Below are 57,671 nucleotides of genomic sequence, written 5' to 3'. Positions count from 1 at the left end.
CCGGTCCTGCCGGGAGCAGGGCGCGGGGCTGTCGGGGGCGGCGGACACAATGGGGGGCATGCGTCTCAGCACGGTCGCCGCGCGCCGGATCGCGCTCGCCGCACAGGGGTTCGGTGCGTCGCGCCCCAAGCCGTGGTCGGCGACCTCGCGCCAGGTCCAGCGGGTCATCGACACCGTCGGCATCGTCCAGATCGACAGCGTCAACGTCGTCTCGCGCAGCCACTACCTGCCGTTCTTCTCCCGGCTGGGTCCCTACGACACGGCGCTCGTCGACCGGGCCCGTGACCGCGCGCCGCGGCGGCTCGTCGAGTTCTGGGCGCACGAGGCGTCGCTCATCCCACCCTCCACGTGGCCGCTGCTCGACTTCCGGATGCGCCGCGCGCACGACGAGTCGTGGGGCGGCATGCAGCGGGTCAAGCGTGACCACCCCGAGCTCGTCGACGCGGTCCTCGCCGAGGTCCGCGCCCGCGGGCCGCTGACGAGCCGTCAGCTCGAGGCGGCCCTGGCCCACGACCTCCCGCGCGACCGCGACCAGTGGGGCTGGAACTGGTCGCTCGTCAAGGCCGCCCTCGAGCACCTCTTCTGGTCCGGCGAGGTCAGCTCCGCCGGCCGCACGACCCAGTTCGAACGCCGGTATGCCGTGCCCTCCCGCGTGCTCCCGGCCCACCTTCGCGACGTGGCCGAGTCTCCCGGGCTGCGACCCGGCGACGACGAGGCCTTCGTCGAGCTCATCCGGATCGCGGCCCGGGCCCACGGGGTCGGCACCGAGCAGTGCCTGCGCGACTACTTCCGGCTCAAGCCGGAGCAGGCCCGACCGGCGATCGCCACGCTCGTCGAGGCGGGCGACCTGGTACCGGTGACGATCGACGGGTGGAGGCGGCCGGCATACCTCGACCCGACCGCGAGGCGACCACGACGGATCGCGACGCGGGCGCTGCTCTCGCCGTTCGACTCGCTCATCTGGCAGCGCGACCGGACGAGCGCGCTCTTCGGGTTCGACTACCGGCTCGAGATCTACGTGCCCGAGGACAAGCGGGTTCACGGCTACTACGTGCTGCCGTTCCTCCTCGGTGAGGACCTCGTCGGGCGGGTCGACCTCAAGGCCGACAGGGCCCGTGGTCGGCTGCTGGCGCGCCGCACCACGTGGGAGCCGGGCCGCGGCGGGGCCGACGACACCCGAGAGCTCCACGAGGAGCTCACCCTCATGGCGCAGTGGCTCGGGCTGGCCGACGTCGCGGTCGTCCGCTAGTCGCGAGAGGGTGCGAGCAGGTCCCAGTGGTCGGCGGGGCCCACCGAGCCGTCCGGTGCGGTCGCGGCCTCCTCGTGCCCCCAGCGCGTGAAGCCGGCAGCCGTGAGGACGGCGTTGCTCGCGGCGTTGTCGGCGGCGGTCTCGGCGACGAGCCGCCGCAGGCCCAGGCCGCCCTCGTCACGGCTCGCGAAGGCGTGCCCGACCGCGAGGCCGGCCGCGATCCTGGCGGCCCCACGCCCCCGGGCGCTCGGGAAGAGGTAGTAGCCGAGCTCGGCGGTGTCGCCGTCGGCGAGGGCGCCGTCGTGGACGAAGACGAGCACCTCACCGAGGGCCGCGTCGCTCTCGGCGTCGGCGATGCACCAGTTGACGCTCGACCCGCGGGCCATGACGAGACGGCGCCGGATGAGCCAGTCGGTCCACGTGTCGGCGGTGGGGATCGCGCGCGCCGGCACGAAGTGCGAGGGGTGGTTCGGTGCCTCGACGGCCTCACCATCGGTGTCGCGCCACGGACGCAGGCGGATGCCGTCCGCCTCGAGCACCGGTGGGGTGACCCACTCGGTGCGCGGCGCCATGGCGTCGTCACGGCCGAGGCTGCCGAACCACGCGTCGACGAGGCCACCCTCGCCGTGGGCGACGTGCTCGGGCAGCGTGGCGACGAACTCGAAGCCGGCGGCCCGGGCCGGGCCCCACGAGGCGATGTTGCCGCGCTCGGCGTACCAGTCGACCCGCTGGCCGCCGGCGTCGAACCAGTACTGGCAGACGAGCCTGAGCGCGCGGGCCATGAGGCCCCGGCCGCGACCCTCGGGGTGCAGGCCGTAGCCGATCTCGGCGCGGCCAGCGGCCCGTGGACGCAGGTCGATGGAGCCGAGGAAGCGGTGCTCGCCGTCCGAGACCTCCTCGATGGCCCAGAGCCGGTCGCCGTCGCCGTCCCAGCCCTTGGCGATGTCCGCGACCCACTCGTGGGCCATGGCCAGGGTGTAGTCGCGCGGGACCTGGGTCCAGCGCAGGCTCTCGGGGTCGGTGCACTGCTCGACGATCCGCTGCGCGTCGTCGGCGGAGTGGGCGCGCAGGCGCACGACGTCGTCGGTGAGGATCGGCACGGAGTCGGGGAACGGCATACGGGATTTGACCACGGGCGCGACGCGCGCCGGAACCGATTAACCCGGCCCCGGCGTTGGAGTCTGGTGGAGTGCCGCCTCAGGTGCGGCCCGAGCCCGCGGCTCGACTACCCTTGGCAGGTCTCGTCGAAGGTGTCGAGCGAGATGACCGTTCAACGAGGAGTCCTACCCGTGGTGAAGATCGTCGAGAAGCTGCTGCGCGCCGGTGAAGGCCGGATCGTCAAGAAGCTCGAGAACATCGCCGACCAGGTCAACGCGATCGAGGAGGACTTCGTCGCGATGAGCGACGACGAGCTGCGCGGCATGACCGACGAGTTCCGCTCGCGCCTCGCCGACGGGGAGACGCTCGACGACATCCTCCCCGAGGCCTTCGCGGCGGTCCGCGAGGCCGGACGGCGCACGCTGGGCAAGCGGCACTTCGACGTCCAGCTCATGGGTGGAGCCGCCCTCCACATGGGCAACGTCGCCGAGATGAAGACCGGTGAGGGCAAGACCCTCGTCGCCACGCTGCCCTCCTACCTCAACGCCATCGAGGGCAAGGGCGTCCACGTCATCACCGTGAACGACTACCTCGCCGAGTACCAGGCCGAGCTCATGGGTCGCGTCCACCGCGCCCTCGGCCTCGAGACCGGCTGCATCCTCGCGAACATGACGCCGGACCAGCGTCGGGAGCAGTACGCCAAGGACATCACCTACGGCACCAACAACGAGTTCGGCTTCGACTACCTGCGCGACAACATGGCGTGGTCGACCGACGAGCTCGTCCAGCGTGGCCACAACTTCGCGATCGTCGACGAGGTCGACTCGATCCTCATCGACGAGGCCCGCACGCCGCTCATCATCTCGGGGCCGGCCGACCAGCCGACCAAGTGGTACAGCGAGTTCGCCAAGGCCGTGCAGCACCTCGAGCGCGGTGAGGGCGGCGACCAGATGCGCGGCATCCCGAGCCGGGGCGACTACGAGGTCGACGAGAAGAAGAAGACCGTCGGCGTCCTCGAGCCGGGCATCGAGAAGATCGAGGACTACCTCGGCATCGACAACCTCTACGAGTCCTCCAACACGCCCCTCATCGGCTACCTCAACAACGCGATCAAGGCCAAGGAGCTCTTCACCCGCGACAAGGACTACGTCGTCATGGACGGCGAGGTGCTCATCGTCGACGAGCACACCGGTCGCATCCTCAAGGGCCGCCGCTACAACGAGGGCATGCATCAGGCCATCGAGGCCAAGGAGGGGGTGACGATCCAGAACGAGAACCAGACCCTCGCGACGATCACCCTCCAGAACTACTTCCGCATGTACGACAAGCTCTCGGGCATGACGGGTACGGCCATGACCGAAGCCGCCGAGCTCAACTCGATCTACAAGCTCGGTGTCGTCCCGATCCGTACCAACCGCCCGATGGTCCGCAAGGACCAGGCCGACCTCGTCTACCGGACCGAGGAGGCCAAGTACAAGGCGGTCGTCGACGACATCGCCGAGCGCCACGAGAAGGGCCAGCCCGTCCTCGTCGGCACCGTGAGCGTCGAGAAGAGCGAGTACCTCTCCGAGCAGCTGCGCCGCCGCGGCATCAAGCACGCGGTCCTCAACGCCAAGCACCACGAGCGTGAGGCCGCGATCGTCGCCGACGCCGGCCTCAAGGCCGCCGTCACCGTCGCCACCAACATGGCCGGCCGAGGCACCGACATCATGCTCGGTGGCAACCCCGAGTTCATGGCCGTCGCCGCCCTCAAGGACCGCGGTCTCGACCCCGTCGAGACGCCCGAGGAGTACGAGGCGGCGTGGGACGCAGCGCTCGAGACCGCCGAGGCCCGGGTGCGGACCGAGCACGAGGAGGTCACCGAGCTCGGTGGTCTCTACGTCCTTGGCACCGAGCGCCACGAGTCGCGACGCATCGACAACCAGCTCCGTGGTCGTTCCGGTCGCCAGGGTGACCCGGGCGAGTCGCGGTTCTACCTCTCGCTCCAGGACCACCTCATGCGGCTGTTCAACGCCGGCATGGTCGACCGGGTCATGAGCTCGACGGGCATGGAGGACGACCAGCCCATCGAGTCCAAGATGGTGTCGCGCTCCATCGCCTCGGCGCAGAGCCAGGTCGAGGCGCAGAACTTCGAGATCCGCAAGAACGTCCTCAAGTACGACGACGTCCTCAACCGCCAGCGCACCGTGATCTACGACGAGCGCCGCCGCGTCCTCGAGGGCGAGGACCTGCACGAGCAGATGCGCTTCTTCGTCAACGACGTCGTCTCGGGCTATGTCGACGCCGAGACCTCCGAGGGCTTCGCCGAGGACTGGGACCTCGACCGGCTGTGGACGGCCGTCAAGGCGCTCTACCCGATCTCGATCACCCAGGAGCAGGTCGTCGAGGCGGCCGGTGGGCTCTCGGGGCTGCGCTCCGAGACGCTCAAGGAGGAGATCCTCACCGACGCGCACCACGCCTACGACGCGCGCGAGCAGGCGCTCGGCAGCGAGGTCATGCGTGAGGTCGAGCGGCGGGTCATGCTCTCGGTCCTGGACCGCAAGTGGCGTGAGCACCTCTACGAGATGGACTACCTCCAGGAGGGCATCGGGCTGCGTGCCATGGCCCAGCGCGACCCGCTGGTCGAGTACCAGCGCGAGGGCTTCCAGCTGTGGCAGGCCATGAACGAGTCGGTCAAGGAGGAGGCCGTCGGTCTCGTCTTCCACGTCGACGTCCAGGTCGACCAGCCGACGACGCCCCAGGTGGCGACCGCCCCGCAGCACGTCTCCGACATGTTGGGTGGGCTGGCCGGCTCCGACGGCAGCGGCGACGGCACCCACGAGCCCGACGTCGCACCGAGCGACGCTCCCCGGTTCGAGGTCGCCGGTGTCGGCGTCGAGCGCCCGCGCCAGCCCGCCCGTCTGCACTACACCGCCCCGTCCGAGACGGGCGAGGTCGTCGAGCGCGACGTCGCGGGTGCGCGGAGCAACGGCAGCAGCGCCGCCGGTGGGGTCGCCGGCCTGAGCGCCGAGCAGCTCGCGAGCACCCCGCGCAACGCCCCGTGCCCCTGCGGCTCGGGCAAGAAGTTCAAGATGTGCCACGGCAAGGACGCCTGACCAGCGCCACCGTCCGCGCCTGACGAGATCGGGTGACGTGCCCGGGATCCCCGTGATCCCTCGGCGCGTCACCCGATCTCGTTCTTTCCGGTATGCCGTCCGCTTACCTCGCGCGCCCTCGCGCGCCGGGCTCAGCCGATCTGGAGGGCCTCGACGCGCCAGCGGCCGTCCTGCCCGCTGAGCCGCACCGCCATGGCGCGCACCCGGGCACCCTCGCTCACGACGACGCTGCACTCGGCGACCCCGTCGGCGGGCTCGCAGACGTGGACCGAGCGCACGATGGCCCGCTGGGCGCGGGCCCGACCACCGGTCGCGCGACGGCGGGCGGCGAGAGCTCCGCGACGGGCGACGACGGCATACACCTGCGGGGTCGTCCACCGGACGACCTGTGCGGCCGGACGCAGCCCGGACATCACCTCGACGATCGCCTGCGCAATCTGGGTGGCCCACGGGCCGGGCTCCGGGAGGTCGGCGCGAGCGGTGCTTTGCGGGCCGAACATCTGCTCGTCGCTCGCCGAGGCGAGGTCGACGGCGAGGGCGTCCTGGATGTAGCCCGGGTGCCCCAGGGCGTCGGCCGAGCGCCTGAGCGCCTCGACGAGGGGGATCGCCGGCGGGCGCCGGGTCGTCGGGCCCGGGACGGTGACGGGTCGCAGGTGGGAGGTCACGGTGGCGCTCATCGGGTCACGCTTCCTGTCGGGTCCGGGGTGGGCACCCGGAGGATCTGGCCGGGGAGGATGCGGTCGGGGTCGTCGCCGATCCGGTCGCGGTTGGCGGCGTACCACTGGGGCCAGGCCCGGGCGACCTCGGCGTCGCCCGCGTCGGGACCGAGGTGGTGGGCGGCGATCGACCACAGGCTGTCGCCCCGGTGGACGACGACCTCGGCCTCGGCGGTGGAGCGTGAGCGAGAGCCCAACAGTCCGGCGTCAGCCTGCGGGCGCACCCGCGGCGCGGCGGGGGTGAAGCCGGGGGACGCGGGCGAGGCGGGGGTGGTCGAGAATCCGGGGGAGGCGGGCGCAGGAGCGAACCCGGGGTCGGGAGCCGCGCCGCCGGAACGGGTCGACGTGGCCAGTGCAGCGAAGCCCGGGTCGGCCGGAGTGGCCGGCGCGGCCGGACCGTCGGGCGCGGCCGCGACGTCCGCGGGGGCCGTGTCCGACGTGTGGGCCACCGTGCCCACGGCGGGGCGAGCACCCCCCAGGGCCGTCGGTGGGCCACCTGCGACTCCGACGCCGACCCCGAGGACGAACGCGGCGACGCGTCGCGCCAAGGCGGGGGTGAGGCGGTCGGCCCAGTGGTCGGCCGCCCGCCCCACGCGGCCGGGTGCGTGCGCGAGCACCTCGAGGGCCACCCCGAGGCAGAGCCACGCAGCGACGGCCACGGCAAGGGTGGCCGCGGCCAGGGCCAGGGCCTCGTCCGCGGACGCCGGTCCCGGAGCCACGACGCGGGCTCGGGCCGACAGCCACGCGAGGGTGAGGAGCCACGTGGCGCCGACGACGACGGCCACGGTGGCGGTCCCGACCACGGCGCCGGTGACGGCGCGGAGAGTCAGCGCCGGCGTCGCTGGGTGCCGTTTGATGCTGTTTGCGTCGGTTTGCATGTCTTTGACGATATTTGACATCGAATGGCGCCGCAACAGGAAGCCGGTCCACCTGCCGCCTAGGCTCGCGCCATGCGGTGGGACCGGCTCTTCGACGACCTCGAGGCACAGCTCGGCGCCGAGGAGCGTCGCGACCGGGACTCCGAGGTGGCCGACAGGACGCGACGCGAGCGGGCCGCCGTCGAGCTGGGTGCCCGGTTCGCGGCCGCGGTGGGCGGGTCCCTGCGACTGCACGTCGTCACCGGCGCGCACGTGACGGGTGAGCTCGTCGACCTCGGGCAGGACTGGCTGCTCGTGCGGCTCGACAACGGTCGCGACGCCGTCGTCCCCATGAGGGCGGTGACGAGTGTGGTGGGCCTGCCGCCCCGGGCATCAGCAGAGCGCACCGCCCGGAGGTTCGCGCTGGGCTACGCGCTGCGCGGCCTGGCGCGCGACCGTGCCACCGTCGCGGTCACCGACAGCAGCGGTCAGGTCGCCACGGGGACGATCGACGTCGTCGGTGCCGACTTCCTCGACCTCGCCGAGCACGTGCTGGGGGAGACCCGGCGCCCGGAGAACGTCCGCGGCCGACGGACGGTGCCGTTCCGGGCCGTGGTGCTCGTCGAGGCCCGCTGAGAGCGGTCAGTCCTCGCCGTTGGTGCGGACGAAGTCCCGGGTCTGCGAGTACATCCGCTGGATGTAGTCCTCGAGCACGGTGGTCTCGACCCGCCACTGGCCGCGGCCCCCGACCTTGATCGCGGGGAGCTCGCCGGACCGCACGAGCGCATAGGCCTGGGCCGAGGAGATGTCGAGGATCTCGGACACCTCGGTGAGCGGGATGAACCGCTTGGCCACGGGCGCTCCTCAGGTGGGTGGTGGGGGTCGAGTGCGACGCAGATGCCTGCCGCGCCAGTCTGCCACGCGGGCCCCGCTGCACCGGGGTGCCCGTCCACAGGTGACCCCGCGGGTCGCAGTTGTCCACAGGAGCCTGCCGCACGCCGCGCGCAGACCCGCAGGGTGGGCCACAATCTGTGGCGGGGGGATGTTGCGGTGACCCCTCGCGCCCTGCCCGACCGCCGAGACCACCACGATGCGGAGGACCTCGATGAGCGACCTGTCCACGCCCAGTGCCCAGCGACTGCGCAAGCCGTCCTGGCGCGACAGCCGACTTCTCGTGGGCCTCCTGCTCGTGCTCGCCTCGACGGCCATCGGGGCATACGTCATGAGCCGGGCCGACGACCGCGTCCCGATGTATGCCGCGAAGGCCGGTCTGCTTCCCGGTCAGCCGCTCACGGCCGACGACCTCGTCCGGGTCGACGTGCAGCTCGGGGGTGCGGCGACCGACTACGTCAGCGCCGGAGGCGGGCTGCCGGCGGACCAGTTCGTCCTGCGTGAGGTCCGGGCGGGCGAGCTCGTCCCCGTCTCCGCGATCGGTCCCCGGTCGCAGGCGACGAGCCAGCCGGTGGCGCTCCAGGTTGACGCGACGTCGGCCTCCACGCTCGCGAACGGCTCGGTCGTCGACGTCTACGTCAACCGCCCCTCGGCCCCGGTCAAGGGCAGCATCGGCACCGCGTCGTTCGAGGGACCCGAGCTCGCTCTCGAAGCGGTGAGCGTGGTCGCCCTGTCGAAGGACGACGGTGTCATGGGCAGCTCCGGCGACACACGACCGGTGCAGGTCATGGTCCCCAAGGACAAGGTCCAGGCGCTCGTCGGTGACGTTGACCTCGGCGCCCGGATCACCCTCGTCGCCGTCCCCGGCGCGGTCGCGCCGAAGGCGTCATGACGACCGGCGTCATCACGGGGGTCTCGCACCACCACGAGCAGCAGCTCGTCTCGGCGCTGGAGTCCTCCGCGGGCCTCACCGTCGTGCGTCGGTGCGCCGACGTCGCCGAGCTGCTGTCGACCGGCGCCTCGGGCATCGCCGACCTCGCCGTGGTCTCGGCCGACTTCCGCGGACTCGACCGTGACGCGCTGCGCCACCTGGCCGGTCATGGTGTCCGCGTCGCCGGTCTGGTCGCGGTCGGTGACGACGCCGGTGAGGCGCGGCTGCGCCAGCTCGGTGTGAGCACCCTCGTCCGGCCCGATGCCGAGGCCGAGGACGTCGCCCGCATCCTCGTCGACCTCGCCGAGCGCGGCAGCACCTCCACGCCGTCCCTGTCGGCGCGGCAGCCCGGCTCGGCCGCCACTCCCGGGGCCGGTGTTGGAGACGGCACGGCGACGCCGAGCGCCGACGAGCTCACCCGGTGGCTCGACGGGACCGCGTTCCCCGACGCGCCACTCACGGGCGCACCCGTGGCCAGCGCCCACGGCGTCACGTCCGACCGGGCCGACGGTTCCTCCGACGCGGAGTCCGGCGGCGGGCCGGACCGCGGTCGGGTCACCGTCGTGTGGGGGCCGACCGGTGCGCCGGGCCGCACCACCGTCGCCGTCACGCTGGCAGCCTCCCTGGCGAGCCGCGGGGTGAGCACCCTCCTGGTCGACCTCGACACGTGGGGCGCCAGCGTCGCCCAGTCGCTCGCCCTCATCGACGAGGCTCCCGGTGTCGCCGCGGCGGCGCGCGCCTCCGAGCAGGGCACCCTCGACACGGCCGCGCTCTCCCGCGTGGCACCCGAGGTGACGTCCGGGCTCCGGGTGCTCACCGGCATACCCAAGGCCGAGCGGTGGCCCGAGCTCAGGGCGGCAGCCGTCGAGGACGTCCTCGAGAAGTCCCGCTCGCTCGCTCAGCACGTCGTCGTCGACTGCGGGTTCTCGATCGAGGACGACGAGGAGCTGAGCTACGACACGGCGGCCCCACGACGCAACGCGACCACCCTCACCGCCCTCGAGGGCGCCGACAGCCTCGTCGTCGTCGGGGCGGCCGACCCGATCGGTCTGCAGCGGCTCGTCCGCGCCGTGCAGGACGTCGCCGTCGTGCCGTCGCCGCAGCCCGTGGTCGTCGTCAACAAGGTCCGGGCCTCGGCCACGGGAGGGAGGCCGGAGCAGGCCATCAGCGACGTGCTCGGCCGGTTCGCGGGTCTCGAGGAGCCGATCTTCGTGCCGTGGGCGCCGGACGAGTGCGACGCGGCCCTCCTCGCCGGACGCAGCCTCGTCGAGCAGGCCCCCGACGCGCCGGTGAGCCGGGCGATCGACGCCGTCGTCCAGGCGGTGCGACCCGAGCTCGTCGCACCCCAGAGCCGGACCCGTCGCAGGTCAGGGGTCCGCATGAGACGTGGCTCGCACCGTTCCGCCTGAGCGCGTGCCGTCGGCGAGCCGTCCGGGGATCGAGGCGGGCATGGAGCGACCGCCGATCTGACACCATGGCCTCGTGTCCGACCGCATGAGCACCCTCGACAGCAGCTTCCTCACGCTGGAGAACTCGTCGACGCCCATGCACGTGGGGTCGGTCATGGTCTTCGACGCCCCGGAAGGGGGCTTCGACTACGACCGCCTCGTGGGGATCATCTCGCGACGGATCGCCTACGTCCCGCGCTACCGGCAGCGGGTGCGCTTCGTCCCGGGGCGCCTCGCCAACCCGGTGTGGATCGACGACGAGCGGTTCGACGTGACCTACCACGTGCGGCGCTCGGCCCTGCCGCGCCCGGGTGACGACGAGCAGCTCGAGGAGCTCATCGCCCGCATCCAGCCGCGCCAGCTCGACCGCAACCGCCCGCTGTGGGAGGTCTACCTCGTCGAGGGCTTGGCCGACGACCGGTTCGCGATCATCACCAAGACCCACCAGGCGCTCGTCGACGGTGTCCACGCCGTCGACATCGCCCACCTCATCCTCGAGGACTCCGAGACGCCGGGCACCGAGAGCGTCGACGACACCTGGCGCCCGAGCCGTGAGCCGTCGCAGACCGAGCTCGTCGTCAGCGCGCTCGCCGACACCGTGCGCGCGCCCAGCCAGCTGCTCGAGACCGTCCAGTCCGGCATCACCGACGTCAAGGAGACCGCCGGCCGCGTCCTCGGCGCTGCCGGCGAGGTCGTCTCGGCGGTCGCGCGCGCCTCGACGAGCCCCGCCCCGGAGTCGCCGCTCAACGCCCGCGTCGGCCGGGCCCGCCGCTACGTCATGGTGGGCACCGACCTCGAGGACTACAAGAAGGTCCGGTCGCGCCTCACCAAGGGCGCCTTCGCCGATGACGTGAGCATCAACGACGTCATCCTCGCGACCGTCACCGGCGCCTTCCGGACGTGGCTCATGACGCGGGGTGAGAGCGTCCACGGTGCGACGACGATCCGCGCGATGGTCCCGGTGAGCACGCACGACGACGACAGCGAGCTCTCGCCCGGACGCAACCTCACCGCGTGCTTCGTCGACCTCCCGGTGGGGGAGCCCGGCGCCTCGATGCGGTTGCACCAGATCGCCTTCGCGATGCGCCAGCAGATGGAGGCCGGGCGAGCGGTGGGCGCCGACACCCTCTCGGGCCTCGGTGGCTTCGCGCCGCCGACGATGCACACGCTCGCCGCGCGCCTCGGTGGCGCCGTCTCACGTCGCCTCTTCAACGTCGCGATCACCAACGTCCCGGGTCCGCAGCACCCCCTCTACGTCGCCGGTGCGCAGATGGCCTCGACCTATCCGGTCATGCCCCTCGGTCCCAACAAGGCCCTCTCCATCGGGCTCACGTCCTACGACGGCGGGGTCTACTACGGCCTCTACGCCGACCGCGACGCGCTGCCCGACGCCGACGTCCTCGGCCAGTCCATCGTCGACGCCCTCCAGGAGCTGCTCGAGGCTCCCCGCGCCCGCGCCCGCTGAAAGGTCCCCTGCATGCCGATGGTCCGCGTCTACCTCCCGCTCGACTCGTCCGCCCTCGACGCGCTGCGCCGCACCGGCGAGGTCGGTCCCGCCCCCGTCGCGGGTCACGCCGCCGTGCCGGCGAGCACCCGACCCGGCCTCGGCAACGACGACGAGGAGCGTGAGTATGCCGCGTGGTCGGCTGCCGCGGCCGACGCCGCCGAGCGCTCGGCGAGCGGGGAGCGTCGCGTCGTCGCCTCGGCCGACGTCGACGCCGCCGTCGTCCTCCCGGTCACCGACGGTGAGACCGGTGTCGAGCTCGACACCGTCGTGGCCCTGCCCCGGATCGCGTCCTTCCACATCGACGAGCAGCCGGGTGGCGAGGTCGCCGACCTCCTCTGGTACGACGTCACCGAGCTCGACGACGTCATCGCCCTCGTGCGCGGCGACTGACGCCCGACCTCGTCCCGCCGGCGGGACGGCATACGGCAGCGTCCGCAGAGGTGGTCGCGACGGTGACCACGGTTGCGGACGCACACCCGGCCCGGGGGTGGACGCAGCCACCCCCTGCACCGTGGGACGATGGCGAGACCCCAAGACCTCCACGGAATCGAGGAAGACACCGATGGACGCTGTGACCCACGTCCCCGCCCCGATCAACGAGCCGGTGCGCGACTACGCACCCGGCAGTCCCGAGCGAGCAGCTCTCGAAGTGGCGCTCGCCGAGGTCGGCAGCACCACGTGGGAGCTGCCCCACACGATCGGCGGCACGCGCGTCGAGGGCACCGGCAAGAAGATCAAGGTCGTCCAGCCGCACGCCCACGCCAAGGTCCTCGGCACCATCCGTGACGCCACCAAGGCCGACGCCCGCGCCGCCGTCGACGCGGCGAACGCCGCGGCCCCGGGCTGGCGCGACATGTCCTTCGACGACCGCGCCTCGATCCTGCTCAAGGCCGCCGACCTGCTCGCCGGTCCCTACCGGGCCAAGGTCAACGCCGCGACGATGCTGGGACAGAGCAAGACGGCATACCAGGCCGAGATCGACGCCGCGTGCGAGCTCATCGACTTCTGGCGCTTCAACGTGCACTTCGCGCGCCAGATCCTCGAGGAGCAGCCGCCGGCCAACGCCCCCGGCATCTGGAACCGCACCGACTACCGCTCGCTCGAGGGCTTCGTCTACGCGATCACGCCGTTCAACTTCACCGCGATCGCCGGCAACCTCCCGACCGCGCCCGCACTCATGGGCAACACCGTCGTGTGGAAGGCCTCGCACACGCAGGCGCTCGCGGCGCAGTTCGTCCTCGAGATCCTCGAGGAGGCCGGGATGCCGCCCGGCGTCATCAACCTCGTGACCGGTCACGGCACCGAGGTCTCGGACGTCGTCCTCAAGCACCCCGAGTTCGCCGGTCTGCACTTCACCGGTTCGACGCGCGTCTTCCAGCAGCTGTGGCAGGAGATCGGGTCCAACCTCACGACCTACCGCCACTACCCGCGGATCGTCGGCGAGACCGGCGGCAAGGACTTCGTCCTCGCGCACCCGAGCGCCGACCCCGACGTCGTGCGCACCGCCCTCATCCGTGGCGCCTTCGAGTACCAGGGCCAGAAGTGCTCGGCCGCCTCGCGCGCGTTCATCCCGCGCAGCATCTGGAAGGTCATCAGCAAGGACCTCGTCGAGCTCACCGAGGGCCTGACGATGGGCAACGTCACCGACCTGTCCAACTTCATGGGCGCCGTCATCGACGACCGCGCGTTCGCCAAGCACAAGGCCGCGATCGACCGGGCCAGGGCGACGAACGGGATCGACGTCGTCGCCGGTGGCACCTACGACGACTCCGAGGGCTACTTCGTCCGCCCGACGATCATGGTCGGTGAGGACCCGCACGACGAGATCTTCACGACCGAGTACTTCGGTCCACTGCTGTCGGTCCACGTCTACCCGGACCGCCAGTTCGGCAAGGTCATGGACGTCATCGACTCGGCCTCGGCCTACGCCCTCACCGGGTCGATCATCGCCCAGGACCGTGCGGCCGTCGCCGAGGCGAGCCACCGGCTGCGGTTCGCGGCAGGCAACTTCTACGTCAACGACAAGCCGACCGGAGCCGTCGTCGGCCAGCAGCCGTTCGGTGGCGGGCGCGCGTCCGGCACCAACGACAAGGCCGGCTCGGCCCAGAACCTCCTGCGCTGGACGAGCCCGCGCTCGATCAAGGAGACGTTCGTCCCGCCGAAGAACCACACCTACCCGCACATGGGCGTCTGACCCGCCCCACCCACAACTGAGTGCCCCACGCCGAGGCCATTTGGCCTCGGCGTGGGGCACTCAGTTGTGCGGTGTCCGGGAGGGTCAGCCGACCCGCTGGTGGAGCAGGTCCGTCTCGGTCCGCGCCGCGTGCATGAGCGGGTCCGCGGCGGCCTTCTCGAGCTTGCCGCCGATGAGGGGCACGCCCGCCCTGAGCTCGCCGTCGAGCTGGTGCACCGTGCCGGATGGGCTGGGGGAGAGGCGGATCGAGCCCTTGAGGGTCATCGGTGCGCCCTTGACGTGGAGGTTGAGGTCGGCGGTGCGCGAGCCGTCGGCGGCCGCCGGTCCCCAGGTCTGCACCTCGACGACGGTGAGCGACTCGCCGACGAAGGACCGCGCGATGTCGGGCAGCCCGTCGGTGGGCAGGACACGCTCGGTCGAGACGACGGTGCGGTCACCGGTGGTCGACACGTCGGCCTTCCACGTCCCGGTCGTCGTCGCGTCGCACTTGGCGTCCTGGAACTCCTGCGCGCAGATCTGCGCGAAGACTTCGTCGGGCGCTGCGGGGTACTCGGCGCGGTGCGTGAACTTCACGGGTTCTCCTCACGTGGGCGGCCCGCCGATCCTCTCACCCGGTCCGCGGGGTCAGGACGCGCGGGTTCAGGGCAGGCGCAGGGCGCTCGCGAGTCCCTCGAGCTCCGTGGTCGAGCGGGCGAGCTCGCCGAGCAGGCGTTCGCGCCGACGACGGTGCTGGGCCGCGATGGCGTCCAGCTTGGCCTGAACCGCACGCACCGCCTCGTCCCGCTCACGGGTCGTGCCGGGGTCGGCCTCACCGGTGACACCCCAGGACAGCCGAACCTGCCCGGCCTCGACGATGATCCCGGCGCCGGACGCCTCGTCGACCACGGCGCGAGCCCGCGCCTGGAGCTCGCTCAGCTCGACGGCATACGCCTGGAGTGCGGCACCCACGGCCTCGGCGTGCCGCTCGCCCTCGGCGAGGGTCGCGAGGGCGCGCTGCCCCTCCTTGCGCGTCCGGACCGAGGTCGACGTCGCCCACGCGTCCTTGAGCGACGCGTATGCCGTCCCGCTCGCCTCGCGTGCTGCCGCCAGGTCGCGGGCGGCTCGCCTCGCGGCGGCACCGATCGCCGACAGGGATCCCGGGTCGCCGGGCACGACACCCCTCACGGCTGCTCCGTCGCGGCCGGGCCGAGGGCTGTGGCCGTCCCGACGTCGCCGACCGAGGTGTGACCGTCGACGACCCCCGGCTGGCGGGCATGGGCGCGTGCCAAGGTCGCGCGGTGCTGCACGGCGACCTCGTCGACGGCGCGGAGCAGGTCGACCACCTGGTCGACCCAGCCGTCGACGGTGCGCTGTGCGTCGGCCTCGCCCATGACGACGAGGCTCGCGAGGAGGTCGTCCTCGACACCGGCGACGGTGTCGGACAGCGCTCCCAGGACATCGCTCACCGCAGGAAGTGCCGGGGGTTCGGAGGGGCGGCGCACCTCGTCACTCTAGTGCTCACTGGTCACACCTCCGGCCCCTCATCCACAGGCCCCCGCACGTGAGTAGTCTCGGTGTCGGACACAGTGCCGTGTCCCGCCGAGACCATCGGTGAAGCCGCAACGCAAAGGATTGACAGCGCACCATGACTGAGTCATCGGTCCACCCCCGATCGACCACACTGGACGCCATCGTCACGGCTTTCGCCGGCCTCGACCCACGACCGGACGGGGCGGCCATCGTCGGCCACTACTTCCGGCACGTGCCCGACGAGGAGCTCAGCGCGCGCCCCGCGCACACCCTCGCCGGTGCGGTGAAGTCGCACCTCGACCTCGCCGAGACGCGCACCCCCGGCACCGCCGCGGTCCGGGTCTTCAACCCGACGACCGAGTCCGACGGCTGGTCCAGCTCGCGCAGCGTCATCCAGGTCGTCACCGACGACATGCCCTTCCTCGTCGACTCGGTCACGAGCGCGCTCGTGCAGCGCGACATCGACATCCACCTCGTCATCCACCCGCAGTTCAAGGTCCGGCGTGACGACGCGGGCCACCTCGTCGAGACCTGCGACGACGACGGCTCGGGCCCGCGCCACGAGGACCCCGACGTCCACAGCGAGTCGTGGATCCTCCTGACCATCGACCGCGAGGGTGACCAGGACGCCCGTGACCGGCTCTCCGCCGTCCTCGACAACGTCCTCGTCGACGTGCGCGAGGCCGTCACCGACTGGCCGACGATGCGCACCCGCTGCCTCGTCATCGCGGCCGAGCTCGAGGGCTCCCCGCCTCCCGGCGTGGGTGCCGACGAGGTCAGCCAGGCGAGCGCCTTCCTGCGGTGGATGGCCGACAACCACTTCACCTTCCTCGGCTACCGCGAGTACTCCCTCGAGGAGACGTCCGAGGGCGACGTCATCCGTCCCCTCGGCGGGACCGGGCTGGGGATGCTCAAGCAGGACCCGCCCGCGGACAAGAAGATCCGTCCCCTCTCGCCGGAGTCGAGCCGCAAGGCCCGTGAGCGCGGCGTGCTCGTCCTCACCAAGGCGAACTCGCGCTCGACCGTGCACCGGCCGGCATACCTCGACTACGTCGGCATTCGGACCTACGCCCCCGACGGGAGCACCGCGGGGGAGAAGCGCTTCCTCGGGCTCTACGCGTCGACCGCCTACACCGAGTCGGTGCTGCGCCTGCCCGTCGTCGCCGAGAAGGTCCAGGCCGTCCTCGAGCAGTCCGGCCTCGCGGCCGACTCGCACACCGGCAAGGACCTGCTCGAGGTCCTCGAGACCTACCCGCGCGACGAGCTCATCCAGGGCACGCCGGAGGAGCTCTACGAGACGGCGATGGCCGTCACGCAGCTCCAGGAGCGACGTCGCACCAAGCTCTTCCTGCGCGAGGACGACTTCGGGCGGTTCGTCTCCTGCCAGGTCTACATCCCGCGCGACCGCTACAACACCGGCGTCCGCACGCGCATGGCCGCGATCCTCAAGGACACCTTCGGTGGCGAGAGCGTCGAGTTCACCGCCCGGGTGAGCGAGCGTGCCCTCTCGCGGCTGCAGTTCGTCGTCCGGGTGCCCGTCGGTGAAAGGGTCCGCCACCTCGACGAGTCCGAGCGCAGCGACCTCGAGCGTCGCCTCGTCGAGGTCAGCCGCAACTGGGCCGACCGCCTCGGCGACGGTCTGCGCGACCGCCTCGGTGAGGTCGAGGGCGACCGCCTGCTCGACCGCTTCGGACGCGGGTTCCCCACGGCATACGAGGAGACCTTCTCGGTCGTCCAGGGTGTCGCGGACCTGCACCACCTCGACGGGCTCGGCGACGAGCGGCGCACGAGCGTCGCGCTCTACCGGCCGGCCGACTCGCCCGAGAGCATCCGGCGCTTCAAGCTCTTCCGCGCGGACCCCTTGTCCCTCACCGACATCCTGCCGATCTTCACGGACATGGGTGTCGAGGTCGTCGACGAGCAGCCCTACGAGGTGAGCCGGTCCGACGGCGTCCAGCTCCACGTCTACGACTTCGGGCTCCGCGTCCAGGACGACCAGATCTGGGCCGGCATCGCTCACGAGGACCTGCGTGACCTCTTCGAGGGTGCGGTGCTCGCCGTCTGGGACGGCCGCGCCGAGTCCGACGGGTTCAACCAGCTCGTCCTCGCCGCCCGGCTCACCTGGCGCCAGGTCGTCATCCTGCGCACGGTCGCGAAGTACCTCCGCCAGACCCAGGCGACGTTCAGCCAGTCGTACTTCGAGGACGCGCTCGTCGGCAACCCCTCGATCGCGGTCGACCTCGTCGCCTTCTTCGAGGCTCGCTTCGACCCCGACGCCTTCGCGGGCGACGAGACCGAGCAGCGCGCGGCCCGTGAGCAGGAGATCGCCGACCGGATCACGGCCGCGCTCGACGACGTGAGCTCGCTCGACGAGGACCGCATCATCCGTTCGTTCCTCGCCGTGATGAAGGCGGCGCTGCGCACCAACTTCTTCCAGCCCGGGGCCGACGGCGCCCCGAAGGCCTACGTCTCGCTCAAGCTCGACCCCACGGCGATCCCCGACCTCCCGGCTCCGCGACCGGCCTACGAGATCTGGGTCTACAGCCCCCAGGTCGAGGGTGTGCACCTGCGGTTCGGCTCGGTCGCGCGCGGCGGGCTGCGGTGGAGCGACCGCCGTGAGGACTTCCGCACCGAGATCCTCGGGCTGGTCAAGGCGCAGATGGTCAAGAACGCCGTCATCGTGCCGACCGGCTCCAAGGGTGGCTTCTATGCCAAGAAGCTGCCCGACCCCGCGGTCTCCCGCGAGGCATGGCTCGAGGAGGGCCAGTCGGCCTACCGGACCTTCATCTCGGGCCTGCTCGACGTCACCGACAACCGCGTCGGCTCCGACATCGTGCCGCCGGAGCGGGTCGTCCGCCACGACGGTGACGACTCCTACCTCGTCGTCGCCGCCGACAAGGGGACGGCGACGTTCTCCGACATCGCCAACGGTGTGGCCCAGTCCTACGGCTTCTGGCTCGACGACGCGTTCGCCTCCGGCGGCTCGGCCGGCTACGACCACAAGGCCATGGGCATCACCGCCCGCGGCGCGTGGGAGTCGGTCAAGCGGCACTTCCGTGAGATGGGCGTCGACACCCAGTCCGAGGACTTCACGGCCGTCGGTGTCGGTGACATGAGCGGCGACGTCTTCGGCAACGGCATGCTGCTCTCCGAGCACATCCGCCTCGTCGCCGCCTTCGATCACCGTCACGTCTTCATCGACCCGAGTCCCGTTGCGGCACGGTCGTTCCAGGAGCGCCGACGCCTGTTCGACCTGCCGCGCTCGTCGTGGGACGACTACGACCGCTCGCTCATCTCGGCCGGGGGAGGAGTCTTCCCCCGCTCGCTCAAGTCGGTCACGGTGACGCCGGAGATGCGTTCCGCCCTCGGGCTCGGCGACGACGTGTCGACGATGACCCCGACCGAGCTCATCCACGCGATCCTGCTCGCCCCGGTCGACCTGCTCTGGAACGGCGGCATCGGGACCTATGTCAAGGCCACGAGCGAGGACCACCTCTCGATCGGTGACCGCGCCAACGACACGATCCGCGTCAACGGCAGCGAGCTGCGGGTCAAGGTCGTCGGCGAGGGAGGCAACCTCGGGCTCTCGCAGCTGGGCCGCATCGAGGCCTCGCTCTCGGGGGTCAGGGTCAACACCGACGCGATCGACAACAGCGCGGGCGTCGACACCTCCGACCACGAGGTCAACATCAAGATCGCCCTCGGGGACGTCGTCCGTCGCGGCGACCTCACCACGCAGGAGCGCAACACCCTCCTCGCCTCGATGACCGACGACGTCGCCGCCCACGTCCTGCGCGACAACTACGAGCAGAACGTCCTCCTCGGCAACGCCCGCGCCCAGGACCTGTCCATGGTCCCCGTGCACGTGCGGCTCATGAACTGGCTCGAGGAGCGCGGCGAGCTCGACCGCTCGCTGGAGTTCCTGCCGAGCGACGCCGAGATCGAGAAGCGCGCGTCCGAGGGCCTGGGCCTGAAGTCGCCGGAGTTCTCGGTGCTCGTCGCCTACTCCAAGCTCGCGCTCAAGAAGGACATCCTCGCCAGCACGCTTCCGGACGACCCGTACTTCGCGGCTACCCTGTCGCAGTACTTCCCGAAGGCGCTGCGCGAGCCGTATGCCGCGGAGCTGGGGGAGCACCCCCTGCGCCGCGAGATCATCACGAACTCCGTCGTGAACTCGATGGTCAACCGCGGCGGCATCACCTTCGCCTTCCGCGCGCAGGAGGAGGTCACCGGTACCCCGGACCAGGTGGCACGGGCCTACATCGTCTGCCGCGAGGTGTTCGACCTGCGCGGCTTCGTGCAGGCCGTCGAGGCCCTCGACAACGTCCTGCCGACCAAGGTGCAGACCGAGCTCTACCTCGAGTTCCGGCGCCTGCTCGACCGCGCCGTGCGGTGGCTGCTCGCGGCCCGGCCCTCCGGTCTGGACATCACGACCGAGGTGGAGCGGTTCGCCCCCGTCGTCGCGGACCTCGTGCCGCGCATCCCCGAGCTCCTCCAGGGCGGCGAGCGCGAGCGCGTGCTCGCCCAGACCTCGCACTGGGAGGACGAGGGTGTGCCGTCCGAGCTCGCTGCACGTGGCGCCTCCCTGCTCGACAGCTACTCGCTGCTCGACGTCGTCGAGATCGCGTCCGACGTCGACCACACGGCGGCCGAGGTCGCCGAGGTCTACTTCCGGATGTCCGAGAGGTTCGGGATCGACGGCATGCTCACGCGGGTGGCGAGCCTGCCTCGCGACGACCGCTGGGACGCGCTCGCGCGAGGTGCGCTGCGCGACGACCTCTACTCGGTCCTCGAGTCCCTCACGCGCAACGCCTTCGAGTTCGACAACGACCTCGACGGTGACGGCGTCGTCTCGGCCGAGGAGCGCATCCTCGCCTGGGACGAGGCCGGCGACGGCGCTGTGGAGCGGGTCGGCAACCAGCTCGCCGGCATACGGTCGCTCGAGAAGCCGAACATCGCGGCGCTCTCGGTGGCCCTGCGCACGCTCCGGTCCGTGGTCCGGCAGGGGAGCTGACGGAGAGACGACCTAGGCTCGCCGCGTGAGCACACTCGCCGAATCGCTCAGGGCGTCGACGACCCTCGAGGACCACGACATCGAATGGGTCCACCTCGTCGTCGGTGACTGGCAGCTCATCGCCGACCTCGCGTTCGCCGACCTCGTGCTGTGGGTCCCCACCGGCCTCGACGGGTGGCGGGCGGTGGCCCACGTGCGCCCCAACACCGGGCCGATGGTGTTCTACGACGACGTCGTGGGCCGCACCTCCGGCAGGTGGCGCGAGCCGATCCTCTCCGAGGCCTACCGCCAGCGCCGGATCGTCAACGGTCGTGAGCCCGAGGGCCACGGAGAGACGGCAGTGCGCGAGCAGGCCATCCCCGTCGTCCGCGAGGGTCGGGCGCTCGCGGTCATCACCCGCCACAGCAACGTCATCACGGGCCGCACGCCCAGCCGCCTCGAGCTGACCTACCGGTTGCTCGCCGAGTCGATGACGAAGATGATCGCGGCGGGGGAGTTCCCGAGCACGGCTGCGCCCACGGGTGCCCGGCGAGGAGCGCCCCGCGTCGGCGACGGCGTGGTCCACCTCGACGTCGAGGGCACGGTCCTCTATGCCAGCCCCAACGCGATCAGCGCCATCCACCGGCTCGGGCACCGCGGGGACGTCATCGGCGAGGTGCTCGCCACGGTCGTCGCCGACCTGCTCCAGGCCTCGGGCTCGACCGTCGACGAGTCGCTCGCCGTCGTCATCACGGGTCGTGCGCCGTGGTGGACGGAGGTGTCGACCCAGTCGGCCAGCGTGAGCCTGCGCGCCATCCCCCTCACCGATCGCGGGACCCGCCAGAGCGCCATGCTCCTGCTGCGCGACGTGTCCGAGCTCCGCCGGCGCGAGCAGGAGCTCATCACCAAGGACGCGACGATCCGCGAGATCCACCACCGGGTGAAGAACAACCTTCAGACCGTCGCGGCCCTGCTGCGCCTGCAGTCCCGGCGGGTCCCCGACGAGGGGGCCCGCAACGCGCTCGACGAGGCGGTGAGACGGGTCGGGACGATCGCCCTCGTCCACGAGACGCTGAGCCAGGGGATCGACGAGACGGTGAACTTCGACGAGATCGCGCTGCGGGGGCTGCGGGCCGTCGTCGACGTGGCCGTGACCGAGCACCGGGTGGAGTCCACGCTCACCGGGTCGTTCGGCCGGATGCGTGCCGAGGACGCGACCTCGCTCGCGATGATCGTCTCAGAGCTCGTCCAGAACGCCGTCGAGCACGGCCTCGCCTCCCGCGGCGGCGTCATCCGCGTCCACGTCGACCGCGCCGAGGTCGAGCCCGGGGTCGAGGGTCTGACGGTGACGATCACCGACGACGGCACGGGGCTGCCCGCCGGGTTCCGGCCGGTCCTTGCCGGGCTCGGGACGAGGATCGTCACCTCGCTCGTGCAGGACCTGCAGGGGCGGATCCGGTGGGAGCCCGCGACACCTCACGGCACGCGGGTCGAGTTCACCGCCAGGCTGCGACCGCTGACCCGCTGACCCGCTGTTCGTTGACCCCTGACGACAACGAGAACGGCCCCGCCTTGTCGGGCGGGGCCGTCAGTTCCGTGGCTGTGTGTCAGCCGGCGCGGCGAGCGCGGGCGTTGCGACGCTTGAGTGCGCGACGCTCGTCCTCCGAGAGCCCGCCCCAGACGCCGGCGTCCTGTCCGGACTCCAGGGCCCACTTGAGGCAGGTGTCGACGACCTCGCAGCGGCGGCAGACAGCCTTGGCCTCCTCGATCTGCATGATCGCCGGGCCGGTGTTCCCGATGGGGAAGAACAGCTCGGGATCCTCATCGAGGCAGGCAGCGCGGTCGCGCCAATCCATGGGTGGTGCTCCTTGTCCGTGGAGTTCAATGGGGCTGGCCGCAAGCAGGGGTGGAGCAGGGGCCAACGTGAGGTTGCGCCCTTGCAAACCTGAAGGACGTCAACACGCAGACGTCCGAAGTGTCAGTCTAGACCCCGCAACCCAATTTGGAACAGACCCAGCGGCGCTGAATCTGCAGTGATGTCCGGGTCGTCGCGGCGTTCATCACGCGCAACGAACGGTGGCTCGCCCACGTTCCGCCGCCGTTCCCTCACCGCACGACTGCGGGGGCTCGTCCGGGAGCAGGGCGACCTGCACCTCCTCGGCGACGCGTCCGCTCACGAGCAGGGCCCGTCCCGGCACCGGTGAGACGCCGCGCGGCGCCCTGATCCCGAAGGCCTCGCCGTCCCCGGGGGTGCGGGGCGCCAGCAGCATCCCGGTCTGGGCGCGCGCCACGCACGGAAGCAAGCCGCGGAACTGCGCGGTGACCGCCGCCACCGTCGACGCGACCACGACGAGGCCGCCGTCGCGGTCGAGCAGTGCCGTGAGCTCCAGCAGGGCAGCCTCGACGGGTGCGCCGTCGAGGCGGTCGGCGTCGTCGACCAGGACCACGAGGTCGGGGGACCGGCGTCTGGCCGCGACGAGCGCGTCGACGTCCCAGGGGTCCACCCGGACCGGGTCGTCCCCACGGGCCGGGTGGGGAGTGCGGGCGCCACGGGCGATCTCGTCGTGAGGGAGACGACCGTCGGCGACGGGTCCGGACCCGACACCGGTCCCGGCACCGGTGGCCGACCGGATGGCCCCGGTCACCGAGCCGCTCCTGCCCTCGACGACGGCCACCGGGCGTCCGGCCAGCATGGCGGACACCCCGATCGTGGCCAAGGTGCTCGAGCGGCCGGAGCCCGCGTGGCCGGCCACGAGCAGCCGTCGGCCATGGCGCGCCGGGTCGAGGAAGGCGATCGACCCGGTCTCGGCGGACAGACCCAGGGCAAGCCGTTCGCCCGGGGGCCCCGCCCCACCCGAGGTGCCCGCTGATGCCCTCGGAGCTGGCGCCGGCACCACCGTCGGCGCCGCGTCTGTGGTCGGGACGATCGCGTCGTACGCCACTCGCGCGGGAAGTCGCGGCACCTCGAGGGGGAGGGGGAAGGCAGCATCCCGCACCGCCGCCTCGGAGAGGGGGTCTCGCCGGGCGAACTGGACCTCGGCGCGGTCCCGCAGCCGCACCGCCCGTCCCGGAGCCGTGCTGGAGGGCAGGTCGCGTCGGGAGAGGCCGGCATACGCGGCGTCTGCGGGGTCCGCGAGCGGGAGGAGGAAGGTCTCGGCGGCGACCGGGCCCAGCCTGCTCGTCAGGACGGAACGGTCCCCGCTGACGACGGCACGCAGTGAGGGGTCGCCGGCCTGCAGCAGGCCGAGCACCTCGTCGCGAAGGCCGCCCGCGGTGAGGTCGCCGTCGAGGTCGAGACGCTCCCAGCCGTCGACGACCAGCAACACCGGTGATGCGGGATCCCCGTCGTCGCGCGCGCGGTCGCGCAGCCGGTGCAGCAGCCGCCGCACCCGGGAGACGTCCCGGGCGCCGACGACGGCGCCCACGTGGGGCAGTGCCTCGAGGTCGGCGAGCTCGCCGCTCGTGTCGATGACGTGGACCTGGGTGGGTGACCCGGGCGTCGCGACGTGCGAGGCGATGACCGTCCGCAGCGCGGTGGTCCGCCCCGACCGTGGTCCACCCGCGAGCAGCCAGTGTCCCTGGCCGCGGTGGAGCAGGACCTCCTGACGCTGCGCGGCCGGGAGGTCGACCAGAGCGACGCCCTCGACACCCACCTCGTCGACGTCCAGGTGCTCACCGAGCGCCGGGAGCCACGGGCGGTGCGGCTCGGCGACCTGGCCCGACCTCGCCGCCGCCCGCAGCAGGGAGGCCAAGGACGCCAAGCCCTCGTCCGGAGGCGTCGTCACCGACGCCGCCGACCGTGCAGCCAGGAGTGAGGACCTTGGCCGGCCCAGGGCGTCGAGCACCTCGAGGCGCATCCCGGGTGACGTGGACGGACCGCCGACCCGGGCAGCCTGGAACTCGACGAGGTCGCCGTCGCCGCCTCGCGCGAACCCGCGACCGGGCCGGTCGGGGGAGATGCGGGCGGCTTCGGGCGCGCCGATGACGTCGGTGGAGTCGGCGACGTCGCGCACCCGCATGGCGATGCGGAGGTTGACGTTGGCCGAGATGTCGGCCGTGACGGCGCCGGCGGGGCGCTGCGTCGCGAGGACGAGGTGGAGGCCGAGCGAGCGGCCGACGGCCGCGAGCGACACCATCCCGTCGACGAAGTCAGGAAGCTCCTCGGCGAGCATCCGGAACTCGTCGATGACGAGGACGAGCCTCGGAAGGGCGCCCCCGCGCCGTCGGTGGTCGTCGAAGTCGCGTGCGCCCGAGGTCGCGAGCAGGCTCTCGCGACGGTCGATCTCGGCGCCGAGGCTCACCAGCGCGCGCCGGGCGAGCCCGTCGTCGAGGTTGGTCACGAGCCCCACGGTGTGGGGGAGCCTCGCGCAGTCGCCGAAGGCCGAGCCGCCCTTGTAGTCGACGAGCACGAACGACACGTCCTCGGGCGAGCACTCGAGGGCGAGCGAGGCCACGAGGGTGCGCAGCAGCTCGGACTTGCCCGACCCCGTGGTGCCGCCGACGAGGAGGTGCGGGCCGTCGGCAGCGAGGTCGACGGCCCACGGCTGCCCGGCGAGGCGTCCCAGCCGGGCGAGGGGCCGTCCGGTCCCGGCCCGCCAGTGACCCACGACGGACCCCACGACCGACTCCGCGGGTGGGGCGCCCACCGAGACCGCCGTCGCACCCGGCCCGAGCCAGGGCACGAGCTCGAGGAGGTCGACCGAGCCGGGCACCGCCTCGCCACCGCTCGCGGCATCGACCAGCGGCGCGAGCGCGCGGCCGAGGCGATCACCCCACCACCAGCCGACGAGGTCAGCGGTGAAGGTCGCGACCGGTTCGGAGCCGTCGACGTCGAGCCGCGCCGTGCCGTCAACGGCGCCCTGACCGAGGCCGACGACGGCGTGGCAGGACCCGGGCAGGGCGCTCGCCCGACGGGCGCCCACGAGTCCCACCACCCCGAGCTCGCGACCACGCTCGAGGAGGTCGAGCAGCTCGCCCGTAGCCGGTGCACCCTCCACCTCGGCCAGCACGACCACGACGAGCGGCGGAGTCCCGGACCGTCCGCGCTCCCGGTCGTCCTCGCGGCCGGCGACGACCTCGCGAAGGACGTCGAGACACGTCTCGCCATCGCCGTATGCCGTGGTGTGCGGCAGCCACCTCGCCCACGACAGCGGGCATTCGGCCCCGCCAGAGTGCACGACGAGCCGGACGTCGCGTGGGGAGTGCAGCGTCGCGACCTGTCCGACGACGTGACGGACGACCGCCTCGACGTCGTCCGTGGCGCCCGCGACGCCGAGCCCGCCCACGGCGGTGAGGTCGACCTCCACCGGCAGGCCGGGCAGCAGCGGGTGCTCGACGGGGGCGCCGCCGGCCGGTGCCCAGCCGGCGCGCGCGGCCAGCTCGCCGACGCCGATCCGCACCCGACCGAAGTCCGGGGCGGTGCGACGTCGCTCCCAGAGCCGCGCCCCTGGCCCGCAGGCGGTGGCGAGGACGGTGGCGGCATCGGGCACCGCGCGCCAGCGTCGGTCGCGCTCGGTCGCGCAGAGGGCGTCGAGCTCAGCCCGACGCTGCTCGAGGTCGAGCTCGTGTGCGGCGACCTCGCGGGCGTGCTCGCGCCGGCCGCCGAGGCGCTCGGCGAGCACGTTGCCCACGAGCATGAGCGGTGACAGCAGGGCGAACGCGAGCATCTGCACCCCGAACACGAGGGCGAGGACGCCGGCGAACGGCAGCGGGAGGGCGGCGGCGAGCCATGGGACGCGCGTCCGGCGAGGTGGCGTCGGAGGGGTGGGGGCGGCCACGGTCATGGCGGGCTCGGGCGGCAGGGTCCGGGGTGCACGGTTGACCGTGACCCGGCCGTCGCCGCGCGGGTGCGTCAGCACGGCGGTGCCACCGGAGCGCTGCAGCCGGAGCAGTGAGGAGCCGATCTCGATGGTCTCGCCGCCCGTCAGCACGCAGGAGTCGTCCTCGACCACGCTCGTCCCACAGCGGGTCCCGTTGGTCGAGGCGAGGTCGGTGACGCGAAAACCGGTGTCGTCAGGGACGACCCGCGCATGTCGGCGGCTCAGCCGCTCGTCGTCGAGGCTCAGCCCGAGGCCGGCCGACCTGCCGACGACGAGCCCCTCGGGCGGCACCGCCTGGCGCCGCCCGGCGTCGGGCCCGGCCACGACCACGAGGTCGACCGGCCCGGTGGGGCCGGCGGCCGGACGGGGCGCCTCGTCGAGCACGAGCGTCGCACCGTGCACCAGCGGTGGCATCCCGACGACGGCTCCGGCGTCGACGAGGGCACCGTGGCAGGTGACGCGTGTCGGCGCCGCGCCCACCGCCTCGCCCAGCAGGGGCAGGACGTCGGCGAAGGTCGTGCCCGGTGGCGCCGTGACCCGCAGGTCCACCCCGACGTGACGACGCGACGGCACGAGGACGGTGAGGTCGAGCTCGATCGAGTTCCCCATCCGGGCAGGCTAGGGAGTTCGGCCCAAGCCTCCGTGGAGTTGTCCACAGCGCCGCGGGAGGCGGCTCAGGTCGGGTCGGTCACGGCATACGCGCGCATGCTCAGCGCTGCCATGGTGATCTCCTCGCCGACCCGCGTGGCCTCGGTGTGCTCGGGGCGGTCCCAGACACTGTCCCAGAGCAGCCGGTAGCCCCACAGCCCCGGCGCCTCCGGAAGCGACACCTGCTGCTCCGCGCGTCCACCGTGCAGGACGACGAGCACCGACTCGTGGCCGAGCCACGCGCCGTTGACGAGCATCTGGAGGGTCCGCTGGTCCGGCGCCGACCAGTCCCTCATGGGCGAGCCGTCGGCGGCGTACCAGGCGAGGTCGATCGAGCCGTCCTCGTGGACCTCCTTGCCCTCGGCCCAGGTGCGCTGGCGCAGGGCGGGGTGCTCGCGGCGGATCGCGGTGAGGTGGCGGGTCGTGGCGAGCAGGTCCTCCTGCCACGGCTCGAGGTCCCAGTCGAACCACGTCGTCGGGTTGTCCTGGTTGTAGGGGTTGTTGTTGCCGCCCTGGCTGCGACCGAGCTCGTCGCCGGCGTTGATCATGGGGATGCCCGACGAGAGCAGCAGCGTGCCGAGCAGGTTGCGCATCGACCTCCGCCGCAGCGCGAGCACCTCCTCGTCGTCCGTCGGCCCCTCGACACCGTGGTTCCACGACCGGTTGCCGTTGGAGCCGTCGTTGTTGTCCTCGCCGTTGTCCTCGTTGTGCTTCTCGTCGTATGCCGTGAGGTCGGCGAGCGTGAAGCCGTCGTGGGCGGCGACGAAGTTCACCGACGCGGTGGGCCCCCGGTCGCGCGTGCCGAAGAGGTCGCGCGAGCCGGCCAGACGGGTGGCGAGGTCCTGGACGCCGTGCGGCACGTGGCCCGGCACCGACGGTCGGTGGTCCCCGAGCCAGAAGTCGCGCACGGAGTCACGGAACCGGTCGTTCCACTCGGAGAACGGCGGCGGGAACTGGCCGGTGCGCCAGCCGTGGAGACCGACGTCCCAGGGCTCGACGATGAGCTTGGTGCGCGAGAGCACGGGGTCGGTGCGCATCCCGACGAGGAAGGGGTGGTCGGGGTCGAACTCGTCGGTGCGGCCACGGCCCAGCGCCACCGCGAGGTCGAACCGGAAGCCGTCGACGTGGCACTCGTTGACCCAGTAGCGCAGCGAGTCCAGCGCCAGCCGGCACATCACCGGGTGCCGGAGGTCGAGGGTGTTGCCGGTGCCCGTGACGTCGATGTCGCGGCCGCGCTCGTCGAGCCGGTAGTAGGCGCGGTTGTCCAGGCCGCGGAACGACAGGGTCGCGCCGGTGCCGTCGGCCTCGGCCGTGTGGTTGTAGACGACGTCGAGGAGGACCTCGAGCCCGGCCGCGTGCAGGAGCTTGACCATCCCCTTGAACTCGTCGACGGCGCCCTGGGGGTCGCTCGCCGCGGCGTAGGGCGCGTGCGGCGCGAAGAAGCCGAGCGTGTTGTAGCCCCAGTGGTTGGCCAGCCCCTTCTGGACGAGGAAGGGCTCGGAGGCGAACGCGTGGATCGGGAGCAGCTCGACGGCCGTCACGCCGAGGGCCGTGAGGTACTCGACCGTGGCGGGGTGCGCCATCCCGGCGTAGGTGCCACGCAGCTCCTCGGGCACGCCCGCGAGGGTCTTGGTGAGGTTGCGGACGTGGGTCTCGTAGATCACCGACTCGCTGCGTGTCACGGCCGGGGGAGCGTCGTCTCCCCAGTCGAACGAGGGGTCGATGACGACCGAGCGCGGCATGTCGGGCGCCGAGTCGCTGACCGACGGGGTCAGGCCGTCCCCGCGCCAGGTGCCCTCGTCGACGACGTGGCCGAAGACGGAGGGTCCCCAGCGGACCTCGCCCTCGATCGCGCGGGCGTAGGGGTCCATGAGGAGCTGGGCCGGGTTGTGCCGCATGCCCTGCTCGGGGTCCCAGTCGCCGCCGACCCGGAACCCGTAGCGCTGGCCCACGCCGACGTCGGGGACGAAGCCGAACCACCAGCCGAAGGCGTGGTCGACGAGAGGCACCCGCCGCTCGCTCGTGCCCGCGTCGTCGCCGGTGTCGAACAGGCACAGCTCGACCGAGGTCGCGTGGCCGGCGTAGACGCTCACCTCGACGCCGCCCTCGACGACGGTGACACCGGGGGCGGGGGGCAGGTCCGGGGCCACGCGCAGGGAGGGCGCGGCGGCGGCGGACGTCACGGGCGTCATGCGGGCAGCCTATTGAAGGGGGCCCGCGACCCGGCGCACGGTGACCTCCTCGCGTGCGCGCCGTCGGCGCGTCATGACAAGGTGGACTCATGAGTGATCCCACCTCCCTCCCGAACTTCCCGCCGCCGGCGAACGAGCACCCGCTGCGCGGTCGCGTCCTCGACGTCCTCGTCGACGCCGGGGCGCAGCCCAACCTCGACACCGACGGCGACGTGGCCTTCCAGGCCAACGAGCAGACGATCTTCGTGCGGGTCACCGAGGGTGACCTGCCCGTCATGCGCGTCTTCGGCCAGTGGACGCTTCCCGACGAGGTCGCGAGCGACGCCGACAAGGTCTCGGCGACGTGCAACGAGGTCAACCTCTCGCTCAACTGCGTCAAGACCGGCGTCGCCAACAACACCCTCGTCGTCACGAGCGAGCACCTCGTCGTCGAGGGCGCCGACGTCGCGACCCTCGTCCAGGTGAGCACCTCGATCATCCTGTCCGGCGTCCAGCTGTGGCACGAGCGCGCGCTGGGCCTCGAGCCCGGTGCGACCCCGCAGGGGGAGCCGGGCCAGCAGGGCGAGCCGGGCGCCGACGCCAACGGCTCCACGCCGGGCCAGGGCAGCTGATGTCCGAGGTCGTGCGCCTCGAGGTCGAGGACGGCATCGGCGTCATCCGGCTCGACCGGCCGCCGATGAACGCCCTCAACGACGAGGTCCAGCACGGCCTCATCGCGGCCGCGGCCGAGGCCACCGACCGCAAGGACGTCTTCGCCGTCATCGTCTACGGCGGTGAGAAGGTCTTCGCCGCGGGTGTCGACATCAAGCAGATGGCGAGCTGGTCCTACACCGACATGGTCGACCACTCGCACCTCTTCCAGGACTTCACCCGCGCGCTCGCGCGCATCCCGAAGCCCACCGTGGCGGCGATCACCGGCTACGCCCTCGGTGGCGGCTGCGAGGTGACGCTGGCGTGCGACTTCCGGATCGCCGCGAGCAACGCCAAGCTCGGGCAGCCCGAGGTCCTGCTCGGCGTCATCCCGGGCGCCGGCGGCACGCAGCGCCTGGCTCGCCTCATCGGCCCGGGTAGGGCCAAGGACCTCATCTTCACCGGCAGGTTCGTCGACGCCGACGAGGCGCTCGCGATCGGCCTCGTCGACGCCGTCGTCGACCCGGGCGAGCCGGGTTCCGAGGGCGTCCTCACGGCCGCCAAGGAGATGATGAGCCGGTATGCCGGTGGGCCGGCCTACGCGATCCGCGCGGCCAAGGAGGCCATCGACTCCGGTCTCGAGGTCGACCTGCAGAGCGGGCTCGAGATCGAGCGGCTGCTCTTCTCGTCGGTCTTCGCCACCAAGGACCGCGACACCGGCATGCGCTCGTTCCTCGACAAGGGCCCGGGCAAGGCGACGTTCGAGGGCGCCTGACCGGTCAGATCCGGACCGCGGGCTCGACGAGCCCGTCGACGAACTCGCCGAGACCCTCGGCATCCGCGTAGTGGTGCGACCGGATGCCGAGGATCTCGGCGACGGCGATGTTGGTGGCGGACGGGTCGACGTAGGCGATCTCGCTGAACATCAGCTGGTGCCGCAGCGCCATGAGGCTGAAGACGTCCGGGTCGGGCTTGGCCAGCCCGAGGTCGGCGCTGCTCACCGCACCGTCGACCTCGTCGGTGAGCCCGAGGGCGTCGAGGTCGTCGACGAGCCGCGTCGTGGCGTTGGTGAGCAGCATGACGCGCATGCTCGAGCGGGCGCGACGCACGACCTCGAGGACGTCGGTGTCGACGCTGCCCGGCGGCGTCATCCACTCCTCGACCGCGTTTCGGCACCCTTCGCCGTGGGCGCGGACGATGTCCTCGGTGAGGGAGTCGCGCCACGCGCGGTCGTCCAGCGCACCGGTGAGCGCGAGCTCGAACCGTTCGGAGGCTGCGGCCGCCGCCGCCAGGGCACCCTCGGGAAGCCCGTACGCCTTCTCCACCGAGCTGTTGAGCGCGGGGTCCCAGAGGCGCAGGACGCCGTCGAGATCGAGCAGCAGGACGGTGATCACCAGCTCTCCTCCGGGCGCCTCGGGGTGCGTGCGTGTGTGGTGTGTGGGGGGTGTTGAGTCGATCGTCCCTCACCGGGGACGCGGTGTGGGTGAGGGGACCCGACGATCTGTGCCCACCATCACGCCCGGAGGATTCTCCACAGGGCGAGCACCCGGCATACGCTCGTGCGTGGACCTGACCACAAGGCAAGACCCCACCCCAGAGATGAGGACGAGGCACGCATGAACATCGTCGTCTGCGTCAAGTACGTGCCCGACGCACAGTCCGACCGCTCCTTCAACGAGGCCGACAACACCACCGACCGCGAAGGCGTCGAGGGACTGCTGTCCGAGCTCGACGAGTACGCCGTCGAGGAGGCGCTCAAGATCGCCGAGGCCGGCGAGGGCGAGGTCACCGTCGTCACCGTCGGACCGGAGCAGGCCGTCAACGCGGTCAAGAAGGCCCTCCAGATGGGTGCCCACAAGGCGGTCCACGTGAGCGACGAGGCGATCCACGGCTCCGACGCCGCGGCCACCTCGCTCATCCTCGCCGAGGCGGTCAAGAAGGCGGCCGGCGACGGCACCCCCGACCTCGTCATCACCGGCATGTCGTCCACCGACGGTGTCATGGGGGTCGTCCCGGCGATGCTCGCCGAGCGCCTCGGCCTCCCGCAGGTCACCTACGCCTCCGAGCTCACCCTCCACGGCGACAAGGTCTCGATCCGCCGCGACGGCGACGCCGCCTCCGAGACGATCGAGTCGACGCTGCCGGCCCTGGTCTCGGTCACCGACCAGATCAACGAGCCGCGCTACCCCTCGTTCAAGGGGATCATGGCCGCCAAGAAGAAGCCGGTCGAGACCTGGTCGCTCGCCGACCTCGGCGTCGACGCCGGCCGCGTGGGTCTGGATGCCGCGTGGACCAAGGTGACCTCGTTCGCCAAGCGCCCGCCGCGTGAGCAGGGCCAGCTCGTCACCGACGAGGGCGACGGTGGCACCAAGCTCGCCGAGTTCCTGTCCGCCCAGAAGTTCCTCTGAGGAGTACGCACCCATGGCTGAAGTTCTCGTCCTCGTCGACCACGCCGGCGGCAAGATCCGCAAGGCGACCGCCGAGCTGCTGACCATCGCCCGTCGTCTCGGGGAGCCCTCCGCGGTCTACATCGGCCCCAACGCCGAGACCGCCCAGGTGACCCTCGCGAAGTACGGCGCCCACAAGGTCTACGTCTACGACGACCCGGACGCGCTCGAGTACCTCGTCGCGCCGCAGACCGAGATCCTCGCGGCGCTCGTCGAGAAGACCTCCCCGCTGGCCGTGCTCATCCCGAGCAACGCCGCCGGCAAGGAGATCGCCGCCCGTCTCGCGATCCGCACCGAGTCCGGTGTCATCACCGACGCCGTCGACGTCACCGCCGGTGGCGAGGGCGTCGAGACGACGCAGTCGGTCTTCGCCGGCTCCTACACCGTGAAGTCGACGGTCACCACGGCCACCGCCATCGTCGCGGTCAAGCCCAACTCGGTCGCCATCGAGCCCGCCCCGGCCGCCGGCGAGGTCGAGAAGGTCGACGTCACGCTCTCCGACGCCGCCAAGGCGGTCCGGATCGTCGAGTCCAAGCCGAAGGAGGCCACCGGCCGTCCCGAGCTCACCGAGGCGGCGATCGTCGTGTCCGGTGGTCGTGGCACCGGCGGCGACTTCGGCCCGGTCGAGCAGTTCGCCGACAGCCTCGGTGCCGCCGTGGGCGCCTCGCGCGCCGCCGTCGACGCCGGCTGGTACCCGCACAGCAACCAGGTCGGCCAGACCGGCAAGCAGGTCTCGCCGCAGCTCTACGTCGCGGCGGGCATCTCCGGTGCGATCCAGCACCGCGCCGGCATGCAGACGTCCAAGACGATCATCGCGGTCAACAAGGACGAGGAGGCCCCGATCTTCGAGCTCGTCGACTTCGGTGTCGTCGGTGATCTCTTCACCGTCCTGCCGCAGGCGACCGAGGCCGTCAAGAAGGCGAAGGGCTGACCCACCCCCGCACAACAACGACTTATTGCCCGTTCGGGCGCGTTGTCGGCACCACGCGCCTGTGCTGGGAGCCGCCCGAACGGGCAATAAGTCGTTCAGGGGGCAGGAACGTAGAATCGGCTGGTGAGCGCGTACTTGGACCATGCCGCGACCACTCCCATGCGGGAGTCGGCGCGCGAGGCCTGGACCGAGCAGGCCCGTCGCGGTGGGAACGCCTCCTCCCTGCACACCTCCGGCCGCGCCGCCCGCGCCGTCGTCGAGGAGTCGCGCGAGCAGATCGCCGACGCGCTCGGCGCCCGTCCGTCCGAGGTCGTCTTCACCTCCGGCGGCACCGAGGCCGACAACCTCGCGGTCAAGGGCACGTATGCCGCCCGCCTGCGGTCCGTGGGCGCCTCCCGTCTCGTGGCGAGCGGGATCGAGCACCACGCCGTCCTCGACCCGGTCCAGCACCTCGTGCGGCGTCAGGGGGCCGAGGTCACCTGGCTCGAGCCGGACCGCTGCGGCCACGTCTCCGTCGAGGACCTGCGTGGCGTCCTCGCGTCGGGTGGCGCCGACGACGTCGCGCTCGTCAGTGTCATGTGGGCCAACAACGAGGTGGGCACGGTGCAGCCGGTGGCCGACCTCGCCGCCGCCGCCCGCGAGGCGGGCGTGCCCTTCCACACCGACGCCGTGCAGGCGGTCGGACAGCTCGCCGTGGACTTCGCCGCCAGTGGCGCCGACCTCATGACCGTGTCGGCGCACAAGGTCGGGGGGCCGGTCGGCGTGGGTGCGCTCGTGGCCCGGCGCGACGCCAAGCTCGTGCCGCTGGCGCACGGCGGCGGCCAGGAGCGCCAGGTGCGCTCGGGCACGCTGGACGCGGCCGGCATACGGGCGTTTGCCGTGGCCCTCACCGAGGCGGTCGCCGAGCGCGAGTCCGCCGCCGCCCGGCTGACCGCGCTGCGCGACTCCCTCATCGAGGGCGCTCTGGGGCTGGACCTCGGCATCACGGTGAGCGGGTGCTGGACGGCGGGGGACGCGACCAGCCGCCTGCCCGGCAACGCGCACCTGCTCGTCCCGGGGTGCGAGGGCGACTCGCTGCTCTACCTGCTCGACGCTGCCGGTGTCGAGTGCTCCACGGGGTCCGCCTGCCAGGCCGGTGTGCCCCAGCCCAGCCACGTGCTCCTCGCGATGGGCTACCCCGAGGTCGAGGCCCGGGGCGCGCTGCGTCTCTCGCTCGGCCACACCTCGACCGGCGCCGACGTCGAGGCCTTCCTCTCCGCCCTGCCCGGTGTCGTGGAGCGGGCCCGCCGCGCGAGCGGGGCAGCCTGATGCGCGTCGTCGCGGCCATGAGCGGTGGGGTCGACTCCGCCGTTGCCGCGGCTCGGATGCTCGACGCCGGCCACGATGTCGTCGGCGTGCACCTGGCTTTGTCGCGCTCGGCGGCGACCCTGCGCGAGTCGTCCCGCGGGTGCTGCACGATCGAGGACGCCGGCGACGCCCGCCGCGTCGCCGACCGGCTCGGAATCCCGTTCTACGTCTGGGACATGGCGGAGCGCTTCCAGCGTGACGTCATGGACGACTTCGTCGCGGAGTACGCCGCGGGACGCACCCCCAACCCGTGCCTGCGCTGCAACGAGTCGATCAAGTTCACGGCGCTGCTCGACCGGGCCGTCGCCCTCGGGTTCGACGCCGTCGCCACGGGTCACTACGCGCAGGTCGTCGAGCGCGTCGGGTCCGGGGGCGCCACGGTGCGCGAGCTGCACCGTGCCGTGGACCCCGACAAGGACCAGTCCTACGTGCTCGGGGTGCTCGACGCCGAGCAGCTGTCGCGCGCGTTCTTCCCGCTCGGCGACACGACGAAGCCGCGCATCCGCGAGGAGGCCGCCGCCCGCGGGTTCTCCATCGCCAAGAAGCCCGACTCCTACGACATCTGCTTCATCCCCGACGGTGACACCCGCGGCTGGCTGACCTCCCGGCTGGGGGAGCGGCCCGGCGAGATCGTCGACGCCACGAGCGGGGAGGTCGTCGGGTCGCACCGGGGTTCGTACGGCTTCACCGTCGGCCAGCGGCGCGGGCTCGGGCTCGACCGCTCGGCCCAGGACGGCGACCCGCGCTACGTCGTCGGGGTCGACGCACCCACCAACCGTGTGCTCATCGGCACCGCGGACCTTCTGGGGGTCGACCTGCTCAGGGCCGACCACGCCCGCTGGTGCGGTGCCGCACCCGTCGACGAAATCAGGGTCGGCGCGCAGGTGCGGGCCCACGGCGAGGAGGTGCCCGCGTGGGCGCGGGTCGACGAGAGCGACCCCGAGGTCGTCCACGTGCGGCTCGACTCGCGGCTGCGGGGGGTGGCGCCGGGCCAGTCGGTCGTGCTCTACGACGGCACGCGGGTCGTCGGGTCGGCCACCATCGCCGCAACCGGTCTCGCGGGTCGGACCCCCTCAGGAATAGTTGAGGATTCAATGACGCTGACACGGAGGACCTAAACCCCGACCCCGGGGCCGCCGAGCGAAGGAGCCCGTCATGCCTGCTGTGACCGTCGACAACGTCCTCACCCTGCCGCGCGTCGAGGAGCCGGTGAGTAGCGCGGTGAGCCGCCCCGTCCGCTCCGTGACGACGGCGCCCCAGGGCTTCGAGGGCGAGGGCTTCCCCGTCCGTCGCGCCTTCGCCGGCGTCGACCTCGCCGCCCTCGACCCGTTCATCCACATGGACCAGATGGGTGAGGTGGACTACGCACCCGGTGAGCCCAAGGGCACCCCGTGGCACCCGCACCGTGGGTTCGAGACGGTGACCTACATCATCGACGGCACCTTCGTGCACCGGGACTCGAACGGTGGTGGCGGACAGATCACCGACGGCGACACCCAGTGGATGACCGCGGGCTCGGGTCTGCTGCACATCGAGACCCCGCCCGAGTCGCTCGTCATGAGTGGCGGCCTCTTCCACGGCCTCCAGCTCTGGGTCAACCTCCCCAGCACGATGAAGATGTCCCCGCCCCGCTACCAGGACATCCGTGGTGGCGAGGTGGCGCTGCTCTCGAGCCCCGACGGCGGAGCGCTCCTGCGGGTCATCGCCGGGGAGCTCGACGGCCACGCCGGACCCGGCATCACGCACACCCCCATCAGCATCGTCCACGCCACCGTGGCTCCCGGCGCCCGCGTCCGGCTGCCGTGGAACCCGAGCCACAATGCCCTCGTCTACGTCCTCAACGGGCGCGGCACCGTGGGGCCCGACCGGCGCCCCCTGCGGATGGGCCAGCTCGCCGTGCTCGGTGCCGGTGACGTCATCGAGGTCGGCGCCGACGACAGCCAGGAGAGCCGCAGCCCCGCCCTGGACCTCTACATCATGGGTGGACGGCCGATCCGAGAGCCGGTCGCGGCCTACGGACCGTTCGTCATGAACACCCGCGCCGAGCTCATGCAGGCGTTCGAGGACTTCCAGGCCGGACGCCTCGGCACCATCCCGTCCGAGCCGCACCCGGGCCACGACGTCCTCTGACGCCGTACGCCGGCGTATGCCGGGTGGTCGGCTGCGCCTGCGCCTCAGGTGAGTCCTCGGGCCAGCGCGCGGACGGCGACGTCGGCGCGCGACTCGGGCAGGCCGGCATACCCGATGACGAGACCACGACGCTCGGACTCCACGGCATAGGCGGACAGGGGGTTGACCGAGACCCCGTGGCGCAGGAGGGACATCGCGACCTCGTGGTCGTCGACGTCGTCGCCGAGGAGCAGGACGAGGTGGAGCCCGGCGTCGACCCCGCTGAGGCGGTGGTCCGGGAGGTGGCGGGCGAGGGCGGCGACCAGCCGGGCACGGCGGCCGGCATACATCCGTGCGGCTCGCGCGTGGTGCGCCGCGAGGGAGCCGTTCGCGATGAACTCGGCGACCGCCTCACCGGTCATCTCGTTGACGAGCAGGCCGCGACGGTCGAGCTCGGTGCGGATCCGGTCGCGCAGGTGGCGCGGGGGAGCGATCCACGAGACGCGCAGGGTCGGGACGAGGATCTTGGAGGCCGTGCCCATGTAGAGCACGTGGTCGTCGGCGCCCTCGAGCGAGCGCAGCGCCGGCAGCGGTGAGACGTCGTAGCGGAACTCGCCGTCGTAGTCGTCCTCGATGACCACGGCACCCGTGCTCCGGGCCCAGTCGAGCAGGGCGGTGCGCCGGACGACGGGCATACGGGCGCCGAGGGGGTACTGGTGCGAGGGCGTGACGTAGACGGCTGCATCGGTCCGGCGCAGCATGGCCGGGTCGAGCCCGTCGTCGTCGACGGGCAGCGCACGTACGCGAGAACCGTTGTCCGAGAATGCCGTCCACGCCTCGACGTAGCCGGGATCCTCGACGACGACGGTGCGCCCGTGCAGTCCGAGTGCGGTGGGCAGGGCTTGCACCGTCGCGCTGACGCCGGGCGTGATGAGGAGGTCGTCCGGGTCGAGGGCGATGCCCCGGCTGCGACGGATGTGGTCGGCGAGCACCTGGCGCAGGCGGGTGTGCGGCGGGCCGGAACTGAGGTCGTTGGTGGGGACCATCGAGGCCGCGTGCCGCCACGCCCGCCGCCAGGCCGCCTGGTCGAGGAACCCGATGTCGGGTCGCCCCGGCCTGAGGTCGAAGCGCACCTCGTGCCGTGCGGGCGCTGCCGGCACCGTGGGGCAGGGTGCCATCGGCTCGACGGACGACAGCGCACCAGCGCGGGCCGCGCGGTCCGCCCCCTCCGCGACCACCGCTCCCGACCCGGCGCGGGTCTCGATGAAACCGGCCGACGCCAGCTCGTCGTAGGCCGCGACGACCGGTCCGCGGGAGACCTCGAGCTCGGTGGCGAGGACCCGCGTCGACGGGAGCGGGTCACCGGGGCGCAGGCGCCCCTCGCGCAGCTCGGTGACGACCGCGTCGGCGATCCGGTGGCGCAGCGGCCGGTCGCCGGTGTCGAGGGTGAGCGGCAGGCCGACCGGGCGGGGTGAACGAGGCACGGGATCCAGAATACTGGTCCTGGAGTTGGGTCGATAGTGGTTCTGGATCGAGGTCCACTTGCGGTCGATCATGGACCCATGACCGATCTGGCCCTGCACCGGCACAAGGAGCGTGGCAGCAGCGAGCGCGCCACCCTCGACGCGATCCTCGACGACGTCCTGGCGGGCACGCTGAGCACCGTCGTCGACGGGGAGCCGTGGGTCGTGCCCATGCTCTTCGCCCGGCAGGGCGACCGCATCCTGCTCCACGGCTCGACCGGGGCGGGCGCCCTGCGCCACGTCGCGGCCGGTGCGCCCGCGGCCCTCGCGGTCGTCGCCGTCGACGCGCTCGTCGTCGGGCACACGACCTTCGACTCCTCGGCGAACTACCGCTCGGCCGTCGTCCACGGCTCGCTCACCCCGCTGCCCGACGACGAGCGCGCCGAGGCTCTCGACGCCCTGTCGGAGCGGATCCTCCCGGGCCGCAGCGCCGAGGTGCGGCCGATGACCCGTCAGGAGATGGCCAAGACGCTCGTCATGTCGATGCCCATCACTCCGGGTCGATTCCTCGCCAAGACGCGGACCGGCACCGCGAGCCCGCCCGACGAGGTCACGCAGGCCTGGCACGGGATCGTCGAGCTGCGGACCGTGGCGCTCGACCCCGACCCCGCGCCGACGTCGGGCGCCGCCGAGGTCCCACGGTCGGTGCGCGACTTCGCAGGTGCGAGAGTTCTCGCGTGACACACGTATCCGGAGTCGGTTCCTGGCCGGGGGAGTCGGCGCGCGAGGCCGTGGTCACGGTGCGCGACCTGCTCACCGACGCCGACGGCCTCGGCCTGCCCTACCTGCCCGAGCTGCCCTCACGCGGACCCGGCGCCGACATCATCGGCCGGTCCGCCGCCCTGCTCGCCGACCTCGCGGTCGACCTCCAGCCCTCCGGCTGGCGCTTCACCGACCGCCCGGGGCGCGACCAGTCCCGCGCGCGGTCGTTCTGGCGCCAGGACCTCGACGAGCTGGCGGAGGCCTACGACGGGTATGCCGGCCCGCTCAAGATCCAGGTCGCCGGGCCGTGGACGCTCGCGGCGTCGATCGAGCTCAACCGCGGCGAGCGGTCCGTCACCGACGAGGGGGCGAGGCGCGACCTCGTCGCCTCCCTCGCCGAGGGGGTCCGCCAGCACGTCGCCGAGGTCCAGCGCCTCGTGCCCGGTGCCGTCATCACGGTCCAGCTCGACGAGCCGTCGGTGCTGTCCGTGCTCCGTGGCGAGCTGCCCACCGCCTCCGGCTATGGCCGCCTCCGCGCGGTCGACCGCGCGGAGGTGGCACGCGGCATACGGGAGGTCCGTGAGGCGCACGACGGTGACGTCGTCCTGCACTCGTGCCACCCGTCCGCCCCCGTGGACCTGCTCGCCACGACCGGGGTCACCGCCCTCGCGCTCGACCTCACCGACGCGTCACCGCAGCGCTGGGAGTCGATCGCCGCCGCCGTCGAGTCCGGGACCCGTCTCTGGGCCGGGGTCGTGCCGACCACTGCGCCGGGCTCGTCCGCGGACGCCGTCCGGCTGGCCACGGCACGCGTCACCGAGGGGTTCGGCCGCGTCGGACTGCCCACCTCGGCGCTCGCGGACGTCACCGTCACGCCGACCTGCGGGCTGCCCGCACTCACACCGAGAGGTGCCGTCGACGTTCAACGGGTGGCCGTCGCGACCGCGCGAGAGCTCACCGAGAAGGAGCAGGACTGATGTCACCCGTACCCAGGGTCCCGTGGCAGGCGAAGTACCTCGCCCTCGTCCTCATCTGGGGCTCGAGCTTCCTCCTCATGAAGGTCGGGCTCGAGTCGCTCTCGGCGGTGCAGATCGCCGCGCTGCGCCTCGTCACGGGTGCCGCGACCATCCTCACCCTGCTGTGGATGCGCGGCGGCTCGCTGCCGCGGGAGCGGTGGGTCTGGGGACACCTCGTCGTCACCGGACTCCTCCTCGGCACGATCCCCTTCACGCTCTTCGCGCTGTCCGAGACGCGGGTCAGCTCGGCCCTCGCCGGCATCGGCAACGCCACGACGCCGATCGCGACCGTGCTCGCCACGATGGCCTTCCTGCCGGGTGCGCGCGCGACGCGGTCGAAGGTCGTCGCGGTCGTCGTGGGCTTCGTCGGCGTCGTGACGATCATGCAGCCCTGGACCTCGGCCCGGCCCGACCTCGTCGGCTTCGGCATGGCCCTGGCCGGTGGGGTCTGCTACGGCATCGGCTGGACCTACAACCGCCGCTTCCTCGCCCGCGCCGACCTCGGTGGGCTGAGCCAGCCGGCCGCGACGCTGCTCATGGGGTGCCTGCTCATGCTCCCCGTCGCCCTCGTGTGGGGGGCGTTCCAGCCAGGCGGGGTCTCGTCGGTCTGGGCCTACGACCGCGCACGTCTGGGGACCTCGGCGATCGAGGCCGGCAGCGACGGCGGCGGCTGGGCCTGGCTGCCGCTGCTGTGCATCCTCGCGCTCGGCATCGTCGGGACGGGCGCGGCCTACATCCTCCAGTTCGACGTCGTGCGCGGCGCCGGCCCGGTGGTCGGCTCGACGATCACCTATCTCATCCCGATCGTCTCGGTGCTGCTCGGCGTGCTCGTCCTCGGGGAGAACCTCGGGGTCTGGGAGGTCGTCGGCTTCGTCATCGTCCTCACGGCCGCCGCGGTGATCAACGCCCCGGCGCGACGGGTGGCCACACCGGCACCCGAGGTGGAAGCGGCCGCTCCGCGCGCCTGACCCGCAGCGCCACGACGATGGTGGCGACGGCGAGGGCCACGACGGCGAGGGTCCCGCCGACGAGCACGAGCGAGGAGCGGGTGGTGTCGACGCCGGGAGTGCCCGGACTCGGCTGCACGATGCCAAGGACCAGCCCCGGCGCCGTCATCAGCGTGGCGGCCCCCGCGAGGATGCCGACGACGAGGAGCCACTCGCCGGCGCCGGGACGACGCCGGGCGAGCTTGACGAGCGCCACCACCGCGCAGGCACCGAACGCGAGCGCAGGGACGGCGAGGACGAGACCGAACAGCCCGACGTAGCCGTGCGGGTCCGCGGCGATGTCGTTCGGGTCCGCGGTCCAGGCCGCGATGCTCTGCACGAAGAAGCCCACGACGGGCAGCAGCCACAACGCTGCGCACACCGCCGCGACGCCCCTCGTGCCCCGGCTCACGGCGCCGTCGGAGCCTTGACCTCGCGACGGAGGATCTTGCCCGTCGGACCCTTGGGGAGCTCGTCGAGCAGCCAGACCGACCGGGGGTACTTGTAGGCCGCGATCCGCTCCTTGGTGAACGCGATGATGTCCTCGGGCGTCGCCGTCGAACCCTCGCGCAGCGCCACACCGGCGCCGACCTGCTCGCCGAGGAGGTCGTCCGGGACGGCCACGACGGCGACCTCGAGGACGTCGGGGTGCTGGTAGATGACCTCCTCGACCTCGCGTGGGTACACGTTCATGCCGCCGCGCAGGATCATGTCCTTCTTGCGGTCGACGATGGTGAAGTAGCCCTCGTCGTCCTGCGTGGCGAGGTCGCCGGTGCGGAACCAGCCGTCGGGGATCGCCTCGGCCGTCGCCTCGGGGTTGCCCCAGTAGCCCTTCATGACGTTGTCGCCGCGGATCGCGATCTCGCCGACCTCGCCGTGCGCGACCTCGGTGCCGTCGAGGTCGACGACGCGCATCTCGCACCCGGGGATGGCCAGGCCGATGGTGCCGGGCTTGCGCTCGCGCCCGGGCAGGTTGAACGACGCCACCGGCGAGGTCTCGGACAGGCCGTAGCCCTCGAGGATGACGCAGCCGAACTTCTCCTCGAAGGCCTTCATGACCTCGAGCGGCATCGCCGACCCACCCGAGGCGCAGGTCCGCAGCGAGGACGCGTCGAGCGAGTCGGAGTCCGGGTGGTTGAGGATCGCGGCATACATCGTCGGCACGCCCTGCATCACCGTGACCTTCTCGTCGCCGATGACCTTGATCGCGGCGGCCGGGTCGAAGCGGGGGATGAGCGCCAGCGAGGCTCCGACGCGGACGGCGGCGTTGAGCCCGACGACGAGCCCGAAGACGTGGAAGAGCGGGAGGCAGCCCATGATGACGTCGTCGGGGGTGATCTCCTGAATGACCTCGGCGCAGCGCATCGCGTTGAGGTTGATGTTGTCGTGGGTCAGCTCGGCGCCCTTGGGGCGGCCCGTCGTGCCGGACGTGTAGAGGATGATCGCGGTGTCGTCGCCCTCGCGCTCGGTCGGCTCGGCGATCGGGTCCCCGTCGGTGAGGACGCCCTCGACGGGACCCATCGGGCCGCACTCGACGATGGTCGTCCCGGAGGTGACGGCACCCTTGGTGGCCTCGTCGACGAAGTCCGGCCAGACGAAGGCGACCTTGGCGCCGGAGTTGGTGAAGAAGAAGTCGATCTCGCCCGCCTTGAGCAGCGGGTTCATCGGGACGACGACGCCACCGGCGAGGAGCGTGGCGAAGAACGCGACGGGGAAGGCCGGCACGTTGGGCAGGATGAGGGCGACCCGGTCACCGGGCTCGATCCCGCTGGCGCGCAACGACCCTGCGAGCTTCGCGGCGAGGCCGTGCAGCTGCTCGTAGCTGATGTCCTGCCCACCCATCTTGATCGCCGGCCGCTCGGGCATCGAGGTGGCGGTGCGGACGAGGTTCGAGGCGAGGTTGGACTCTGCACTGCCCATGGGTACTGGCTCCTTTGCCGTGACGGGGTCGTCGCCATTGTGGTCTGCCGGACCGCCGTGTGGGGAGTGCTCCACCTGAAAGACTCCTGAGCGTGATCACACCGGACTCCTACCTCACCTTCTGCGACGAGGCCCTCGACGCGTATGCCGTCGTCGTGCGCGAGCTGGGCGACCGTCTCGTCAACGCCTCGGTCCCGTCCCTCGAGGGGTCGAACTCGGCGTTCGTCCTCGTGTCCCACGTCGTGGGGGTGATGGGCCGGTGGGGTCGCACGGTCAACCGGGGCATCGTCGTCCCTCGCGACCGCGACGCGGAGTTCACGGCGACGGGCACGGCCGACGAGGCGCTCGCGCTGCTCGAGCTCGGCCGGGCCCGGTTGCACGAGGACGTGCGGGCCTGCGACCCGGCGGCCGCTCCGGTGAGCCCGCCCGTGGGACGGGACGGCACGGCATACGCCACACAGGGCGACGTGCTCCTGCACGTCTACGAGGAGCTCGCACAGCACCTCGGTCAGCTCGAGGTGACGCGCGACGTCCTGCTGGCCGGGCACCTGCGGCGCTGACGGCGCAGGAGGGGCTGCGCTTGCCCCGGTGCGCGCAGGAGCCGTGGTTAGGATCGGCGATCATGACGACCACGGCGCCCACGGAGGCCGGGGCGGCCTTCCTCACCGTCAACGGCACGCCGGTGCCGCTGGGCGACACCACGACGCCGCACACGACGACCCTCGACTGGCTGCGCGACCGCGGCCTCACCGGGTCCAAGGAGGGGTGCGCCGAGGGTGAGTGCGGCGCGTGCGCCGTACTCGTCGCCCGGCCGTCAGGTGACGGGGGCACGAGCACCGAGTGGGTCGCCGTGAACTCGTGCCTCGTGCCGGTCGGCGCCCTCGACGGCCAGGAGGTCGTCACGGCGGAGGGGCTCGGCACACCGGAGCAGCTCCACCCGGTGCAGCGCGAGCTGGCCGACCGTGGCGGCTCGCAGTGCGGCTACTGCACGCCCGGGTTCGTATGCGCGATGGCGGCGGAGTTCTACCGCGCCGGCCGCGGGGAGCGCGCCGGCCACGCCGAGGAAGGGACCGGTGAGCACGCAGGACCGTGCGGGCCCAACGGTTTCGAGCTGCACGCGGTCTCGGGCAACCTCTGCCGGTGCACGGGCTACCGGCCGATCCGTGACGCCGCCTACGCCCTGGGTGAGCCGGATGAGTCCGACCCGCTCGCGCAGCGTCGCCGGGCACGGCCCACGCCGGCCCGGCACACCCGGCTCCTCGGGGACGGTGCCGAGCTCGTGCGGCCGGTCGACCTGGCCGAGGCGTTGGTGCTGCTCGCCGAGCGGCCTGACGCGCTCCTGCTCGCCGGTTCGACCGATGTCGGCGTGGAGGTCAACCTCAGGGGCGCACGGCCGCGGCTCCTCGTCGCCGTCGACCGGCTGTCCGAGCTGCGGGACCTCGAGGTCGGCGACGACGAGGTCCGGATCGGTGCGGGCCTCACCCTCACCGAGGTCGAGCGTGGCCTGGCCGGTCGTGTGCCACTGCTGGCGCAGCTCTTCCCGCAGTTCGCCTCACCGCTCATCCGCAACGGTGCCACTCTCGGCGGCAACCTCGGCACCGCCTCACCGATCGGCGACGCCGCGCCCGTCCTGCTCGCTCTCGACGCGGCGCTCGTCCTCGCGTCCTCGGAGGGTGAACGGGTGGTCGACCTCGCCGACTACTTCACGGGGTACCGCGAGAGCGTCCGGCGTCCGGGGGAGCTCATCCGCGAGGTCCGGATCCCGCTGCCCCTGGCCGGGACCACCGCGTTCCACAAGGTCGCCAAGCGCCGGGTCGACGACATCTCCAGCGTGGCGCTCGCCCACGCGCTCGACGTCGTCGACGGCACCGTGACGCGGGCGCGGATCGGTCTCGGTGGCGTGGCTCCCACGCCGGTCCGGGCGCTGCGCACCGAGTCGGCCCTCGTCGACCGGCCCTGGACCCGCGAGACCGTCGAGGAGGTCGCCGGCGTCCTCGCGGCCGAGGGCACGCCGCTGACGGACCACCGCGCGAGTGCCGCCTACCGCAGCGCGATGCTCGGCCAGTCCCTCCTCCGCCTGTATGCCGAGCAGCCGCGAGCGTCGAAGGAGCAGCCGTGAGCCGGCTCTCGCAACGGCCCGACGACGCCGTCGTCGGCCGGGCCCTGCGGCACGAGTCCGCCGACCTGCACGTCACGGGGCGGGCCCTCTACACCGACGACCTGCACCCTCGCACCAAGGACGTGCTGCACGCGTGGCCGGTCCAGGCGCCGCACGCGCACGCCCTCGTGACCGACCTGCGCGTCGCACCGGCGCTCGAGGTGCCGGGCGTCGTCCGGGTGCTCACGGCGCAGGACGTGCCCGGCACCAACGACGGCGGGATCAAGGGCGACGAGCCGCTCTTCCCGAGCGAGGTGTGCTTCCACGGACAGGCGGTCTGCTGGGTCCTCGGCGAGACGGCCGAGGCTGCCCGCCGCGGCGCCCTCGCCGTCGAGGTCGACTACGACGCCCTGCCGTCGACCCTCACCCTCGCCGAGGCGATCGCGGCAGAGAGCTTCCAGGGCGCCCAGCCCACCGTGCAGCGCGGCGACGCACCGTCCGCGCTCGAGCGGGCGGCGCACGTCTTCCACGGCGAGACCGAGATGGCGGGCCAGGAGCACTTCTACCTCGAGACGAACGCCGCCCTGGCGCGCGTGGAGGACGACGGCCGCGTCTTCGTCGAGAGCAGCACCCAGCACCCGACCGAGACGCAGGAGATCGTCGCTCACGTGCTCGGCCTGCAGAGCCACGAGGTCACCGTCCAGTGCCTGCGCATGGGCGGCGGCTTCGGTGGCAAGGAGATGCAGCCGCACGCGTATGCCGCCGTCGCCGCCCTCGGTGCGCGGCTCACCGGGCGTCCGGTCCGGCTGCGGCTCAACCGGACCCACGACCTCACGATGACGGGGAAGCGGCACGGCTTCCACGCCAGGTGGCGCGTCGGCTTCGACGACGAGGGCCACCTCCTGGCGCTCGAGGCGACGCTCACCTCCGACGGCGGGTGGAGCCTGGACCTCTCCGAGCCGGTGCTCGCGCGGGCGCTGTGCCACGTCGACAACGCCTACTGGATCCCCGACGTCCGCCTGACCGGCCGGGTGGCCCGGACCCACAAGACGTCGCAGACCGCCTTCCGCGGGTTCGGTGGACCCCAGGGGATGCTCGTCATCGAGGACGTCCTCGGCCGCTGCGCACCCCTGCTCGGCATCGAGCCGCACGAGCTGCGCCGGCGCAACTTCTACGTCGACGGACAGACCACGCCCTACGGCCAGGTCATCACACAGGCCGACCGGGTGCGCCGGGCCTGGGACCAGGTGGCCACGGACGGTGACCTCGACCGTCGCCGTGCCGAGGTCGCGGAGTTCAACTCCACCCACGAGCACGCGAGGCGGGCGATCGCCGTGACGCCGGTGAAGTTCGGGATCTCCTTCAACCTCACCGCCTTCAACCAGGCCGGTGCCCTCGTGCACGTCTACAAGGACGGGTCCGTCCTCGTCACTCACGGCGGCACCGAGATGGGCCAGGGGCTGCACACGAAGATGCTGCAGGTCGCGGCGACGACGCTGGGGGTCCCCCTGCAGCTCGTGCGGCTCGCGCCGACCCGCACGGACAAGGTGCCCAACACGTCGGCCACCGCGGCCTCGTCAGGGGCCGACCTCAACGGCGGAGCGGTCAAGGATGCGTGCGAGCAGATCCTCGACCGGCTGGCCCAGGTGGCGGGGGAGCGGCTGCAGGTGCCGGCCGCGGCCGTACGCGTCGTCGACGGCGTCGTCGTGGCGGAGGGCACGGACGAGACGCTCTCCTGGGCCGAGCTCGTGCACACGGCCTACTTCGCGCGCACGCAGCTCTTCGCCGCCGGCTACTACCGGACCGAGGGCCTGCACTGGGACTCGAGCGTCATGCAGGGCAGCCCGTTCAAGTACTTCGCGCACGGGGTCGCCGCGACCGAGGTAGAGGTCGATGCCTTCACCGGCGCCCACCGCACGCTTCGGGTCGACATCGTCCACGACGTCGGGGACAGCCTCTCGCCCCTCGTCGACGTCGGCCAGATCGAGGGAGGCTTCGTCCAGGGGGCCGGCTGGCTCACCCTCGAGGACCTGCGGTGGGACACGGGTGACGGCGCGGGCCGCGGCCGACTGGCGACGGCCTCGGCGAGCACCTACAAGCTCCCGAGCATCGCCGACCTGCCCGAGGTCCTCAACGTCACCCTGCTCTCCCGGGCCCATGAGGAGGGCGCGGTCTACGGCTCGAAGGCCGTCGGCGAGCCTCCCCTCATGCTGGCCCTGTCGGTGCGCGAGGCGCTGCGCCAGGCCTGTGCGGCGTTCGGGGCGTCGGGCACGAGCGTCGACCTCCCGAGCCCAGCCACCCCGGAGGCCGTCTTCTGGGCGCTGCAGGAGGCGCGCACCGGCGCGCGAGCGCAGGGTCACGTCGACCCCGGCGCCGGTCCGACGCCCGCGCTGCCGGACCCCGACGCGCCCGAGCGGCGTCCCGAGTCCGAGGTCGCCGTCGACGACCTCGCCGGAGCCTGAGCCATGCGCTGGCTGCGGGCGGTCGAGCACCTGAGGAGGACCCGGGAGCCCGGCGTGCTCGTCACCGTCACGTCGGTGCGAGGACACACGCCCCGAGAGGCCGGGGCCAAGATGGTGGTCGGCCGGACACGGACGTGGGACACCGTCGGCGGGGGCAACCTCGAGGCGGTCGCGGTGGCACGCGCCCGCGAGATGATCGCCGAAGGCCTGCACGACCCCGAGACGCTCACGTCCTCGCTGTCCGACAGGGCGCCCTTCGAGCACGCGATGCAGTGCTGCGGTGGGGAGGTCGAGCTCCTCCTCGAACCGCTCCACGTGCCGCCGGTCGTGGCGATCTTCGGGATGGGGCACGTGGGGCACGAGCTGGCCCGCATCCTCGCGCGGCACGACGTGGACCTGCACCTCGTCGACAGCCGACCGGAGGCGCTGACCGAGGACTCGCTCGCCGGCCTCGCTGACGCGGACGCCCGGGTCCACGTCCACCGGGTGCCCGTCCTGCCCGAGCTCGTCCTGGGCGAGCTGCCACCCGGCGCGCACGTGCTCGTCATGACCCACGACCACGCCGAGGACGCCGCCCTCGTCGACGCGGCCCTGCGCACCCGGGGCATCGGCGAGATCGGGCTCATCGGCTCGCGTGCCAAGTGGGTGCGGCTGCGCCACCGGCTCGTGACCGAGGGCGGCCTGGGTGAGGAGGACCTCGCCCGCGTCGTCACACCGATCGGCCTGCCGGCCCTCGTCGGCAAGGAGCCGGCGACCATCGCGCTGAGCGTCGCGGCCGACCTGGTCATCCGGTGGAGCCGCGAGGGGCAGGCCCTGCCGGTGACGGCTCGAGAGCCTCGCTGAGCGGCACGCGAGACGCCCAGGGCGGTGGGGCACGGCATACGGGAGATCGAGAAAGCCCAGACGTGTAGAAGGTTTGTCCAAGGTCTCGACCTACGATGAAGACGTGGACGTCACCTGTGCAACGACGACGCTCGACCTGCTCGACGAGGTGCGGACGGCTCCGACGCTGCTCGCGGGGATCGAGCTCTTCGACGCGCTGGCCGACGAGGTCCGCAGGTGCGGGGACGACGCGGAGAGCGCGCTCGCGGAGGCGCTCGCGGACGAGCGCGACCAGCTCACCGCCATCGCCGCCGTCCACGCCGCTGCGGCCGGTGGTCCGTCGATGGCGCAGCGACTCGTGGTGCCGCTCCTCGGCTGCGAGGTCGCCCACCTGCGCGAGCACGCGGCGTGGGCGCTGCGGTCGTGCCCGCCCCTGCCGGACGCCCTTCCTCAGCTGCACGCCATGGCGGGCACCGGTGGCTTCACCGGCGTGCTCGCCGAGGCGACGCTCGAGGCGTGGGGGTTCGGTGACGAGGACGACGTCGTCACCGGACCGGTGCCGCAGGCGGAGGTCGGCCGGGGCCTCACCGTGGCGCAGCTCTTCCTCCACGCGGACATCGACGGGAGCCTGCAGCAGAGCGGCAAGGGCGACACCGGTGGCATCGCCACCCTCCTCGTCCACCTCGGGGACGCGCTCGTCGAGGACCCGAGGGTCGAGCGCGTCGTGACCCTCTCGCGCAGCCGGGCCGACGGCCGCCTGCCCGACGACCTGACGTCACCGGGGCACCACTACGTCGGTGTGCCGCTGCCGGGTCCGGTCCGCTCCGCCGCCGAGGCGTGGCCGCTCCGGGTGCCGGTGCGCGCAGGCCTGCGCCGCGCCCTCAGGGCGGCTGCGCCGGTCGACGTCCTCCACCTGCGCATGGCCGACGTCGGCTCGTGGGTCGCGGCCGACGTCGCGAGGGAGCTGGGCATCCCGACGGTCCTCACCCTCGCTCCCGACCCGCACGCCCTCGTCGCCGCCCGGGAGGCGTCGGGATCGCTGACCCGGAGCGACTTCGGTGCGGCGGACCTCGTCGAGCACCTCGTCTTCCGGGTGCGGCTCCTGCGCGACCTGGCCGGTGGCGCGGCAGGCCTGGTCGCCTTCCCCCGAACCCACTTCGAGCGCGACCTGCGGACGCTGCTGCACATCGACCCCGACGAGCGCTCGGTCGTCGTCGTCCCCGAGGGGATCGACCTCGGACCGCTCGACCGCGCTGCCGAGCAGGTCGCGGCCGCAGCGCAGGGCCTGCCGGTCCCCTCCGGCACCACCCGGGCGCTGGGCGAGCTCGACACCCTCCTCGCGACGTTGCCGCCCGAGCGCCGGGGGCTTCCCCTCGCCGTCACCGTGGGCCGGATGCACCGCGTCAAGGGGATGGCGACCCTCGTGCAGGCCTGGGCTGACGAGCCGGCGTTCGCGACGCGGTGCAACCTGCTCGTGGTCGGCGGGGACCTCGACGACCCGTCGGGCGACGAGGCCGAGCAGCTGGCGCTCATCGACCGTGCCGTGCCCGGCGACACGTCCGCCGAGCGAGGGCTGCTCCTCGCCGGCCACCGCCCCAACGGCACGGTCGCCACGTGGCTGGCCGCCGTGCAGGCCGGTCGTCCGGGCCTGTGCGCACCCGGTGGGGTCTACGTCTCGGCAAGCCTCAAGGAGGAGTTCGGCATCGCCATCCTCGAGGCCCTCGCGTCCGGACTCGTCGTCGTGGCACCGCAGGAGGGAGGGCCCGCGACCTACGTCGACGACGGGGTGACCGGGTTCCTCGTCGACACGACGTCCCCGACCCGCCTCGCGGCCGCGGTGGTCTCAGCCCTCGACCTCGCGTCGGGGCCGGACGCCTCCGTGCGCGCCGAGAAGGCGAGGGCCGCCGTCGCCCACGACTTCGGCATCGCCACCATGGCCACGAGCCTCGCGCGTGTCTACGCGGAGGTCGCCCGGTGACGCTGCTCGTCATCAGCCCGGACTACGCCTCCCACCTCCTGCCGCTCGCCACGCTGGCGACCGCGTGGGCCGACGCGGGGGAGCGCGTCGTCGTCGCGACCGGCCCGGCGACCGACTCGATCGTGCGCAGGTTCGGCTTCGCCCGCGAGGACCTGCGCCTGGGCCGCGGGTCCAACCCGGGCGTCATCCGGGCCGAGGACCAGCCGCGGGGCGAGGACGACGCGCTGCGTGGCTTCTTCGCGGCCACCCGGCGCGGTGCCGTCCCGACCCTGGCCTTCCAGGCCGCGGCCCGCCGCGACGACCTGCTGTGGAACCCCCTGCAGGTCGCCCGGGAGGTGCGCGACGTCGTCGACAGGGTGCGTCCCGACCACGTCGTCGTCGACCACCTCGCGTTCGGAGCGCGACTCGGGCTGGTGGGCACGGGTGTGGCGCACGCCGACGTCGTGCTCGGTCACCCGTCGGCGCTCACCGTGGGCGACGAGGTCTACGGCTGCCCGCCGGCCTGGCCGAGCCGGCTGCACCCGGACCCGGGGGCGCTGGCCGACCTCCGACGTCGGTGCGAGGACGTGCGCGACGCCTTCACCGAGCAGTGGAACACCGTGCTCGCCGCGCTCGACCCGTCCGCGACGGCCAGCGAGGACGCCTTCGCGGAGACGGGCGACGTGCTGCTGCTCAACTACCCGACCGAACTGCACCCCCCGGAGCGGACGGCGCTGCTGCCACGGCACGCCTTCCTGGGGTCGGCGGTCCGCACCGAGGAGCCCGACACCGAGGTCGAGGAGTGGCTGGCCCGTGACGGGGCGCCCGTGGTCTACGTGAGCCTCGGGAGCTTCCTCTCGGTGCGCTCGGACGTCCTGGCGCGGGTCGCCGAGGCGCTGCGCGGGCTCGACGTCCGGGTGGCCCTCGCCTCCGGCTCCACCTCCCCGGAGGCGCTCGGACCGGTCCCTGACACGTGGCTGGTCCGGGCCGAGCTTCCCCAGGTCACCGTGCTGGGCCGGGCCTGCCTCGCGGTCTCCCACGGAGGCAACAACAGTGTCACCGAGGCCCTGACCGCCGGGGTTCCGATGCTCGTGCTGCCGTTCTCCACCGACCAGTTCGCCGGCGCCGCCGCACTCGAGGATGCCGGGCTGGCCGAGGCCCTCGACCCCAACGAGGCCTCCCCCGAGGGGCTGCGAGCCGCCGTCCGTGACCTGCTGGCACCGGAGCGGAGGCGACGGCTGGACAGCCTGTCCGCGGACCTGCGGCGGGTGCCCGGTGCGGTGCGCGCACGTCGCGCGCTGGTGCCGGCCGCGCCGGATCCCATCACTTCGAGTCACTGACCCCGCTGGTCCCCGGGGCGTAGCCTTCGCGAATGGCGCCCCGAAGAGCTCCCTGGCTCGCCGTCCTCCTCGTCCTGACGATGTTCGTCTCGGCCTGCGGGGGGAGCGCCGGACCCTCGTCCGCGCAGGTGCCCATCCCGGCAGCCGTCCCGGGGGCGGTGTCGGCCAACGCGACGTTCCCGCTCACGGTAGGCACCGACCGCAAGCACCTGGTCGACGCCGCCAAGCAGCCCTTCCTCATGGTCGGGGACGCCCCCTGGTCGCTCATCGCCGAGCCGACCCGGGCACAGGCGAGCCAGTACCTCCGGACCCGGCGTGCGCAGGGCTTCAACACGATCCTCGTGAGCCTGCTCGAGCACCAGTACGCCACCAACGCCCCGGCGAACGCCGCCGGTGCCCGGCCGTTCACGGGAGCCGCGTTCGGCACCCCCAACGAGGCGTACTTCACCCACGCCGACGCCGTCCTCGCCGAGGCGGCCTCGCTCGGCTTCCTCGTGCTCCTCACACCGGCATACGCCGGCTTCAACGGCGGTTCCGAGGGCTGGTACCAGGAGATGAAGGCGGCCGGCGCGACCAAGCTCAGGGCGTGGGGCCAGTACGTCGGTCGCCGCTACGCCGCCAACGACCACATCATGTGGGTGGAGGGCGGGGACTACGACGTGCCCGACCAGAGCCTCGTCGACGCCATCGCGGAGGGGATCGCGAGTGTCGACCCCGTCGCGCTGCAGACCTACCACGCCAGCCGTGGAGTGCGGGTGGCCGACCGCTGGGGCTCGAAGACCTGGCTCGACGTGGACTCGGTCTACACCGACTCCGAGGTCCTGCCGCAGATCCGCCAGTCCTACAGCACCTCGCCGCGCCCCTTCTTCCACATCGAGTCCTACTACGAGAACGAGAACGGCCTCACCAACCGGGTCCTGCGCCGCCAGGCCTGGCAGGCGACGCTCGGCGGGTCGTCCGGTCACATCTTCGGCAACGACCCGATGTGGAGCTTCGGGGCCAAGAACGGCACCGGTGCGGCCAGCTGGCAGCAGCAGCTGTCCTCGCAGGGCGCCAGGTCGATGTCGCAGCTGGCCGTGGTGCTCGGTGGCGTCAGCTGGGGAACGATGGTCCCGGACACGAGCCAGCGGCTGCTCAAGGGGTCCAGTGCCCGGGGCGACGATCCTGTCGCGATGTATGCCGCGGGGACGGGAGAGGCGGTTGTCTACCTGCCGCGCGGTGGTGCCGTCAGCCTCGACCTGTCGGTCCTCGGCGGGACCTCGGCGAGCCTGACCTGGGCCGACCCCTCCTCGACCCGTCAGGTGAGTGCCGGCACGAAGCCGACGCAGGGCGGTCCGGTGAGCATCACGGCCCCGGGCGCGAACGACGACGGTGACGCCGACTGGGTGCTCGTCGTCCGACGGGCCGGCGGCACACCGGGCACCCCGGGCACGCAGACCGGGACCCCGGCCTCGACCTTCGGGTGCCAGCCGGCGTTCGGCGCGATCTCGGCCACCGGCGGGCTCGGCAGGTACATGGCGCTCGCCAACAACGTCACCGCCACGCCCGCGGCCTTCGCCATCGCCACCCACACCGGTGTGACGACGATGTCGAGCACGACGCACACCTCCTTCGCCAGCGGCTACCAGTACTTCCGCACGCTCGGGGTCAAGGGAGGGGCGCTGAGCCACCTCATGACGTCCTACCCCAACAGCAACACCTCGCAGCGGACGACGACGGTCCGGACCTACGGCTCGGGCTGGGGCGGGTTCACCCGGCTCGTCGACGCGTCCGACCGGGCGACCGCCGTGACCAAGAGCGGCTACCTCTACGCCCTCAACCCGACGACGGGCACGCTGGCGCGCTACTCGGTGGTCGAGGGCCGCAGCTTCGGCGACCTCACGGTGCGCTCGGCCGGGACCTCGGCCGGGTGGACGAGCTTCCGCGGCCTCACCCTGCAGTACCGCTACCGCGCCGGGTCGACCGGCGCGGCCGACGTCCTCTACGCCACGACGTCGCGTGGCGCGCTCTACCAGGTGACCGCGCCAAACACGGCGACCTTCGCCCCGAAGCTCACCCTCGTGCGCTCCTCCTCGTGGACGTTCGACCAGCTCGCGACCGTCGGCTGCGGCAGCCGGTCGGCCCTGCTGGGCATCCGGACCGGCGCGGACCAGGCCTTCCTCTACCGCGTCGACTCGTATGCCGGCACGTCCAGCGTGATCCGCGGCTTCGGCCAGCTGGGGTCGACCTGGGCCGCGGCGCACACGGCCGGCGCCTGGGACTCCCTGCTCGGACCCGCCCGCCGCTGAGCCGCCTTCGGCTGAGCGCTGGTCGCCCACGCGGTGGGTCGTGACCCGATGCATGACCGGCCCGGTCATGCCCTCCTGCGGCCGGGCCGGGTTCCGGGTGCTGCGCGAGGGCGCCGGGATGCCCTATCTTTTCGCCCCGGGGGTGCACAGGGTGCCCACATCGCTCGCCGGGGAGAAGCCCATGTCCGTCCGTCACCGCCTGGCCGTCGTCGTCGCGGCTGCAGCCGTCCTCTCGGGGGCGCTCGTCGGCACCGCCGGTCCGGCCTCCGCCGGTCCGCCCGCGAGCACCTTCGGGTGCCAGCCGACGTTCGCGACGCTCGACCCCGCGGGCTCCCTCGACGAGCGGATCGCCGTCCACGAGAACGTCACCGCGACTCCGTGGACCGACGGCGTCGCGCACCACTCCGGGGTGTCGACGATGTCGAGCATGTCGTCGACCCACCTCGAGAGCTCGGACCGGTGGTACTTCCGCTCCCTCATGGTCAGGAACGGCTCGCTGACGCACGCGATGACCTCCTACCCGAACGGCAACCCCGAGCTGCGCTCGACCACCCTGCGCCAGTACGGCCGGGGCTGGGCACCGGTCACCCGGCTCGTCGACGCCACCGACCGCGGCACCGCCGTGACGAAGAACGGCTACCTCTACGCGCTCAACCCGACGGCCGGGACGCTGGCGCGCTACCGCGTCGTCGAGGGCCGGAGCTTCGGTGACCTCACCGTCACCTCGGCGGGCAGTGCGGCGGGCTACGGCGGCTTCCGGGGGCTCACCCTCGCGTACCGCCTCCGCGCAGGGTATGCCGGCGTCGCTGATGTCCTGCTCGCCACCACGAGGGCCGGCGCGCTGTACCAGATCACCATCTCGAACACGGCTGCCTACGCGCCGAAGCTCACGCTCCTGCGCGCATCGAGCTGGACGTTCGACCAGCTCGCGGTCGTGCAGTGCGACAGTTCCGCGGCCCTCCTGGGTGTCCGCACCGCGACCGACGAGGCCTCCCTCTACCGGGTCGACTCGTTCGCCGGGACGTCCAGCGTCATCCGTGGCTATGGGCGGTTCGGCACCGCGCCGTGGACGGCCACCTCCACGGTGGGGTCCTGGTACGGGATGTCGGGGCCGTCCCGCTGGTGACGGCGAGGGCTCGGGTCGACGACCCCGAGCCGGGACGGCAGACGGGCGGCGTGGACGGCGCGTCCCTGTCGGTGCTCTGCGGCAGGATGAGCGGGTGAGCGAGAGCGACCTGTCCGTGGTGTCCGAGTCCGTCGGCGAGCCTGCAGCGCAGGCACCCGAGGACGTCCGTCACGAGTGGACCGACCTCGCCGAGCAGGCGACGGCCCACCAGTTCGCCTACCACGTCAAGGACGCGCCGACCGTCAGCGACGGTGAGTACGACCGGCTCATGAAGCGGCTCAACGCCCTCGAGGAGCAGTACCCCTCGCTGCGCACGCCCGAGAGCCCGACCCAGACCGTCGGTGGCGCGATCTTCTCGACCGACTTCCAGGCCGTCGACCACCTCGAGCGGATGCTCAGCCTCGACAACGCCTTCTCGCCCGACGAGATGCTCGAGTGGGCCGGCCGGGTCGAGCGCGAGGCGGGTCAGGGCTTCCACTACCTCTGCGAGCTCAAGATCGACGGACTCGCGATCAACCTCCTCTACGAGAAGGGCCGCTTGACCCGGGCGCTCACCCGTGGCGACGGCCGCACCGGCGAGGACGTGACCCTCAACGTCAGGACGATCGACGGCATACCGACCGAGCTCAGGGCGGGGACGGCGCACGACGTGCCGGACCTCGTCGAGGTGCGCGGTGAGGTCTTCTTCCCGATCGAGGCGTTCGGCGACCTCAACGCCTCGCTCGTCGAGGCGGGCAAGCCGCCGTTCGCCAACCCCCGCAACGCCGCCGCCGGTTCGCTGCGGATGAAGGACCCCCGCGTCACCGCCACGCGGCCGCTGCACATGCTCGTCCACGGCATCGGGCGTCGCGAGGGGTTCGACCTCACCCGGCAGAGCGAGGCCTACGCCGCGCTCGAGGCGTGGGGGATGCCGGTCTCGACGCACTTCCGCGTCGTCGACACGATCGACGAGGTCAACGCGTTCATCGTCTCGACGGGGGAGCACCGCCACGACGTCGAGCACGAGATCGACGGCGTCGTCGTCAAGGTCGACGAGATCGCGGTGCAGCGCCAGCTCGGAGCCACCTCCCGGGCACCGCGGTGGGCCATCGCCTACAAGTACCCGCCGGAGGAGGTCAACACCAGGCTCCTCGACATCCAGGTCAACGTCGGTCGCACCGGCCGGGTCACGCCGTTCGGGGTCATGGAGCCGGTGCTCGTGGCCGGGTCGACCGTCGAGCGGGCGACGCTGCACAACGCGACCGAGGTCGTCCGCAAGGGCGTGCTCATCGGCGACACCGTCGTGCTGCGCAAGGCCGGTGACGTCATCCCCGAGATCCTCGGCCCGGTCGTCGACCTGCGCGACGGCAGCGAGCGGGCCTTCGTCATGCCGACCGAGTGCCCCGCGTGCGGCACGCCGCTGGCCCCCGAGAAGGAGGGCGACAAGGACATCCGCTGCCCCAACAGCCGGACCTGCCCGGCCCAGCTGCGCGAGCGGCTGTCCGGTCTCGCCGGCCGTGGTGCGTTCGACATCGAGGCACTCGGCTGGGAGGGCTCGGTGGCCCTGCTCGAGTCCGGTGTGCTCGCCGACGAGTCGACGCTGTTCGGTCTCACCGCCGACGACATCGCACGCGTCCCGCTCTACACCCGTGCCGCCAGGAAGACCGACCCCGAGGACGCCGTCGTCGAGGGCCGGGTCCTCTCCGCCAACGGCGCCAAGCTCGTCGCCAACCTCGAGTCGGCGCGGACCCAGCCCCTGTGGCGGGTCCTCGTGGCCCTGTCCATCCGTCACGTCGGGCCGACCGCCGCGCGTGCCCTCGCGCAGCACTTCGGCTCGATGGCCGCGATCCGCGAGGCCAGCGTCGAGGAGCTGTCCGGGGTCGAGGGCGTCGGCGGCGTCATCGCCGAGTCGGTGCGCGACTGGTTCGACCGCGAGGGCAACGAGTGGCACCGCGCGATCGTCGACCAGTGGGCCGCCGACGGTGTCCGCATGGAGGACGAGCGCGACGAGTCGGTCGAGCAGACCCTGGCGGGCAAGACCGTCGTCGTCACCGGGTCGATGGAGGGCTACAGCCGCGACGAGGCCAAGGAGGCGATCCTCGCGCGTGGCGGCAAGGCGTCGGGCTCGGTCTCGAAGAAGACCGACTACGTCGTCGTCGGGCCGGGTGCCGGGTCCAAGGAGACCAAGGCCCGCGAGCTCGGGCTGACGATCCTCGACGAGGCAGGCTTCGTCACCCTGCTCGAGACCGGATCGGCGGATCCAGCCCCCGAGGCCTGACGGCGACGCACACCGTCACCACCGGCGCCTGACGGCCACGGTGGCCGCCGTGCCCACGGTCAGCCGTGGGGGACCGGCTCCCGCTTGATCTGGCGGTCGAGCGCGTCGGTGATCGCCTTGAGGGCGTCGGTGACGTTGGTCGGCTTGCCCTCGCGCAGGGCGTCGGAGACCGCCTTGTCGAAGAGGTCGGGGTTGCGCTGGATGAACCACTGGTACTTCTGACGGGCCTGGACGACGGCGAGCTGCTCGCTCACGGTGGCCTTGTCGATGCCCGGGATCTTCTTGAGCCAGCCGCCGTCCTCGTTGAGGACGTTGCGCCACTTGAGGTTCGGGTGGTTCGGCACGGAGTAGCGGTCACCGAGGAAGCGCGGGATGTCGTTGAGGATGTCCTTGAGCTTGCTCACCAGCGAGTCGAGGTCGTGGACCGAGTTCTTGAGCCCCTTGATCTTGGGCACGATCTCGGCGGCCAGGGCGGAGACCCGGGTCGTCGCCTGGTGGATGACGAGCGGGGTCGCGGCACCCAGCGTGATGACGAGCTCGGCGACGTAGCTGCAGATCGCTCC

The 57,671-nt window shown here is 72.4% G+C and carries 44 protein-coding genes (1 of these 44 only partly in view); 29 read left to right on the top strand and 15 right to left on the bottom strand.

The window, feature by feature from the left end; genetic code table 11:
• Positions 1-58 precede the first annotated feature (58 nt).
• The gene (locus KLO01_RS01465; protein WP_186827871.1) at positions 59-1,249 is read left to right on the top strand and encodes a winged helix-turn-helix domain-containing protein; all 1,191 of its coding nucleotides are present in this window, start codon (positions 59-61) and stop codon (positions 1,247-1,249) included.
• On the opposite strand, the gene KLO01_RS01460 is transcribed toward KLO01_RS01465, so the two are convergent.
• Entirely contained in the window at positions 1,246-2,367 is a 1,122-nt protein-coding gene (locus KLO01_RS01460; protein ID WP_147061766.1) for a GNAT family N-acetyltransferase, read from the bottom strand. The two genes, KLO01_RS01465 and KLO01_RS01460, sit on opposite strands and share 4 nt — an antisense overlap.
• 171 nt (positions 2,368-2,538) lie before the next feature.
• Between KLO01_RS01460 and secA the strand changes: the two genes are divergently transcribed.
• Positions 2,539-5,442, top strand: coding sequence for a preprotein translocase subunit SecA (gene secA, locus KLO01_RS01455; protein ID WP_147061765.1), 2,904 nt, complete (start codon positions 2,539-2,541; stop codon positions 5,440-5,442).
• 131 nt (positions 5,443-5,573) lie between these two features.
• Here the strand turns inward: secA and KLO01_RS01450 are convergent, their stop codons facing one another.
• Positions 5,574-6,119, bottom strand: a complete 546-nt coding sequence (locus KLO01_RS01450) for an Rv3235 family protein (RefSeq protein WP_147061764.1) — start codon at positions 6,117-6,119, stop codon at positions 5,574-5,576.
• Positions 6,116-7,036, bottom strand: coding sequence for a LysM peptidoglycan-binding domain-containing protein (locus KLO01_RS01445; RefSeq protein ID WP_147061763.1), 921 nt, complete (start codon positions 7,034-7,036; stop codon positions 6,116-6,118). Before KLO01_RS01445 ends, KLO01_RS01450 begins: the two co-directional genes overlap by 4 nt.
• Positions 7,037-7,108: 72 nt before the next feature.
• Here KLO01_RS01445 and KLO01_RS01440 point away from each other — a divergent pair, with 72 nt between their 5' ends.
• Positions 7,109-7,651, top strand: a complete 543-nt coding sequence (locus tag KLO01_RS01440; RefSeq protein ID WP_147061762.1) for a hypothetical protein — start codon at positions 7,109-7,111, stop codon at positions 7,649-7,651.
• A gap of 6 nt (positions 7,652-7,657) precedes the next feature.
• Here the strand turns inward: KLO01_RS01440 and KLO01_RS01435 are convergent, their stop codons facing one another.
• A complete protein-coding gene (locus KLO01_RS01435; protein WP_147061761.1) occupies positions 7,658-7,870 on the bottom strand; it encodes a helix-turn-helix domain-containing protein in 213 nt (70 codons plus the stop codon).
• Positions 7,871-8,120: 250 nt separating this feature from the next.
• On the opposite strand from KLO01_RS01435, the gene KLO01_RS01430 reads away from it, so the two are divergent.
• The 5 genes from KLO01_RS01430 to pruA all read left to right on the top strand — a co-directional run bounded on the left by KLO01_RS01430 (position 8,121) and on the right by pruA (position 13,986).
• Positions 8,121-8,798 (top strand): hypothetical protein, encoded by a 678-nt coding sequence (locus KLO01_RS01430; protein ID WP_147061760.1) that lies wholly within the window; start codon positions 8,121-8,123, stop codon positions 8,796-8,798.
• Complete coding sequence (locus KLO01_RS01425; RefSeq protein WP_147061759.1) at positions 8,795-10,246, top strand: CpaE/TadZ family protein; 1,452 nt, start codon at positions 8,795-8,797, stop codon at positions 10,244-10,246. Before KLO01_RS01430 ends, KLO01_RS01425 begins: the two co-directional genes overlap by 4 nt.
• 73 nt (positions 10,247-10,319) lie before the next feature.
• Positions 10,320-11,750 (top strand): WS/DGAT/MGAT family O-acyltransferase, encoded by a 1,431-nt coding sequence (locus KLO01_RS01420; protein ID WP_147061758.1) that lies wholly within the window; start codon positions 10,320-10,322, stop codon positions 11,748-11,750.
• Positions 11,751-11,762: 12 nt separating this feature from the next.
• Positions 11,763-12,182 carry a DUF6912 family protein gene (locus KLO01_RS01415; protein ID WP_147061757.1) on the top strand — a complete coding sequence of 140 codons (420 nt, stop codon included), beginning with the start codon at positions 11,763-11,765 and terminating at the stop codon, positions 12,180-12,182.
• Between the two features lie 172 nt (positions 12,183-12,354).
• Positions 12,355-13,986, top strand: coding sequence for an L-glutamate gamma-semialdehyde dehydrogenase (gene pruA, locus KLO01_RS01410; RefSeq protein ID WP_147061756.1), 1,632 nt, complete (start codon positions 12,355-12,357; stop codon positions 13,984-13,986).
• Between the two features lie 84 nt (positions 13,987-14,070).
• Here the strand turns inward: pruA and KLO01_RS01405 are convergent, their stop codons facing one another.
• The 3 genes from KLO01_RS01405 to KLO01_RS01395 all read right to left on the bottom strand — a co-directional run bounded on the left by KLO01_RS01405 (position 14,071) and on the right by KLO01_RS01395 (position 15,467).
• Complete coding sequence (locus tag KLO01_RS01405; RefSeq protein WP_147061755.1) at positions 14,071-14,559, bottom strand: DUF2505 domain-containing protein; 489 nt, start codon at positions 14,557-14,559, stop codon at positions 14,071-14,073.
• A gap of 66 nt (positions 14,560-14,625) precedes the next feature.
• Positions 14,626-15,150, bottom strand: coding sequence for a hypothetical protein (locus KLO01_RS01400; protein WP_147061754.1), 525 nt, complete (start codon positions 15,148-15,150; stop codon positions 14,626-14,628).
• Positions 15,147-15,467: a hypothetical protein gene (locus KLO01_RS01395; protein WP_147061753.1), complete on the bottom strand. Its 321-nt coding sequence runs from the start codon at positions 15,465-15,467 to the stop codon at positions 15,147-15,149. Before KLO01_RS01395 ends, KLO01_RS01400 begins: the two co-directional genes overlap by 4 nt.
• 143 nt (positions 15,468-15,610) lie before the next feature.
• Here KLO01_RS01395 and KLO01_RS01390 point away from each other — a divergent pair, with 143 nt between their 5' ends.
• Both KLO01_RS01390 and KLO01_RS01385 read left to right on the top strand, forming a co-directional pair.
• Positions 15,611-20,509: an NAD-glutamate dehydrogenase gene (locus tag KLO01_RS01390; protein WP_147061752.1), complete on the top strand. Its 4,899-nt coding sequence runs from the start codon at positions 15,611-15,613 to the stop codon at positions 20,507-20,509.
• A 25-nt stretch (positions 20,510-20,534) separates the two neighbouring features.
• Positions 20,535-22,016 (top strand): sensor histidine kinase, encoded by a 1,482-nt coding sequence (locus KLO01_RS01385; RefSeq protein WP_147061751.1) that lies wholly within the window; start codon positions 20,535-20,537, stop codon positions 22,014-22,016.
• Between the two features lie 79 nt (positions 22,017-22,095).
• Here KLO01_RS01385 and KLO01_RS01380 read toward each other — a convergent pair whose 3' ends face one another.
• The 3 genes from KLO01_RS01380 to glgX all read right to left on the bottom strand — a co-directional run bounded on the left by KLO01_RS01380 (position 22,096) and on the right by glgX (position 29,147).
• Complete coding sequence (locus tag KLO01_RS01380; protein WP_035905910.1) at positions 22,096-22,344, bottom strand: WhiB family transcriptional regulator; 249 nt, start codon at positions 22,342-22,344, stop codon at positions 22,096-22,098.
• 204 nt (positions 22,345-22,548) lie between these two features.
• Complete coding sequence (locus KLO01_RS01375; protein ID WP_147061750.1) at positions 22,549-26,916, bottom strand: FtsK/SpoIIIE domain-containing protein; 4,368 nt, start codon at positions 26,914-26,916, stop codon at positions 22,549-22,551.
• A 65-nt stretch (positions 26,917-26,981) separates the two neighbouring features.
• The gene (gene glgX / locus KLO01_RS01370) at positions 26,982-29,147 is read right to left on the bottom strand and encodes a glycogen debranching protein GlgX (RefSeq protein ID WP_147061749.1); all 2,166 of its coding nucleotides are present in this window, start codon (positions 29,145-29,147) and stop codon (positions 26,982-26,984) included.
• Positions 29,148-29,236: 89 nt separating this feature from the next.
• Here glgX and KLO01_RS01365 point away from each other — a divergent pair, with 89 nt between their 5' ends.
• Both KLO01_RS01365 and KLO01_RS01360 read left to right on the top strand, forming a co-directional pair.
• Complete coding sequence (locus KLO01_RS01365; RefSeq protein ID WP_147061748.1) at positions 29,237-29,758, top strand: T3SS (YopN, CesT) and YbjN peptide-binding chaperone 1; 522 nt, start codon at positions 29,237-29,239, stop codon at positions 29,756-29,758.
• Complete coding sequence (locus KLO01_RS01360) at positions 29,758-30,552, top strand: enoyl-CoA hydratase/isomerase family protein (RefSeq protein ID WP_147061747.1); 795 nt, start codon at positions 29,758-29,760, stop codon at positions 30,550-30,552. The genes KLO01_RS01365 and KLO01_RS01360 overlap by 1 nt, the downstream gene beginning before the upstream one ends.
• Positions 30,553-30,556: 4 nt before the next feature.
• On the opposite strand, the gene KLO01_RS01355 is transcribed toward KLO01_RS01360, so the two are convergent.
• Positions 30,557-31,171, bottom strand: coding sequence for an HAD family hydrolase (locus KLO01_RS01355; protein ID WP_147061746.1), 615 nt, complete (start codon positions 31,169-31,171; stop codon positions 30,557-30,559).
• Positions 31,172-31,393: 222 nt separating this feature from the next.
• Between KLO01_RS01355 and KLO01_RS01350 the strand changes: the two genes are divergently transcribed.
• From KLO01_RS01350 to KLO01_RS01330, 5 genes are all read left to right on the top strand, one after another.
• Positions 31,394-32,185 (top strand): electron transfer flavoprotein subunit beta/FixA family protein, encoded by a 792-nt coding sequence (locus KLO01_RS01350; RefSeq protein ID WP_147061745.1) that lies wholly within the window; start codon positions 31,394-31,396, stop codon positions 32,183-32,185.
• Between the two features lie 13 nt (positions 32,186-32,198).
• Positions 32,199-33,155, top strand: a complete 957-nt coding sequence (locus tag KLO01_RS01345) for an electron transfer flavoprotein subunit alpha/FixB family protein (RefSeq protein WP_147061744.1) — start codon at positions 32,199-32,201, stop codon at positions 33,153-33,155.
• A gap of 123 nt (positions 33,156-33,278) precedes the next feature.
• Complete coding sequence (locus KLO01_RS01340; RefSeq protein ID WP_147061743.1) at positions 33,279-34,463, top strand: cysteine desulfurase family protein; 1,185 nt, start codon at positions 33,279-33,281, stop codon at positions 34,461-34,463.
• A complete protein-coding gene (gene mnmA / locus KLO01_RS01335; protein WP_147061742.1) occupies positions 34,463-35,620 on the top strand; it encodes a tRNA 2-thiouridine(34) synthase MnmA in 1,158 nt (385 codons plus the stop codon). Before KLO01_RS01340 ends, mnmA begins: the two co-directional genes overlap by 1 nt.
• Positions 35,621-35,657: 37 nt before the next feature.
• The gene (locus tag KLO01_RS01330; protein WP_147061741.1) at positions 35,658-36,632 is read left to right on the top strand and encodes a pirin family protein; all 975 of its coding nucleotides are present in this window, start codon (positions 35,658-35,660) and stop codon (positions 36,630-36,632) included.
• 44 nt (positions 36,633-36,676) lie between these two features.
• On the opposite strand, the gene pdxR is transcribed toward KLO01_RS01330, so the two are convergent.
• The gene (pdxR, locus tag KLO01_RS01325) at positions 36,677-38,095 is read right to left on the bottom strand and encodes a MocR-like pyridoxine biosynthesis transcription factor PdxR (RefSeq protein WP_222611904.1); all 1,419 of its coding nucleotides are present in this window, start codon (positions 38,093-38,095) and stop codon (positions 36,677-36,679) included.
• Positions 38,096-38,173: 78 nt separating this feature from the next.
• Here pdxR and KLO01_RS01320 point away from each other — a divergent pair, with 78 nt between their 5' ends.
• The 3 genes from KLO01_RS01320 to KLO01_RS01310 are packed head-to-tail and all read left to right on the top strand — an operon-like array spanning position 38,174 to position 40,820.
• On the top strand, positions 38,174-38,815 hold the full coding sequence (locus tag KLO01_RS01320; protein WP_147061739.1) for a pyridoxamine 5'-phosphate oxidase family protein: 642 nt from the start codon (positions 38,174-38,176) through the stop codon (positions 38,813-38,815).
• Entirely contained in the window at positions 38,812-39,813 is a 1,002-nt protein-coding gene (locus KLO01_RS01315; protein WP_147061738.1) for a uroporphyrinogen decarboxylase/cobalamine-independent methonine synthase family protein, read from the top strand. The genes KLO01_RS01320 and KLO01_RS01315 overlap by 4 nt, the downstream gene beginning before the upstream one ends.
• Positions 39,813-40,820 carry a DMT family transporter gene (locus KLO01_RS01310; protein WP_147061737.1) on the top strand — a complete coding sequence of 336 codons (1,008 nt, stop codon included), beginning with the start codon at positions 39,813-39,815 and terminating at the stop codon, positions 40,818-40,820. The genes KLO01_RS01315 and KLO01_RS01310 overlap by 1 nt, the downstream gene beginning before the upstream one ends.
• On the opposite strand, the gene KLO01_RS01305 is transcribed toward KLO01_RS01310, so the two are convergent.
• Together KLO01_RS01305 and KLO01_RS01300 are read right to left on the bottom strand one after the other, a co-directional pair.
• Complete coding sequence (locus tag KLO01_RS01305) at positions 40,753-41,250, bottom strand: hypothetical protein (protein ID WP_147061736.1); 498 nt, start codon at positions 41,248-41,250, stop codon at positions 40,753-40,755. The two genes, KLO01_RS01310 and KLO01_RS01305, sit on opposite strands and share 68 nt — an antisense overlap.
• Positions 41,247-42,758, bottom strand: a complete 1,512-nt coding sequence (locus KLO01_RS01300; protein ID WP_147061735.1) for a long-chain-fatty-acid--CoA ligase — start codon at positions 42,756-42,758, stop codon at positions 41,247-41,249. Before KLO01_RS01300 ends, KLO01_RS01305 begins: the two co-directional genes overlap by 4 nt.
• Before the next feature lie 92 nt (positions 42,759-42,850).
• Here KLO01_RS01300 and KLO01_RS01295 point away from each other — a divergent pair, with 92 nt between their 5' ends.
• The 9 genes from KLO01_RS01295 (at position 42,851) to ligA (ending at position 57,108) form a co-directional block, all read left to right on the top strand.
• Positions 42,851-43,318, top strand: coding sequence for a DinB family protein (locus KLO01_RS01295; RefSeq protein WP_186827870.1), 468 nt, complete (start codon positions 42,851-42,853; stop codon positions 43,316-43,318).
• Positions 43,319-43,380: 62 nt separating this feature from the next.
• A complete protein-coding gene (locus tag KLO01_RS01290; RefSeq protein ID WP_147061733.1) occupies positions 43,381-44,877 on the top strand; it encodes a xanthine dehydrogenase small subunit in 1,497 nt (498 codons plus the stop codon).
• Positions 44,874-47,318: a xanthine dehydrogenase molybdopterin binding subunit gene (gene xdhB / locus KLO01_RS01285; RefSeq protein WP_147061732.1), complete on the top strand. Its 2,445-nt coding sequence runs from the start codon at positions 44,874-44,876 to the stop codon at positions 47,316-47,318. Before KLO01_RS01290 ends, xdhB begins: the two co-directional genes overlap by 4 nt.
• A gap of 3 nt (positions 47,319-47,321) precedes the next feature.
• Positions 47,322-48,161 (top strand): xanthine dehydrogenase accessory protein XdhC, encoded by an 840-nt coding sequence (gene xdhC, locus KLO01_RS01280; protein ID WP_147061731.1) that lies wholly within the window; start codon positions 47,322-47,324, stop codon positions 48,159-48,161.
• A gap of 103 nt (positions 48,162-48,264) precedes the next feature.
• A complete protein-coding gene (locus KLO01_RS01275) occupies positions 48,265-50,118 on the top strand; it encodes a glycosyltransferase (RefSeq protein WP_147061730.1) in 1,854 nt (617 codons plus the stop codon).
• Entirely contained in the window at positions 50,115-51,437 is a 1,323-nt protein-coding gene (locus tag KLO01_RS01270; RefSeq protein WP_147061729.1) for a glycosyltransferase, read from the top strand. Before KLO01_RS01275 ends, KLO01_RS01270 begins: the two co-directional genes overlap by 4 nt.
• A 32-nt stretch (positions 51,438-51,469) precedes the next feature.
• On the top strand, positions 51,470-53,725 hold the full coding sequence (locus KLO01_RS01265) for a glycoside hydrolase family 140 protein (protein WP_147061728.1): 2,256 nt from the start codon (positions 51,470-51,472) through the stop codon (positions 53,723-53,725).
• Positions 53,726-53,906: 181 nt separating this feature from the next.
• Positions 53,907-54,851: a hypothetical protein gene (locus KLO01_RS01260; protein ID WP_147061727.1), complete on the top strand. Its 945-nt coding sequence runs from the start codon at positions 53,907-53,909 to the stop codon at positions 54,849-54,851.
• 94 nt (positions 54,852-54,945) lie between these two features.
• Positions 54,946-57,108: an NAD-dependent DNA ligase LigA gene (ligA, locus tag KLO01_RS01255; RefSeq protein WP_246135992.1), complete on the top strand. Its 2,163-nt coding sequence runs from the start codon at positions 54,946-54,948 to the stop codon at positions 57,106-57,108.
• Positions 57,109-57,167: 59 nt separating this feature from the next.
• On the opposite strand, the gene KLO01_RS01250 is transcribed toward ligA, so the two are convergent.
• Positions 57,168-57,671 carry the end of a hypothetical protein gene (locus KLO01_RS01250; protein WP_147061726.1) on the bottom strand. 534 nt of this gene lie beyond the right edge of the window, so the window shows 504 of its 1,038 coding nt (coding positions 535-1,038); its start codon lies off the right edge, out of view — the gene reads right to left on this strand; the stop codon is at positions 57,168-57,170.

It is taken from the genome of Knoellia locipacati (assembly GCF_007992835.1).
GTDB classification, from domain to species: Bacteria; Actinomycetota; Actinomycetes; order Actinomycetales; family Dermatophilaceae; genus Knoellia; species Knoellia locipacati.
This window is presented reverse-complemented; position numbering and strand designations above follow the sequence as displayed.

Excerpts from the sequence above, each read along its gene's own strand:
- glgX (WP_147061749.1), bottom strand. The coding sequence starts at position 29,147 with ATGACGCCCGTGACGTCCGCCGCCGCCGCGCCCTCCCTGCGCGTGGCC.
- KLO01_RS01375 (WP_147061750.1), bottom strand. The coding sequence starts at position 26,916 with ATGGGGAACTCGATCGAGCTCGACCTCACCGTCCTCGTGCCGTCGCGT.
- KLO01_RS01320 (WP_147061739.1), top strand. The coding sequence starts at position 38,174 with ATGACCGATCTGGCCCTGCACCGGCACAAGGAGCGTGGCAGCAGCGAG.
- KLO01_RS01460 (WP_147061766.1), bottom strand. The coding sequence starts at position 2,367 with ATGCCGTTCCCCGACTCCGTGCCGATCCTCACCGACGACGTCGTGCGC.
- xdhC (WP_147061731.1), top strand. The coding sequence starts at position 47,322 with ATGCGCTGGCTGCGGGCGGTCGAGCACCTGAGGAGGACCCGGGAGCCC.
- KLO01_RS01425 (WP_147061759.1), top strand. The coding sequence starts at position 8,795 with ATGACGACCGGCGTCATCACGGGGGTCTCGCACCACCACGAGCAGCAG.
- KLO01_RS01330 (WP_147061741.1), top strand. The coding sequence starts at position 35,658 with ATGCCTGCTGTGACCGTCGACAACGTCCTCACCCTGCCGCGCGTCGAG.
- KLO01_RS01360 (WP_147061747.1), top strand. The coding sequence starts at position 29,758 with ATGTCCGAGGTCGTGCGCCTCGAGGTCGAGGACGGCATCGGCGTCATC.
- KLO01_RS01260 (WP_147061727.1), top strand. The coding sequence starts at position 53,907 with ATGTCCGTCCGTCACCGCCTGGCCGTCGTCGTCGCGGCTGCAGCCGTC.
- mnmA (WP_147061742.1), top strand. The coding sequence starts at position 34,463 with ATGCGCGTCGTCGCGGCCATGAGCGGTGGGGTCGACTCCGCCGTTGCC.
- KLO01_RS01365 (WP_147061748.1), top strand. The coding sequence starts at position 29,237 with ATGAGTGATCCCACCTCCCTCCCGAACTTCCCGCCGCCGGCGAACGAG.
- KLO01_RS01345 (WP_147061744.1), top strand. The coding sequence starts at position 32,199 with ATGGCTGAAGTTCTCGTCCTCGTCGACCACGCCGGCGGCAAGATCCGC.
- KLO01_RS01350 (WP_147061745.1), top strand. The coding sequence starts at position 31,394 with ATGAACATCGTCGTCTGCGTCAAGTACGTGCCCGACGCACAGTCCGAC.
- KLO01_RS01390 (WP_147061752.1), top strand. The coding sequence starts at position 15,611 with ATGACTGAGTCATCGGTCCACCCCCGATCGACCACACTGGACGCCATC.
- KLO01_RS01465 (WP_186827871.1), top strand. The coding sequence starts at position 59 with ATGCGTCTCAGCACGGTCGCCGCGCGCCGGATCGCGCTCGCCGCACAG.
- KLO01_RS01440 (WP_147061762.1), top strand. The coding sequence starts at position 7,109 with ATGCGGTGGGACCGGCTCTTCGACGACCTCGAGGCACAGCTCGGCGCC.
- KLO01_RS01310 (WP_147061737.1), top strand. The coding sequence starts at position 39,813 with ATGTCACCCGTACCCAGGGTCCCGTGGCAGGCGAAGTACCTCGCCCTC.
- KLO01_RS01415 (WP_147061757.1), top strand. The coding sequence starts at position 11,763 with ATGCCGATGGTCCGCGTCTACCTCCCGCTCGACTCGTCCGCCCTCGAC.
- KLO01_RS01300 (WP_147061735.1), bottom strand. The coding sequence starts at position 42,758 with ATGGGCAGTGCAGAGTCCAACCTCGCCTCGAACCTCGTCCGCACCGCC.
- KLO01_RS01445 (WP_147061763.1), bottom strand. The coding sequence starts at position 7,036 with ATGCAAACCGACGCAAACAGCATCAAACGGCACCCAGCGACGCCGGCG.
- KLO01_RS01430 (WP_147061760.1), top strand. The coding sequence starts at position 8,121 with ATGAGCGACCTGTCCACGCCCAGTGCCCAGCGACTGCGCAAGCCGTCC.
- KLO01_RS01265 (WP_147061728.1), top strand. The coding sequence starts at position 51,470 with ATGGCGCCCCGAAGAGCTCCCTGGCTCGCCGTCCTCCTCGTCCTGACG.
- KLO01_RS01290 (WP_147061733.1), top strand. The coding sequence starts at position 43,381 with ATGACGACCACGGCGCCCACGGAGGCCGGGGCGGCCTTCCTCACCGTC.
- pruA (WP_147061756.1), top strand. The coding sequence starts at position 12,355 with ATGGACGCTGTGACCCACGTCCCCGCCCCGATCAACGAGCCGGTGCGC.
- KLO01_RS01450 (WP_147061764.1), bottom strand. The coding sequence starts at position 6,119 with ATGAGCGCCACCGTGACCTCCCACCTGCGACCCGTCACCGTCCCGGGC.
- KLO01_RS01380 (WP_035905910.1), bottom strand. The coding sequence starts at position 22,344 with ATGGATTGGCGCGACCGCGCTGCCTGCCTCGATGAGGATCCCGAGCTG.